Source organism: Deltaproteobacteria bacterium, assembly GCA_016235345.1.
GTDB lineage: Bacteria > Desulfobacterota > Desulfobacteria > Desulfobacterales > Desulfatibacillaceae > JACRLG01.
On record JACRLG010000035.1, the window covers coordinates 1 to 57,671 of the forward strand.

The following is a 57,671-nucleotide window of genomic DNA, read 5'->3' on the forward strand; positions in this document are numbered from 1 at the left end:
GGCCGCCTTTCCCGGGCCGTAAGAGGCGCAACCTTCCCGCCTACGGCCGGTGTCACATCCACGACAACGAAATGGTATGACCAGCCTGACCCCGGCTGGTATGACTTTCCTGCCACCAATAGGTATGACTTTCCTTGTAGTGGCAGGTCAATAACTCACCCTTCGGACGACGGTCAACACTTTTTTTTGGTTACATCGAATATAATTTCCCCACACGCCAAACCATCCAAAATAATTCCACATTTTCATTTACCCACCCGGCGACGCAACGGACCGGACAATCCGACACCTGTCCCGCGCCGACTTGTTGCCGAACGACAGCCATTTTCCTCTGGTTCTTCCTTGGCTCCGGCCTGTACTCCTCCCCAATTTCCTACCCCATTTTCGCGGTTCGCCTGATTGCATTTCGGTTCTTCCCCGCGCGGCCCTTTCCACGATACCCGATAATGTCCCGGATGGCGCTGACCGGAAGAGAGACAGAAAATCCCGCTTTCTAAAAGGTGGGATACTGCCCGTGCGCCCCAGATGCAGTCCGCCTAAATCCTCGTTGATAAGGCGCGCCGAAACCGGAAATCGAAAACCGGGGACGGTGGGACTCCCCCCCTGCATCATTTGGGTGCGCGGGATTTTTGAAAGTTTTCTGGCTCTTTGGACAAAGAGGCGCACAAAGGGACAATCAGGGAGAGCGATGATCGGGAGACCGGCAGACCGCCAAAATCCCCACCCCAAGGCAGGGGCAGGGTCACAGCCCGCCGTCAAGGAATGGCTCGCGGGAGAGAAGTAAGGGTCTCAATCCCCACACCAGGGCATGGGCAGGGTCACGGAACATTCTCCGCAATCGGCGGAGTAATCGTTTGTCTCAATCCCCACCCCCCCATTTTTTCACGATAATTTCCCGGAAATGGGCTGAATGATAATCCTGGTTTCGTCATTGCTTGGCGTGGCAATCAAGCCTGGTTGCGTCCAAAGATGACCATCAGGTGGCCAGCGAGCGTCCATAGTGCGTCCAACGGAAATACAGTAAACACTAGTCGCGTCCAACGATCCCATCTATTTCCCTATCTATCGCGTAAGGATTTTTTGGATCTGGCTCTGGCGGAAAGGCAAAAAGCTGAAAGTGAAGCCATAAAAAAATAATATGTTTAATAGATATAAAAAAGAATACGGACATTCCGTTGGGATTCGTGGGACAAGCCACGACGGCCGGGCTTCTCCGATGGACGCCTGATGGACGCCCCGATGGACGCGCGGCTCCAGGTGTCTGGAAAACATGCTGGGGCGAAGGTTTCAGAATTTTTTAACGCACGTTTTAAGACTGAAAACGGCAAGATCGGCGGCTCGATGCGTGCCTTTCCGGGCTAAACAATATGGGAAGGGGGGAGAGCGGGCGGAAAACATTCTGAAATACTTGAATATTTTTTTGAAGCTTTCCGGAAGGATGCCTGTTCGTTTTGGGAAAGAGTGCAATTTGGAATGTGAGGAGGACCTTTCAGGACGGCAATTTTCGGTGGCGGCCCCGGATATGTCAAATTTGCCCACCCGGACGACCTCCAAACAGGACGTTCCATCGAATTTTTCCATAGGTAGCCCCTGGTTTTTGGAGCGGAAAAAGTTTGGCAATGGATTTGCCTTGCCGGAAAATTAATGCCGCAAAAAAATTGGGCTATCTGAGGAAAAGTGCGTTCCAAGATTTTTTGAAGATGCCTGTCTTTCAATTCGCCTTTCAATTCGCCGACCATGCCTTGATAACCTTTCGCCGATTCTTTGACTGCCTGAAGAGTGATGAAAAAAATAAATATTTTCTGAAACCCATTGACAAGTCCGCGAAATTGTGTTTTGGTTATAGGCATTCTTGCGCCCCCCTAGGCTAAAAATCGTGGGAGGGGTGTTTTTTTTGGCCCTCCCGATTTCATCGCGGAGGGCCTATTATGCTTGGCTTTTCAGATTTTCCATCAAAAGTTTTTCCTCATTTTTTCTCTCGCTCCCTTGATTTTTCAGACTCTTCCAGCGCCCTGCCGGATACTTCGGCGGAACGCATGGGAAACCCGCGCCCTATTTCACGTCAACCGAATTTTTCCGCATCGCGGCGAGGTCCACCTGGCCTTCACACGACCGTGTGAGCCGGACTGCGCCCGCAGAAATGTCGTTTGCCATGAAAAATCACCTGCACGCATAACCTTTTTTTGACCGGATATGGAAAGAACCGATAATGGCGCAGCACGCAAACAGCAGTATTTTGGCCCCTTCGCTTCCAAATGAGATTTTGGACTCAATCCCGCCCGTTCTTTGGCGGACGGACCCGCTTTTCAAGACGCTCACCGGCATTTCGCGCCGCAGCATGGCCAACATGGACAGCCTTGGGCAGGGGCCTTCCGAGCGCATCGTGATGGGCAAAAGCCGCGTGGGATACCCCAAGGCCGCCCTGGTGGAGTGGCTGGCAAAACGCATGCGCGTAGATTTCCCGACAGTAAAGGGGGTGACGAAATGAAAAACAAAGAAGAACAAGTCCTCACACCCATAAAGGCAATCAGGCAAAAGTGCATTGAATGCGTTGGCGGAAAAGAGATTTCCAGGGTACGGCGTTGCCATTTGATAGGTTGCGCCATCTGGCCCTACAGAATGGGGCGGCGGCCCTCCAAAGAGCAGGACACGCAGCCGGAATAGGCATCAAGAGACTTGACCTAAGGCGCGCCGCACCTTCGACGGGAATTTCTCCCGCCGGAGGTGCGGCACCCTTTGAGCCGGATTTCCGCCTGGATTCGATATCTCTGGCGTCGGAAATGAGTGTGCGCCTCTGAAATGTTCCTGCCGGAAACAAAGCCGCTTTTGGAATCAACTTCTAATGTTTCCTATGGAAACCAAACAAGCTGAGAAAGCCTTAAAATGTTTCTTCAGGAAACCGAAATAGCGCGGTTTTTCGTAAGTTTTGTTCCTCATGGAAACAATGTTTCCCGAAGAAACCGATTTTCTGAACCAAAAGCACTCAAATTCGGTTCCTGGCGGAAACAATGTTTCTTGCAGCTACCGAATTCGACGCATTTTTTGCCCTAAAAACGGTTTCCGCCGGAAACATTGTTTCCATTGGAGACCATCATTTTCGTCAACCGAATAAGGCAAAATCGAAAGGAAAAAGGCGCTTTTCATGGAGATGAAAAGAGGATTCGTCAACGAGCTCGCAAGGCAGGCGGGAATTTCACACAGCCATGTTTCGAACATTCTTTGCGGAAGAAAGCGGCCCCGTTACAAGATCGCTTCCTATCTCGCAGGGGCGACAGGGACCGAAATCTACATTTGGATGGAAGGAACGCCTTACGATATTCGTAGCGCCATTGAGGAAGCGGAGGAGAAAGCCCGCCTTGCACGGGAGGCTGCCAGGGAAGAGTACTATCGCTCAGTGATAGGTGATGATGACATTCCCTTTTGAGGTTACCTGTGGGTATCAAGGCTTATGGATATGAGCATTCGGGCGACCTGGAGGGCTCCGGGGAAATTGACGCCACAGGCATTTCGAGCCTCATTTGATCCTAAGCGCTTGGATGACGCTTCGTGCTTAAACAGGCGACTCCGTAGCCCTATCCCGGAGGTGGCTATAGGTTTGGATGGATGAAATCATCGGCAAGGGATAACCCCTTGCCGATGAATTAAGCCTTCATAAAATGGCGGCTATCTGAAGATTTGTCGCCGCACAAAGAAGAACGCAATAACCCAGCATGTTCGGTTCATAGGCGTCCTGAAATTCATCTTCCATAAAAGGCGTGTTGGTGCTCCCAGCCGGGTCCATAACTACAAGCGTGCCGCCGAAGGGCCTTACCAGGATAAAATGAAAGACATCATCATCGTCGGCGATAAGGTATATGGCCTTGGATTCCGGGTTGGACTGTAACTCCCCAAGAATCTTGGATTCTTCACGGTAATCAGAAACCTCATTGCCCTGTTTGCGGTATGCCGTGGCAGTTTTTCGATAAACGCGGAGAAGGTGGCTGTGCAGCAGGCGATGAAAGAGGGTATTCCCGTAACTTTTTGACGGTCCTCGCCTCGATTTCACCCACAACTTAGTTGAAAGGCCGCGACTTTTGGCACACCGGGCAAGGTAGGCAGGGGTGGACCCCATGAAAATCATATTGCAGACCTGCCTCCAAATCTCCATCTCAGTTTTTTCCGACAACTCTGCTTTGCCGAACTCATGAAGGGCCGTCATCAGGCATGCCGGGCCGCAGGAATAAATCCTTGTTTGTTTCCAAGTATAAAGCTGGGGCGGATTCATTTGCATTTATCAATCCAGGTTGCTTTGAAAATGGCTATTTCGAGTTGCCGAAAAACCCGTTTTCGATGTCATGGAATCAATACTCCCAATCATCATGGCTGACCGGCAGGCGGTTCAACTGATCCTTGTAAAATTTCCATTTTGGCATGAATTGATCCATAATATGGACAAAGCGGGCGTTGTGGGTTGGGGCAAGCAGATGCGCCATTTCATGCACCACGATATATTCAAAGCACTCGGCGGGCTTTTTGGCAAGCTCGGTGTTTAAACGGATGCTCCGGGTTTTCGGGTTGCAGCTTCCCCATCTGGTTTTCATCCGTTGCACAAAAAAGTGCGCGACCTTAACCCCCATAACCGGCTCCCACTTGGCGATAATAGGCGGTGCGGCCATTTTGATCTGCTGGCGATACCATTCCTCGATTATGGCCTCTTTTTTCAGATCATCCGTTCCGGGGCGCACATGCAGTAAAATCTGGCTGTGCTTCAAATCGACTGACGGGGCCTGATGGCCCTCGGCAACCGTCAAAAGATAACGCCTGCCCCAAACATAGTGGCTTTCGCGCTGCAAATATTCGCGCGGGGTTTCGCGCTCCTGATTACGGAATTTCTCCTGCTGTCTTTTGATCCAGCCTAATTTTGAAATGGCGAAGACGCGTATGGTTTCTATATTCATGCGCAACGGGGCGGAAATCCGCACGCTTCCGGTGGGCGGATAAACGCTTAAATGAATATTTTTGATGTTTTTGAGCACCACGTCAACAGCGATGCCGCCCAGATCAAGCCTTGTTGACATCAGTATTCTTTCTGCGCCTTGATGATGAGGAAAACGCGCTCAACCTCGCGGGAGTCATTTCCCAAAATGGGCAACAAGGCCTGCTTTATTTTGTTCTCACGCGTCGCAATGTCGCGCCAGCCGTCCGGGCGAATTTTTATAACCGTTTCGTCAATCCTTAAGGCCAGTTCCTCATTGCGGCCAAGATTGTTGAACAGTGCCCGCTTTCCCGGCGTGTCGAGGTTTTCTGGCATGTCATCGCCAGCACCTGCTTCAACGAGCTTTGCCAATTCTGCAATCTGTTTCAGATACTCCTCGTACTCGATTGCCTTGGCCTTTCGGGCCGCTATGATCTCATCCAAAAGCGCCGACATCTTCTCGAAAAAAGCCGGGTCGTTCAGATGCTCCTTTATGATCTTTCTTCGGACGTTGTTTTCGATGGTCTCCGCAACGGCGTCCCTGTTGCCCTTCAAGCCGCCCAACTGAGATGCAATGGCTCTTGCGATGCCGGTTTTTACGATCAACTCCAGCAGGGACAAATCGTCAAAGGGCGAAATTTTCCTCGGCTCGTCGGCTTCGATGTAGGTGTCAATAAGGTGCCGCATGTCCGCCTCGTAGGCTTTCAGATCGAGGCTTTCCCCGCTTGCCTTGCGGATGACGTCGCGCACGGCAAGGTAATGCGCCGTCTGCTTTTTGATGCGGGAAATATCGGTTTCGGTGTATCCGGCCTGGGACAATTCGTCCGATATGTTGGCGTAGACCCGAACAAGGGCAACTGTTGCCTTATAGAGAGCGGCGCGTTGGGGCTCCCGATCCGTCAAGTCCGTGGGATTTTCCGTGTTGCCGCAAAAATGGCGGATGTGCTCCATCTCGTTCTTTGGCGGCTCCACCGGCTCACACAGAAGGGCCAGGGATTCAAGCGCGGTATCGAGCCGCTCTTTGCCTTTTTTCAGGCGATCCTTGAGGAGCACATCCGGGTCGGCTCCCCCGGCGCTGTGGTCAAGCTCTGACGTGTAAACCGAAATGGCGTTTTCCACCTTGCGGAACAAATCCTTGTAATCCACTATGTAGCCGAAGTCCTTGTCCTCGCCGTCAAGCCGGTTGACCCGGCAGATGGCCTGGAAAAGTCCGTGGTCCTGCATGGATTTGTCTATGTAAAGATAGGTGCAGGGCGGGGCGTCGAAGCCCGTGAGAAGCTTGTCCACAACCACCAAAAGCTTCATGTTCATGGGTTCTTTTATGAACATTGCTTTGGCCCGCTCCTCGTAGGTTTCGGTCCTGGTCATGTTCGGCTTGGCTTCGACGTTCTTCAAAATCTCGGCGTAGGTGTTGTAAATGAACTCCCTGTCCGTCTCGGTGTTGGCTCCGGTGTCCTCCCGTGTGATATCCCCGGGCTGCGGATTATAGGATGTCACCACCGCGCACTTGCCTCTGAACCGCGACTTCTCAAACAGGGTGAAATACTTGCACGCCTCGTAGATGCTGGAAGCCACCAGCATGGCATTGCCGCGTTCGCCGGAAAGGCGGGGCTTTACGCTGAAATCGAATATTATGTCACACACCACCCGGTCCATGCGGCTTTTGGAACTGAGCACTTTCTGCATGGTGCCCCATTGCTTTTTAAGCTCATCCTTCTGCCAGTCGTTGAGGCCCTTTGTCTTGGCCTCGAACCATGCGTCAATTTTATCAACGGAGCCCAGGCGCTGGTCAATGTCCCGGGCTTCATAAACGAGATCAAGCACGACCTCGTCCTCCACAGCCTCGCTGAACTTGTAGGTGTGGATGTAGCCGCCGAAGACTTCAAGGCTCGTCTGCCTGTCCTTTTTCAAAAGAGGGGTGCCGGTAAAGCCGATGAAGACGGCGTTCGGCATCATGGCCTTCATAACCCGGCGCAGCTTGCCGCTCTGGGTGCGGTGGCACTCGTCAACAAATACGAAAACCTCCCCCACCGTGCGGCTTGGTTGCGCCTCCAACTCCTTTATGAACTCGTCAAAGTTATCCACGTCCTTTGCGCCGAACTTGTGTATAAGCGAGCACAGGAGGCGCGGACTTGCAAGGCCAAGCTGGTTCATGAGGTCGCGGCCGCTTGTGGTGCGCTTGATGGCCTCGCCCGTTTCTGTGAACACCCGCTCGATCTGCTTGTCCAATTCATCCCGGTCTGTGATGATGGCCACGCGGGCCTTGGGGTTGTTTTCCAGAATCCACTTGGCGAGCAGCACCATCACGATGCTTTTGCCGCTGCCCTGGGTGTGCCAGATTATGCCGCCCCTGTGTTGACGCACGTGATCCTGCGCGGCCTTGATGCCGAAATACTGGTGGACCCTTGGCAGTTTCTTGATACCGCCGTCAAAGAGCACGAAATCGTGAATCAGCTCCAACAGCCGGGCTTTATTGCATATTTTTAAAAGGTACTTGTCCAGTTTGAAACGGCTGTTGTCGTCTTCATCTTCTTTCCACTTTAGAAAATACTTCTCCGGCGTTCCTATGGTTCCGTATTGCAGGCCCTCGGAGTCGTTACCGGCAAAAATGAACTGGACGGTGCTGAAAAACCATTGGTTGAATTCGGGCCGCTGGTTTGAAATGTTCTGGCGGATTCCATCGCCAATGGAAACCCTGCTGTTTTTAAGCTCCAGAACCCCCACGGCGATTCCGTTGACGTAAAGCACGATGTCGGGCCGCCGCTCGCGGTTGCCCTTTAGAGTCACTTCCTCGGCAATGGCGAAGTCGTTTTCTTCCGGGTTTTGCCAGTTTACAAGGTGAACGGTCTCCGTTGCCTTGCCCGCCTCGGTTTTTACCGGCACGCCGTAGCGCAAAAGGCCGTAAACGGCGGAATTGTTTTCGTAGAGGCTTCGGCTGTGGTTGTTCGCCTCTGTGCGCAGCCTGTGGAGGGCCACGCTGATTTGCTGCGAAGAGTAACCGCGCCCCGCAAGCCAGGCCGAAAAAAGTTCTTCCTCGATGTTGCTATTCCCCCGCCGGTCGGAAAAATCGCCCAGCCAGCGATACCATAGCTCATCAACCAACAGGGCGATAACACGGTTTTGGGTGGCGCGTTCGGATTTGCCGATGTCGCTCATTTGCTCACCTCCCAATGCCCGCCTTTGGTGGGGCCGATTCGGGCTATCGCACCATCAGATTTAAGCCTTTGAACCTGTTTTTCTATCGCCCTGGTTGTTTTGCCCATTAGTCCGGCGATTTCGGGAATTGTGATCTCCGGGTTTTCGCGCATCAATTCAACGATTTTCTCCCCGGTTTCTCCCGAACTTTCCGGGGTTTCTCCCGAACTTTCCGGGGTTTCTCCCGAACTTTTAGCCGTTTCTCCCGAACTTTTGGCCGTTTCTCCCGAACTTTCCAGAGTTTCCCACGAACCGTCCGGTTCGGTGGCGGAAAGTCGCGGAATGGTAAGAGCGAAACCGTCCGTCATCCGAAATTCAGGTTCGGGAAGCCCGGCATCCCTGCAGCGGCGGATCATGTCGCCGGTGCCGGTTCCCATGCGCTCGATGTATTTTGTCAAATAGAGCGGTTCGGCCAGGAGGGGATTGTGCGGCACGGAGCCGTGCGGCTCGCGCAGTCGTTGCAGGGTTAACGAGGACGGCAGGCGACCGGGATTCCAGACCTCCAGCCGGTCGGCAAAAAGCATGACCTGGACGCTGCCGTTGCTGGTGTAGTCGCGGTGGGCCACGGCGTTGACGATTCCCTCGGCCACCACCTCGCGCGGGATTTCGTAGGTCACCGGAGCCTGGGCGCTTTTCGCCCGTGTGCCGACCCTTAAGGCCAGCTTTGACATGACGAAATCAACCGCCTGATCCACCAGCGAGAAAGCCGTACCCTTGTAAACCTGATACGACGGAATGGGCTTGGCCACCTCCGTTCCGTGGAAATGTGCGCACTTGATCTCCGAAGCGGGCAGGAAGCGTTGAGGCTCCTTTCCGAAGAGCAGCACGGCGGCGTTTGTGGGCTGGCCGTCATCCAACAGGTTCAAGTGGGTCAAAAGCTCCTTGCCGGAAGCCGATTCCCTTAGCGGAAAGCCGCGAGACGCGCGGGCGTCGCGGATGAACATTTTCATGCCTGCGCTGCCTATATCCCGTATCGTCGCCCCACGGCAGGGAGCCGCGTCAAACGGGCCGTTCAGAATCAATTTGTGCTCGTCCAGGTAGGCCACCAAAGAGGCGTACACGGCGGGAAGGAGGCTTGCCGAATCAATGAAGCGGCGGCGGATAAGCTCAGAACCGGCCCGACGGATCAGCGCCAGCATCTTGGGGTGCCTTGACTTGTCGCCTGTACCCTTCACATAGATAAGGCGCGGCTTGCCAAGCTCCGTGGCGCGGTTGAATTCGCGTTCGGTTGGGGATACCCCAGCCGCGTCCTCCGCGCCGTATTCGTTTCCGAAAATGCCCACGTAAAGCTCGCAGGCGGCCACCTCATCCAGATATACGGCATCGGTCCGCCTGTCTGCGGCGGGCAGGTCCTCAAACAGGAACATCTCGAAAAAACGCCGCAACAGCGGGTCAGAATGCAGATAGGCGCGCAGGTCGGCGCGTTCCGCCGCCAGTTCCTTTTGCACGCTGCTTAGGAAAATGCGTATGGGTTTCATACCAACCGAATCCTTCCGGTAAGCAGTTCCTGCATCATGCCCTGTTTGATTTGGCGGGCCTTGGCCAGTTTTTCCTCAAGGGTGGATATTTCCGCATCCATGTCCGAAAGGATGGAGGCGATGGCGGTTTGTTCGGTTTTGGTGGGTGGGCGGGGGACTTTAGCGTCCCGTACCTGCTTTAGACTAATCTGGGGATATGCTTGTCCGGTCGTGATCGAAGCAAACCGCCTTCTGACCGAACGCTGTGATAAAAAATGATAAACATAGTGAGCATTAACATGGGTCGCATTCATGCGAACTCTGGCGATATGCTGGTTAAGATTCGCCGTTCCTATCCCGTAAAGGAAAACAACTCGGCCTACGTTGCCTGTAATCGTAATAAGAATATCTCCATCGCAGACCTGACTTCGACGAAGTACACTGTGTGCTTCGGGGGAGATATACATGGACTGATTTAAATCCAATCCGTTATCGGACACGCACTCACTTCTCAAGAAAAGCACGCCATGCGTTTCCCATTTGAAACCATAGGTTGTCGGCGTGGAACCCTTTGTAATGAAAGCTGATAAATGCTCCAACGAATCCAGTTCCCAATCTTCAGGGATCAATCCCGCTTCGGTCTGCTTGTAGCCGCTCTTGACTTCAAACCCCGGCAGGCGCTTCTTGCCGGTAAGCAACTCCTGCATGGCTCCTTGTTTGATTTGGCGTTTTTTTACGATGAGCTGTTCCAGGGATTCGATGAGGGCGTCCGCATCGCTCAAAGCTCCGGCAATGGCCTCCTGTTCGGCTTTGGTGGGGGGGAGGTTGACTCGAATCTGTTGAACAGTCGTCAAGTTCATTCCGGCTTTTGCGCCTGAGTCGGTCAATGCCCGAAATAGTCTCTGCGGTTTTTCCGATGCCAGAAAATAACTGACGAATCGCGAACTGGTTTGTGCTGGGTCGAATCGCACCAATGCAATGTGCTGATTGATATAGGCTGGTTTTGGCAATTTTGATGAGACGTTGCCGACTATGCCAATATCGGCGGTAATTGAAATCAAAATATCGCCATCTTGGAGCTGCGTTCGCATGGCCTCACTATTATTAGCGGGAAGGTTCACAAAACGCAGGTCTTCAAGGTCCATATAAATGCTGGCTCTGTTTAGGTTCGTGATTCGGATGAACGGTGAGCCTTGATCCGAATAATAGGAAGCCCACCCGCGTGAACCGCTTGTGACATAAGGCTTCATATCTTTGATCTGCTTAACCTTCCAATCCTCCGGTATCACCCCAACCTCGGTCTGTTTGTAGCCGGGCTTCACGTCCATGAGAACCCCATCCTTTCCAGGTGGCGGTTAACTTTTTCTTCCAGGTCGGCGACGAGGCACACCATTTGGGGCATGGGGGTTTCGTAGCGTTCGGCCAGTTCCTTCACGCGCCGGGTAAGGGCCTGGCTTATGCGGTCCATCTCTCCGTGAATGGCGGCATCAAGCGCTGAAAGCCACTTGTCGTCCACAACCAGCGTTTTAATTTCGTCCTGGGTAAGTCTTGGGTATTTGGCGTATGCCTTGGCGTCAAGCGCGGCTTCGGCAGCTTTTAAGCTCTTTTTCAGGTCTGCTTCTTCATTGGACAGTTTTAGCCAGTCGTTCAGGGCGTCGGCTTCATCTTTTGAGTCCCTGTCGCCCCTAATCTCCTTGAGCCTTGCGGAGACACCAGCCTTGTTCACCTTGTCCATTGCCGAAAAAAAGCCGTCCTCGCCGCCGTGCTCCTCCTCAATCTCGGCAATCCGGGCGCTTACGCCTTCAAGCTCCGCCGCAATTTTTTCCAGCGCTTCCTGCTCCTTTTTAAAGTACCGGGCCACTATCAGTTCCTTGGGCACAAGGTCGCAGGCCCAGCCCTTGTCCTTTTCCCTGCCCTTCTTGTCGCGCTCGATAACGCGGTATGTCTCGGCCTTCCAGCCGTCGTCGGCTATAATGTAGCAATCATCCTGCATTATCCCTGCCCAGTAGTCCATCAGGTGCTGGTAAACGTCGTATTTGTCCATCAGGGGTTTATCCGCGTAGTGGGCCAGAAGGTCCTCGGAAAGGGTCGTTATCAACTCCTTGGGATGAAACCCCATTTTTAGGTCTTTAAGCGCGGCGGCGGATTTGGCGCGCCATTCTTCAAAATGGGAGTTCATGCGCAAAATGAAATCGGCAAACTCCGGGTGCTCGTAAATGGCGGGCTTTATGGCGGCCTTTTTTACGGCAAGGTTAAGGTAGCCGGGCCGGTTTTCGGAAAAAAGGGCGGCTTTGAGGTTAGGGCAGATCGCCCAGTAGCGCCCAAGGGCTTCAACGTCGCGCAACGGTATGCCGCCCTTCAAGTGGCCTTCAATGTCTTGGATGTCTTCTTGCTCGGTGCTGTCTATGTAGCGCGGCAGGTTAAGGTTGAACTCGTTTTTCTCTATCTCGTCCAGGCTCACCGTGCGGGAGTATTTGGGGATTTCCAGGCGATTGTTGAAAACGTCCACAATTTTATGGATGTCGCGGTCGCGCAGGCGGTTCTTGGGGCCGTCCTTCATGAATCCGCCGCTTGCGTCAATCATGAATATGCCCTTGCGGGCGTGGGCGTTTTCCTTATCAATCACTATTATGCAGGCCGGTATGCCGGTTCCGTAAAAGAGGTTGGCGGGAAGCCCGATCACGCCTTTTATGTATCCCCGGCGGACCAGGGCGCGGCGGATGTCTGCCTCTGCGTTGCCCCTGAAAAGGACGCCGTGGGGAAGGATGCACGCGCCCTTGCCGTTGGCTTTAAGCGAGCGCACGATGTGCAGAAGATAGGCGTAATCGCCCTGTTTGCCGGGCGGGGTGCCGAAGAATTTGAAGCGGTCGAACGGATCGTTTGCGGGATCGAGCCCCGTGCTCCAGCGCTTGTCGGAAAAGGGCGGATTGGCCACCACGTAATCGAAGGTTTTAAGTGCGCCTTTGTCTGTATACTTGGGGTTGGAAAGAGTGTTGCCCTGCTCGATCCAAGCCGTCTCATAGCCGTGCAAAATCATGTTCATGCGGGCGAGCCCGCTTGTGGCGGCGTCTTTTTCCTGCCCGTAGAGCGTAACATCCGCGCTTGCCTCGTCGCCAACCTTCAAAAGCAGGGACCCGGAGCCGCAGGTGGGGTCATATACGGTGGTGTCGTTGGTGGTGTCGGCGTCGCGGATGCCTATTATCTTGGCGATTACGCGGCTTACTTCGGCGGGGGTGTAGAACTGGCCCTTGCTCTTGCCGCTTTCGGTGGCAAAGTGCCGCATGAGGTATTCGTAGGCGTCGCCCAGTATGTCGTCGCCTTCCGCGCGGTTTTTCGAGAAATCCAGCGCCTTGTTCTCGAAAATGCCAATAAGGTTGGTGAGCCGGTCAACCATCTCCTTGCCGCTGCCGAGCTTGGTGGCGTCGTTGAAATCCGGCATGTCGGAGAGCTTGTTGGCGTCCGCCAGGGGGGCGATGATCTTCTTGTTGATCATATCCCCAATGTCGGGCGTACCTTTTAGGGCCGCCATATCCGCAAAACTCGCGCCGTTGGGGATCGCTATGGGTGCGTACTGTACCCCGGCGTATTTGTCGGAAACGTATTTTATAAAAAGCAGAACGAGGACGTAATCCTTGTACTGGCTGGCATCCATGCCGCCGCGAAGCTCGTCGCACGACTGCCAGAGGGATGAATAGAGTTCGGATTTTTTAAGTGCCATGGTTTTCCTGTTGCTGTTTGCGCTGTTGCAGAAGGTTTGCCCCGAAGCTGACAAACCGGCTGAATTTTACGCATAAAAAGCGAAATTTTGGTTTCCTGCCCGTATAGCATATCCCGAATATTTTTACCAAAGCCCTTTGGAATCCGTAATCAAACTATTGATCAGGCATGATTGATCCAAGCCATGAAGTGCCAGCAGAATTAAAGCGCGTTTCATCCAATCGAAAGCGGCGGGGACAGGTGGAAACTAAAGGCCGGAAAATTTAAAGTGGGGACAGGGTGGGGACAAAATGCAGGCAAACGAAAAAGGGGTTAAGCCGTTTATGGCCTAACCCCTTGAAATCCTTGGAGCCGACGAGCGGAATCGAACCGCTGACCTGATGATTACGAATCAACTGCTCTACCGGCTGAGCTACGTCGGCGCTGAAATGGGGTGGGAGACGGGACTTGAACCCGCGACCTCCGAGGCCACAACCCGGTGCTACCACCAGCTGAGCTACTCCCACCATATCTTTCCGCTTCGCCCCACCTTAAAGAGGGGGCCGCCACATGAAGGCGATCACCTATCACAACCGTTTCGGCTTGGCAAGTAATTTAGGCATCCTTTTAAAAAAAGGCTGTGCGCCCATCAAAAATTTTCAGCCTGAAAAAACATGGGAAGACGCCTCTTTCCTGTCGGCGAGAAAGAGACGCCCGCAGTAGTTGCAGGGCATGGTTCTTTTCCGGTTGTTAAGGAAAGCCGTGGGCGAAAAAATCGCCATGATCTTCCTCCTCCACCATTTTACATAATACGGAAAATGAAAACAAACTGCGCTCCTGGCAGGAAAATCTTCGGCCATAACGAAATTGTTGCAACAGGCTCGCGTGATATGGTAGGAAATGATCCTGCACGGGCCTTCCGTGGCCTGTGGCGATCCACATCTCCTGTCTTTTTCAGTCGTGGTTTCCGGTCGGTTCCTTCCCCCAAAAAAATGGAGCGAACAATGTTGGATTTCGGTACGCACCGGTTTGCCGCAGGATTGGGCCGCGCCCGTTGGGCGGGTTTTGGTCTTTTTTTGACTCTTTGCCTTGTTTTCCTGATGTTTGCGGCCATCGGCTGCAAACAGGAAAAGGCCGAGGAAGCCCCTTTGCCGCCGCCAGCCGAAGCGCCGGTTCTGGCTGAGCCCCCTGCTGAAGCACAGCCGGAGGCGGCGTCCACAGGGGAAATCCAGGCGACGGGCCAGGATAGCGGCCTGCCGTCGGCCAAGGCGGCAAGTACCGGACGCAAGATCATTCTTTCCTTCATGCTGTCCGTGGAGGTGAAGGATGCAATGGCCACCTTCGAGGCCCTTGACAGGCTCGCCGTCCAGGCTGGGGCCTACGTGATAAAGAGCACCAAGGACCGCCGGGACGACGGAACCCTGAAGGGCTCTGTGACCTACCGAGTGCCGCCCGGATTCCTCGACGGCTTTCTTTTCAAGATCAGAAGGCTCGGAAAAATTCTTGGGGAGACTTCCAGCGGCGACGACGTGACTGACCAGTACGTGGATTTGGAAGCGCGCATAAGAAACGCCAAGGCCACCGAAGAGGAGGTCCTTAAGATTCTGCACGAAAGAACCGGAAAACTTCTGGACGTACTTGAGGTGACCAGGGAGGTTGGGCGGATTCGCGGCGAAATCGAGGAGATGGAGGCCAGAAAGCGCAACATTGAGCTTCTGACTGCAACCAGCTCGGTAACGGTGGACATAAGCGAGCCCGAACCTGACGGAGGGTCGGAAAAGGTGAAATCGCCCTTCAGGCCCATCTGGGAGGCGGTCAAATCGGCCTTCAACGAGGGCATGGTGCTTCTTTCCGGTTCACTGCATTTCCTCATCGTCACGTTCTTTGCACTTCTGCCGTGGGCCTTGTTCGCCGCAATCATTATTATTATTTGGGCAAAGGCCAAAAAACGCGGAGCCGGAAACCGGGTTCCCGCGCAAGGTTCCGGTCCTGCGATAAGGACGCCCATGATCACACCAGCGAGGGTAAGAAGGCCGCAAACCGGAACAAGGGAACAAACTGGTGATGATACGGAAGACGGGACACCGGGAGACGATAATCCGGCTGGCAAATGAGGCCTTTAAGGCAAGAATGATGAGGTAGCGTAAATAGTGACAAAGGCGTCGGCGAATTTCGCCGACGCCTTTGTTATCGGGCAGCGCACGGGCGGCTTTTTGCGAAACCGTCAGGGATAAGGCTCACCCGTGGGGCGGATCATTATTTCGTTCACGTTCACGTGGGGCGGCAACGCAATAAGCCAGGAAATGCCCTCGGCGATGTCGCCCGGTTCAAGCAGCCTGCCGAACTGGGCGACGGTTTTCCCGAAATTCTCCTCGTTGTAACCGGCCACATCCTGAAATTCGGAGAGCACTATTCCGGGCATGACAAGGCTTACGCGCACTCCGTGCTGGCAGATTTCCCGGCGAAGGGCCTCAGCCATGGCCCCCACGGCGAACTTGCTTGAGCCATAGAAACCGCTGAAGGGGGAGATGTTTCGCCCCACCACGCTTCCGATAACCACTATGTCGCCGCTTTTGCGCTCCCGCATGTAGCGCCCCGCCCGCCTCATAAGAAGGGACGCGCCCAGCACGTTGACCCGGTAAAGATCGCGCCACTGGGATTCGTCGCTTTCAAGCAAGCCGCCCGCAAGCCCCCGTCCGGCGTTGACAATGACGATGTCGATTTTCTTGCCGCCTTCACCCCAGGCCAGGGAATTGTTCAGAAGCGAATCGATGTCGTCCGTATCGCTTGGGTTGCCCACCACGGCCAGGGCTTTTCCCCCAAGCGCCGTAATCTCGGCGGCCAGGGCGTCCAACCGGTCCTTCCGCCTGGCATGAATCACCACGGCTGCGCCGGATCTGGCCAGAGCCAAGGCAGTGGCCCTTCCGATGCCGGAACTGGCCCCGGTCACTATCGCCGTTTTGCCTTTCAAAAGCCCGTTCATGGATGCCGTCCCTTTCCCGATCATTTGGCCTTGTGGAACTTCTGGTACTGGCTCATCATGGCGAGCGCCTTCACAGCCCGCTCAGGGGTCTTGAAAAACACGCTCTTGTACTTCCTGCCCGGAACCGGAATCATGGTCTTGTCGGAATCATCCGACACCAGGGGCACGCCAAGTATGGGCTTGTCGTAGCGGTCCATGAGATCGGTGAGATGCTCCACGTAGCGGTCCTCGATCTGGCAGAGCGCCGCATGAAGGGCGTAGAGATGCTCCTTGTTCGCGCCGGGGTCGCTGGCCAGGGCACTTTCCACCATGCGGTTGAGAGCGATCTTGCGGCCGAGGATGCCGAGATTAAGGACAGCGTCGCAGCCGTCCCAGGCCATGAGCACGTCCGCCACCCGCACCGGGATGGTGGGGTCGTTTTCACCGACAAGGTCGATGGGGTTTCCACGGCTCCAGAAGGGCGGAAGAATGGCGTTCACCTTCTCAAAGACCTCCGGCGAAAGGGGAACCACCTCCAGGCCGTACTCGTCGCAAAGGTCGGCGGTGACCACGCCCCAGCCGCCGCCCAGGGTCATTATGGCCACCCGGTTGCCCCTTGGAAGCGGCAGGGCGGTGAAGGCCGCTGAAAGGTCCAGAAGGTCCATGGGGTGGTTCACCCTGACGATTCCGGCCTGCCTGCACGCCGCGTCGAAAACCCGGTTGTCGCCTGCCATGGCCCCGGTGTGGCTTGCAGCCGCCTTGCCGCCAGCCTTGGTGCGACCGCCCTTTAGGACCACCACGGGCTTTTTTGCCCCGACCCGGCGCGCGCTCTCAAAAAAGCGCCTGCCGTCCTTCACGGATTCTATGTAGAGCACAACGCTTCTTGTGAGCTTGTCCACCTCGAAGCATTCCATGAAATCCTCTATGGAGATCATGGCCTCGTTGCCCGAACCGCAGAAAGCCCGAAGGCCGATGTCCTGGCGGGCCGCGAAACCCATGAGCTGCGCGCCCATGTTGCCGGACTGGGCCACCATGGCGGTTGAGCCCGCAGGTGTTCTGATGTGGCTTCCCATGCAGAAAAGGTTGATGTGGGGGTTGGTTATGCCCATGGTGTTGGGGCCGAGAATCAGGATTCCGTGCTCCCTGGCCTTTTCCACCAGCTTTTTTTCAAGCTCCTTGCCTTCGGGGCCTATTTCGCCGAAACCTGAGGTGATGAGAAGAACGTGCTTGATGCCCTTTTGGGCAAGCTCATCCATCAGGGGCAGAACCTGGGCCGCCGGAATCGTCACCACGGCAAGGTCAACCGCTTCGGGAAGGTCCAGGACGCTCTTGTAAACGGGCCTGCCGAAAATGGTCTTTTCCCTTGGATTGACGAAGTAGATGTCGCCCGCAAAACCGCCCGCGATGGTGGAGGTCGCCACCATGTGGCCCCACTTGCCGAGGCGCGCGCTCATCCCCACGAACACCAGGCTTTTGGGATAGAACATGGGCCCCACAAGCTCGGGCGGAACGGGCGGATGGGTGACCTTTCTGATCTCCTCCGGGCCGAGAACGATGAGGGCGTCAACTGCAGTCAGGCCGCCGTCGGGGCCGGCCAGAAGGGGGTTGATGTCCACCTCGGCCACGTTGGGGCACTCCATGGCAAGCCTCGAAAGGCCCAGAAGAACCTCGGAAATCTGGTCGCGGTCAACCGCCGCCTCGCCCCGGAAATCGCCCAGAAGTTTTTTCGCGTGGATATCATCCAAAAGCGCGTCCACGTCCTCCTGCACCAGGGGCGCAAGCCTGAAGGCCACGTCGCCCAGGGCCTCGGTGAGAACGCCGCCGATGCCGAACATGATCACCGGCCCGAACTGGGGGTCGCGGAAAAGCCCGGCCACGAACTCCAGGCGGCCCGTTATCTGGGGCTGCACCAGAAAACTTTCGAGAAGCGCGCCCGCCTTTTCAGCCACGTCCTTCGCGGCTTCCTCCACCGCGCAGGCGTTGGCCAGATCAAGATGCACCAGGCCCATCTCGCTCTTGTGCAGGAGCTTATCGCCCATGCCCTTCAAAACCACCGGGAAACCGAGCTTTTCCGCAGCGCTCACCGCTTCGGCCACAGTCTTTGCCGTATGTTCCTCGACGACCGGAACTCCGAATTGTTTGAGCACGTCCTTGGCTTCGGCCTCGGTGAGGGCCGTGCGGCCTTCCTGCATTACTTTTTTCAGATAAACGTTCGCGTCCACTTGCACCCCTGTCGGCACTTGATGTCAGTCATATCTGCCCGGATCGGATCCGGCCAGGTCCAGGAATAACGCCTGTTTGGGCCATTCCGGTATTCATCGCCACGATTCGGCGCTTACTTTACGGCCTGCAACATGCCACAATTCAACCGGCCCAACAAGCAAATTTTGCGGTAAGAAAAACGAGCGCATGATCGGAATCCGGCGCGGCTGATTATATATGGTACGGAAAGTTATAACGCTTGCCGAAGAATTCATATTGATAGAAGGGATTCCGAGCCTTAGCCGCAGGGGGGCTGTCCTGGCGTAACCGCGCGCGCAAAGGGGAAAAATGTGGACGCCGATCGGGAGGAATTTGGGGCGGGGACATAAAAAAAGGCCACGGCGCAAGCCGTAACCTTTTGTAATCGTTGGTGGGCGATGCAGGATTTGAACCTGCGACTTCTACCGTGTGAAGGTAGCACTCTCCCGCTGAGTTAATCGCCCGTGCTGGGTTCGTTCTATAGACCCTCGTTTCAATCCCCGTCAAGCGTTTTTTTGACCGGACGCCAAAAAGAACGCCTGAAAGCCTGCATCCAGGCCGCCTCGCCCTCCCTCTTAGAAAGCCAAACGCGACGAGAGCCAAAAGGACCGGACCTTCATCATGGGGCCGGAAATCTATCCGCCATGATCCATTGGACCTCTTCCAGCCACCGCTTGCGCTCGTCCTCCGTGCTCGTCACCACCACCGAAAAGGTGCGGCGGTAAAAATTTCTCACGCCGCACAAATCGAAGACGCAGTTTTTCCATATGGTTTCCAGCGGGTCACCGAAAACCGCCCTCTCCCTTTCCGGGCAGGTATTGGACGTGTTGAACACCACTGCGGTTTTCGCCCTCAAAAGCCCCCTGGGCACCCCTTCCCCGCCGTCGCCCTCCACAAATTCATAGGCCACGCCCGGCCTTATCACCCGGTCCACCCAGCCCGCAAGAATTGCAGGCGGCATGCCCCACCAGTTGGGATGAACGACCACGATTCCGTCCGCTTCGGCTATTTCACCGCAATGTGCGGCTATTGCGGCGGAGAGGGTTGCGTCCCGGTCAATCTCGCCATTTGGCAGCACCGGGTCGAAGCCCTCGGTGTAAAGATCGTGAAAAAGCACCTCGTGGCCGCATTTCAAAAGGGCCTCGCGTGCGGCGAAAGCTATCGCGTGATTGAGGCTTTCAGTATTCGGATGGGCGAGAATGAGTGAAATTGTCACATTGTCCTCCGATGAACGGTGCATCCGCCGTCGGGTAATGGACCCTGATGCGGGCCGGATTAATGCTTTCGGGTGGCTGACGCCACAGGCTCGTACCAATAGCACCGGATTCCTGATTCTGCAACGGCCAGTCATTGCAACAAGGCCGCCAATCAAGGGTTAAGCGCTTCATGCCGATGCAAAACACCGTTGTTTCCTTCGATTTTGAGTATCGCCCACGGCCTGAAAATAGTTCCAAAGTATTAGAGGCCAGTCCAGATACCCTCAAATTCTTCATCCTGCCGGTAATACCCTTTTGCCTGAATGATGATTCATTTTGCCCCTGTCCGCGTTTTTTTCCCGATTTGAAAAATTCGTTTCAAAACCAAAAAGCGTGAAATACGGGTTAAAAAATTTTCGGAAAACGAAAATATTTATGGTAAAGTACTATTCAGATATTATATGTTATTTTAGCATGTTAAATATTTAGAGCCTGCTCTCCGGGTAAATTTTACCAGTCCCCAGTATTAAAATTGATAAAAATTGACCACTCTTTGGAATTATCAGGTCACAGTCTTTTAAATGGCTGCCTAATACCGGAGTCGTATTGAAAACACCCCGATAAATAAGACTAAATTACGTTCCCAGTCTGATTGCAAGAACCATCCCCCCTCGTTTATAGTGCAATCAAATCGAACGCTCGTTTCACTTCATACGCCGCAAGGCGAAACAAAAAACAAATCCGGGGGGACTTTTCAATGAAACGCATCGCTTTCGCAATCTTGGCTCTGGCCCTTCTCATTCCCGCAACGGTTTTCGCAAGTGGATCCTCCAGCACCCCTTGCGCCGTCAAGTATCCCGTGGTTCTGGCCCACGGCATGGGCGCTTCGGCTGAAATCCTGGGGATCATGGATTACTGGTGGGGCATCGAGTCAGCGCTGGAAGGCAAGGGCGCCAACGTTTTCATCACCTCGGTAAACGGCATGGATTCAACGGCCAACAAGGCCGCCGCCTTCAAGTCCCAGTTCCTTCAGATTCTGGCCGTTACGGGAAAAGCCAAAGCCAACATCATCGGCCACTCCCACGGCTGCCTCTACACCCGTTACGCAATCTCGAACTTGGGCCTTGCCACCAAGGTGGCCACCCACACAAGCATTGCAGGCCCCCACAGGGGTTCCGCCATCGCCAACATCCTGGTTTACGGCCTGCCCAGCCCGCTTCTGAACGCCGCCGGTGATGTCCTGGATTTCGTGTACGCCTTCATCTTCGGCGACGACGATCCCAACACCATCCAGAACGGCATTGAGCTTTGCACCGACTACATGGCCAACGTGTTCAACCCCAACACCCCCAACAAAACTGGCATCTATTATCAGTCCTGGGCTGCCAAGGCCAAGACCGCCTGCCCCAGCATCATCCTCAATCCCACTTGGCTCGTCCTGCTCACCCAGGAAGGCGCAAACGACGGACTGGTTTCCATAACCTCCGCCAAATGGGGAACCTACAAGGGCGTGCAGGAAGCCGCATGGTACTCCACCGGATGCGACCACCTGAACATCGTGGGCCAGCTCTTCGGCCTCACCCCCGGATTCTCCGCCCCCGACTTCTTCGTATCGGTGGTGACCGACCTGAAGAACAAGGGCTACTAAGAGCCTGACAAATACCTGACACGCTCCAAGGGGCGGGGAGAAATCCCCGCCCCTTTTTATTTTGACGCCATCCCCGCAAACCGTTTCCTTTATATTCACGATGTCCCCGAAAATATCCGCTGGAAAATGGAGGCTTTCCGCGCAAGATGCTTGGAAAGCCGATACTTATGAAATTGTCCTATCGATAATGTCCCCATCCGGGCCAAATTCCGCCGCACAATCGCAGACATCACAATACCCGGACAAGGGTTCATTTTGTCCCATGGGTGGTTTTTTTCCGGTCCTTTCGGTTAAGAGCCCGAACTGACGCCTTAGGCATCTGGCAAGATAGCCGAAGATAATCCCCCTCCTTTTTGCCGCTTTTAGCCTCGGCAATAAATTATCATCAATTTAAAATACTTATAAACTTTATAGGCCTAACCGGCCCTAATTTTTAATTCCGGGGTATTTGAAATGAAAACTTTTCATTCATGCTTTGGAACTATCCGATTCCCCACTTTGACGGTCAAACCCATGCCCGATACCTATTGAACACAGTGCCGCAAAATAGGAATAAATTACGCAGCGGGCCTGATTGAACCAATCGACGCACCTCTATATATTGGACACAACTTGAACATCCGTTTCGCTTCAAACGCCGCAAGGCAAGACCAAAACAATCCGGGGGGATCAATGAAACGCATCGCCATGGCAATTCTGATTCTGGCCCTTCTCATGCCCGCAACGGTTTTCGCGGGAGGCTCCAAAAGCTCAACCACCTGCGCCACGAAATACCCCGTGGTCTTGGCCCACGGCATGGGCGCTTCGGCCCAGGTCCTGGGAATAGTCGACTACTGGTGGGGCATAGAGTCCGCGCTGGAAGACAGAGGCGCAAATGTTTACGTGACCTCGGTAAACGCCATGGACTCGGTTTTCAACAAGGCAGCCTCCTTCAAGGCCCAGTTCCTGCACATACTGGCCGTGACCGGCAAGGCGAAAGCCAACATTATCGCGCACTCCCAGGGCGTCCTCTACACCCGGTACGCCATCTCCAACATGGGCCTCGGCCCCCAGGTGGCCACCCTAACCAGCATCGCAGGCCCCAACAGGGGCTCCTACATAGCGAACCTGATCGTGTACAAGATTCCCAGTTCGCTTGTGACCATCGGCGGCAAGGTTCTCGATTTCGTCTACTCCTTCCTGCTGGGAGACAAAAATCCCCAGTCCGTCGAAAACGGCATGGAGCTTTGCACGGACTGGATGGCTGATTTCTTCAACGTGAACGTTCCCAACGTAAGCGGCGTCTACTACCAGTCCTGGGCATCCAAGGTGAAGATCGGCTGCCCCAACCTGCTCTTGAACGCCACATGGCTCATTCTTCTCAACAAAGAGGGAGCCAACGACGGCATGGTTTCCGTCAACAGCGCGAAGTGGGGAGCTTTCAGGGGAGTTCAGGAAGCCGCATGGTATTCACCCGGCTGCGACCACCTGACCATCATCGGCCAGCTTTTCGGCCTCACCCCCGGATTCTCCGCCCCCGACTTCTTCGTGTCGGTGGTCAGCGACCTGAAGAACAAGGGATACTAAGAGCCTGACATAGAGTTGACACGCGCCAAGGGGCGGGGAGAAATTCCCCGTCCCTTTCTATTTTGTTGGGTTGCCATAGCCCGTCAAACTTGAATCTTTCGCACTTGTCTGCTAAATTTCCCGCCATGAAAAAATTCGGCCAATTTTCCGTGTGCGGACTTCTGGGCAAGGGCGGCATGGGCGCGGTCTATCTGGCCCGGCACGATGTGATAGACACCCTCGTCGCCTTGAAGGTCCTCGCTCCAAGTCCCTTTCTGGAAGCCCTCATCCCCCTGCCCCGCCTTTGCGAACTTTTCGTAAACGAGGCGAAAATCATGGGCCGCATAAGGCATCCTCACGTGCTTTCCGCCTTTTATCTCGATTTTGAAAAGGGCCTACCCTACTTCGCCATGCCCTTTCACGCCCGAAACCTGGGCGAGGTTATGGGCGAAACCTACGACGCAGAAACCGAAAGCCGCATAATCCGCCCGGACCGGGCCATGAAATACGCCCTTGAGACGCTTTCCGGCCTTGCCTGCCTGCACGATTTCGGCGTTGTCCACCGGGACATCAAGCCCTTCAACATTCTTCTGTCCGACAGCAACCGCGTGAAAATCGCCGATTTCGGCCTCTCCCGGCTTCGGGGCGAGATTTTCCAGCGGCCCGACAACTTAAAGGTCGGCTCGCCTTATTACGCCGCCCCTGAGCAGGAGAACGACCCCGATGCGGCAGGACCCGCCGCCGACCTCTACGCCGTGGGGGTGATGCTTTTTCGGATGATTACGGGCAAACTTCCTGAGGGAAATATCGACGGAATCGAAGGCTTGGGGCCTGCCTGGAGGGATTTTTTCGCAACCACCCTCGATGCCCGGCCCGACAGACGTTTTTCCTCAGCGCGGGCCATGGCGGAAACCCTGGGAGGACTGCGCAGGGCCTGGATTGAAAACCAGGAGGCCGCCTGTAGGCTTGAGATAGGGGAAGGCCCGCAAGAGCGCCCTCAGACGGCGGCTTCGGAAATCAGACCGGAACCCGTGAAAGTGAGCGCGGCCAAGGCAAGGGAGTTTTTCGGCCTTGACCTTCTTTGGAGGCCGGTATCGAAAAATTTGGATGACAAGAGGTTTGCCGACAACGGGGACGGCACGGTGACGGATCTTTCAACCGGCCTTTTGTGGCAGAAGGGCGGGACGGATTATCCGGGCGATTTCGGGCAGGTAAGGGAATACGGGGAAAAAATGAACGCGGAGCTTTTCGCCGGGCGCTCGAACTGGAGGATTCCCACCGTTGACGAGCTTAAAACCCTGGCCTCACCGGCTGGCAAAACCGACGATTTTTGCGCGTCGCCGGTTTTTTCGCCAGTCCAGAACCGCCTCTGGAGTTCTGACCGGGCCACCTTCACCGCTTTCTGGTGCGTGAGCCTGGACCTTGGCTACGTGTTCCGCCAGAATTTTTCCGCACCCTGCTTCACGCGCCTGGTAAGCGGAAGCTGAAAATATTCTCTCCCCAGGCTGCTTGTTTTGTATGATGCCATCCAAACTTACTGCCCCACACCATCCTTCCAGGCATAGTACATACCTGTCGAAAACAAGCGTGCCAGGTTATTTTCGTCGACCCATGGGTATTGTGCCAAATAAGACTCTCGCCACTCAGGCCAGATACCATCCCTGCCACGCTTTTTTGCTATAATAAAAATAAGATCATATCCGCATTCCATTGCAACACGGGCGACATCGTTAAAATGATCCAACTCTTCAGTGTGCAAATTAGGACACGCCTGTCGAAGGCGGCCTTGAATTGGCCGACCATAGTTCTCGCCCCATTCCTGAGCAAATTTCAGTGCTAAATTTAGGCGAGCTTTCAGCGAGTAGCATGGATCATTCGACCTCGCGATTTCCAAGCGTTCATTCAGAAATTGAGCAAGCTCGTTAGCTTTCTTTCCGTATGTATCAGGAATAGCGCCTTCACACTTCCCAATAATTTTGGCGAATTGACGAAATTTTTTTAATTGGTGACAGGATGGTACAAAATTGAATCCAACTATCTGACGAACCCATATTCCGGTATGTCTGATCGTAACAACAAAAAACTGGTCCACGGCTGACCATGGAACAGTGTTTCGTCGAAATAGATTCGAAATTGTGAATCCTGATTGATCTACATGAAGATAAGGGCACCCAGGAATTCTCTGGACGATAGCGATAGGCAGCCACCGTACAAATAACCCTGCAATAAAAAAGCCTGTCCAGCTTTTGACCATGCCTATCCAGATCCCGCCTGCTACACCGGCAGCAGAAATGAGGAAAAGGCTGATTGCTGACCATTTCTTGTTATATAGAGTTATAGATGCCTGTATTTCTGTCATTTCATCCATGGCGAAATAGTCAATTAGGTTGGACCAAGCCCAGTGCAGGCCGACATTGATTCCACCTGCATTAGATTGACGGAAGTGCATTGAATTTTCCTGGTCGGATACGGTCTGTTTTGGTCGTTCTTTGCTTGGCGCCAATCTACGAAATCCTACAAACCCAACACCTTATATGAACTGCCAATTCTCCTAACCATTACGCGATTATGCCACTAAACGCACCAAGGCATCAGTGTGAGATTAATTTGTCCCGCGCTGCTTCCATGCCGTACCACACCCGAAAATATATTACCACTGGGTTTGAGACGAGCCTTCACCACACACGACATCGGCATTTTCTTTTAAAATTTCAAAGAAACAGCCAAAATACTAATTTAAATGTTCTTTTCCTTTTTCCGCAGCCCCGGTTGCCAGGGCGTCCGCACGCTCGTTTTCCGGGTGCCCGGCGTGGCCCTTGACCCAGGCGAATTTGAGGTTATCAAAGGTCTTCATCAGGGCCTTGATTTCGTTTACCAACTCCACGTTTGCCCTGGCCTTCCAACCCTGGGTGAGCACGTTAAAGGCGTACTGGCTGTCAGTAAAAAGCCTCACCGGCAGGCTCCGCTTTTTTACAGCCCTAAGCCCGGCCAAAATGGCGGAGAGTTCGGCCACGTTGTTGGTGTCTTCGCCGATGTACTCCCCGATCTCCTTCACGTGCTCCCCGTATCGCATCACAACCCCTATTCCCGCCGGGCCGGGGTTTCCCAGGGCCGCGCCGTCGGTATAGATGCAAACCGCGTTGGGGGGAACATCCGGCGGGGAAAAATCGGGAACCGGGGCCTTTTCCTTGGGCTTTTTCGGCGTCCGCTGGCTTTCCGTGGGAACCTGACCCTGGGCGAGCGGCATCACGCTTTTTGCCAGGGCCGAGTAGGTGCGCGGGTCATCGGGCTTGTAGCGCACGCGCACCTTGCCGTTTGAAACGATGGCCTCTCCGTTTTCGCGGGCCGCCACCCACACCTTGTTGCCCTTGAAGGCCATGCGCACCCAGAAGGTGCCGTCGGCAGCTTTTTCTTTTTCGATCATCTGTATATCAGGTACGGCCTGCGGGTTTCGAAAAAGCTCCTCTCGTCCCTGTCCCAAGACTCCTCGAACATTTTGGGATCATTGCCTTTTTCCAGGGTGAGCCTCGCCCTGTCGGTTCCGAAGATCATGTCTATGGGCCATTTTTCGTATTCATACTCGTAGGGCGGTGTTTTCCAGGCAAAGGATTTGGGCCGCCTTTTATAAATGGAGGCCAGAAGACGCCACGCAAGGGATACGGGCCGGAACTTTTCCCGGTCCGTGACGTGGATGGAAAAGCCCTTGCAAAGCTCACCCTTCCACTTGTTGGACGTGGGCTCGAAGGCCGTGGGCCGCAGTATCGCGCCAACCTGTTCCGGGCCGCCAAGGTCTTCCAGCACCTCGTCCCATTCCAGGTACGGCGCGCCCAGCATGGTGAAGGGCAGCGTGGTGCCGCGCGCCTCGCTCACGTTGGTGCCCTCCCAGATCACCTGACCGGGGTATGTGACAGTACTTTCCACGGTGGGCAGGTTGGGCGAGGGCGGAATCCAGGAGAGATCGGTATCTTCCCAGTAATGGCGGCGCTCCCAGCCGGTCATGGGGATAACCTCCAGGTCGCAGCCGATGCCGAACTCCTCGTTCATAAGGCGGGCGATCTCGCCCATGGTCAGCCCATGGCGCATGGGTATGGGATAACGGCCCACGAAGGAGACGAATTCGGGCGCGAGGAGGTTTCCTTCCACCAACTCGCCGCCTATTGGGTTGGGCCGGTCCAGGATCACCACCTTCCGTCCGTGCTTTTTCGCTGCCTCCATCAGATACGATACCGTATAGATGAAGGTGTAGACGCGGGTTCCCACGTCCTGGATGTCCACCAGGGCCGTGTCGAAAAGCTCCATGGCCCGGTCCGTGGGAACGCGGGTCTGGCTGTAGAGGGAAAAGGCCGGAACGCCTAGAAAGGGGTCGGTGGTGTCCGGGGACTCTATCATGTTGTCCTGCCGGGCCGCGAAAAAACCGTGCTGGGGGGTGAAAACGGCCTTCAGCCTTCCGGGGAATTTTTGATCCAGAACCTTGGCGGAGGGCAAAAAACGGCGGTCCACCGAGGCGGGGTTGACCAGCATGGCAAGGCGCGAAGAGCGCATGAAGGCCGGGGGGTTTTCCAGCAGATTTTCAAAACCCGTGCGAAATATGGACATATTACCGGGAGCGCTATTTATTTCCATTTTTTGCTTCCATGAAAAGAGTGGGGGCAGAAGATCGGGGCATTTCTTCTCCGGGCCGGATCCCCTTAAAAAGGGAAAAGAATCATGCTCCGCTTAATATACCACCTTTTTTTTGCGTTCGGAAAAAAACTGGGTTAATATTAAATATCGTAATGAAATCGTGTTGGCAAGATAAACGAGCCCGCATACCGGGAGCGTAAATCATGTTCGATCAGGCCCGGAGCAAGCCCCATGCGGCGTTTTTCGATCCGGGCCGGTCAATGGCGCGAAGACCGGCGCTTTCGGGCAGGCGGCGGGGCCGGATACGGGTTATAGTAATCTTCACAGGAAGGGTCATCCTCTGCATCGTTTACCGGCAAGTCTGGTTCAACCTTGCAGACGAAATTATCGAACGCCTTGACGCAAGTATTACCGCTTTTAGGGCAATGGAGGCCGGAAAAAAATTTAAGAAGCGCGGTTTCGTTCAATGGCGTCACCCGAACGCTTCTTGGCGTTTTAAAACGGAAAGGGGGATTTTTCAACATGGCAGGCGAGGAGAAAAAATCCAGAAAACCCGAAAAGGTTGGCTTGAACACCCTTATCGGGCGCATCGCGGACGGCCTTAAATCCATGACCGAAATCGGGATTCTGGACGACCTGTCGGGAATTTTGAAAACCCTTGCCCGCAACAAGGACTACATCGTAACCCTTGTTGAGAAGAGCTACTCCTTTTCGGTGGAGACAAACAAGGTCTGGGTTGACCGCAAGTCGAACATCGAGAGCATGATAACCGAGGGCGACCGCCTGATCTGCGCCTTTTCCGCCGATTCCGAAAATCTCGCCAAAAACGTGGGAAGTCTCACGAGCGACATGGCCGCCGTTGCTGGCGGGCTTTCCGGCCTTGTGAACGAGGCCAGCGTTTTTCTGCCCGAAGTGAGAAAAACGCTCGCCGAGGCGGGCGGGCTGGCCGCCGAGGCAGGGACCGCCATTCCCGTTGCAAAGGAGCTGGCCGAGCGCTCTTTGGCCGCGGTCAACCAGGTGAACGCCATCCTGCCGACGCTTGCGGCCACGGCCGGAGACGCCTCCGCCATGATAAAGGAGATGCGGGAGATGATGCCCCAGATAAAGGCCCTGCTTACAGGTGCCAACGGACTGATGAAGGAGGCGGACGGGCTTCTTCCCAAGGCCCAGCGCGCCCTGGACGCCCTCAACCGGGCCCTTCCCAAGCTGGACAAGGTGGACGGGAAATCCCTCAAAAAATTCTTCCAGGAAGACGGCCTGCGCATCTTCCTGAAAAAGCTGCCCTTTTGAGGCCGCCCCTGCCCTCCCATAAGGCGCAACTAAAAAAGGCCTCCCGAAAAACGCCGGAGCCGGTCGCTTTCAGGAGGCCTTAAAAGATACTTGGCGGGAATTTATCTGGCAACCTGTGGAAAAAGCCTTGATGGAAGCCTGGAACAGCCTGGATAAAAACGATGAAATGCAAGGAGCGCGAAAAGCCAATGAGGGAGCGTACGCCTTTGTACGTGACCGAAATTGGTTTTGATGTGCGACACAGCAGTTCGCTTTTTTATCCAGGCTGTTAAGCGCGGCCCCAGGGCTCCATGTCTGTAAGCGGATGCTTTTTTTCCTTCTGGTTCTTGTCCACCGGCGCTAAGCCCATGTTTTTGCCAAGCTCCAGCATATAGGTGATCTTGGTGATGAGAAGCCCCCTCAGCATGAATTCCACGGCGAATTTCTGCTCGTCGGACGGGTCTTCCAGGCCAAGGTCCATCATAAGCTCACGAACGACAGGCTCGACCCTGGAGTTTATGTCCTTCTGGACAGCCGTGAGCCCGCCCTCCTTTTTCGCTCCCCATACGGCGGGAACAATGTATGTGGCGTGCTCGAAAAAAAGAACCGACCTGTGGGTGACGAAAATCTCGTGGGCCAGCCGGTCGATGCGGTCGCCCATGGATTTTCCGAGACGGGTCACATCCGATTTTTCTTCCCTGGTAAAGCGCCCGACAAGATGCCGTATCAATCCCACCTTGGCCCCCGCCATATAAAATAGTTACACCCAAAAATTCCCGTAAAACTTTCGCACAAAATTAACACAAGCGGTGTTACAAGTGCAATTTATTTTCAACGGACAGAAAATAAGGGATTTGGCCGGATTTTTTTACGCTTGCCGCAAGAGGCGATGCTATGTTAGAAAATGCGAAAACTTAAGGGAAAGAACATGGAAAACGCGGCTGATATCTACCACAGCAAGATGATGGAGACCCTTCTGGGCTCCATGACCCAACTCCCCATTTTCCGGTCCCTCACGGAAGACGAGCTGAAGGAAGTGGCCAGGTACATGTTTTTTCTGGAATTCGCCAAGAACATGACCGTGTTCAGGGAGGGGGATTCCGGCGACTACGTGTGTTTCGTGGTGGAAGGTCTTCTGGAAGTGACCAAAAAGGCGAAATCGGGCGGCATTACCGTGATCGCCCAGCTTGTGCAGGGGCATTCGATAGGCGAGATGTCCGTAATCGACGAATTCCAGCGTTCCGCCACCGTAACGGCCAGGGAAAAATCAAGGCTCGTCACCCTCACCCGCAAGAATTTCGAGACCCTGGTGGATCAGCACCCCAGGATCGGAAACAAGATGCTGAAGGGCATAGCCCGAAGCCTTTCCATGAACCTTCGGAAGACCTCCGGGCAGTTGGCGGAAAAACTTCCGGTGGTGTGAACCCGGCGCCTTTTGACCGACGCAGACGGTCAGATTCCGCTTTTTCCGCATCCATCGCAGATCAGGTCGGCCAGGGTCACGGTGTTCAGCTTGTCAAAAAACGCCTTCGACGCCTCCTGCCAAAGAACCCGTGTCCGACAGGTGTCTGTTTTTTCGCAATATCCCGGAACCGACTGGCAGGCCACAAGCTCAGGGCCGCCTTCCAGAAGCGCCACCACCTCGCCAACGGAAATGTCCTCCGGCCTCATTGCAAGGCGGTGCCCGCCCTTTGCCCCCCTGATGCTCTCCACGTATTTTGCCCGCTTCAGAGGCAAAATGATCTGCTCCAGGTATTTCATGGAAACGTCCAGGCGCTTGGCCACCTCTCCCAACTGCACGTAGCCCGTGTCCTTCCGGCAGGCCAGGTCCAGAAGAAGCCTTGTGCCGTAACGGCTCTTGGTTGACAGTCTCATCGCTTCATACCTCTAAAGCCAAAGGTTTCCCAGGTTCCCGGCAACCGGACATTTCGACCGGTGTTGAATGGCCAGGCCGCCTGCTTTTATCCAACGAAATTTCCTTGACATTACATATGGAAATCGGTCCCGGTTTCTGCTAAAGGCTTTGAGCGCGGCGCAGGCGAACATGGGCGGCAGCGTAAAAGCCCCGGACGGAATTCATTATGATCCGGGCAGGCCCTTGACATCCACGAGTTTGAGCCCAATATGTGATTTTGGACATCAAACACCGCCCTCTTGCTGGCGGCTGCCGTAATTCCCATTTTTACGGTGGGAATTATGCCTTATCCTCTTACATGACCCAAGGCCGGGAGGCAAATAAAATGTACACAAAAACCGTGATGGACCATTTCAGGAATCCGCGCAACGTGGGGGAAATGGCCAACCCAAGTGGCGTGGGGCAGATAGGAAACCCCGTTTGCGGCGACATGATGACCATTTATCTGGATATTGAAAACGACGTCATAAAAGACATCAAGTTCCAGACCTTCGGATGCGGGGCGGCCATAGCGGTCTCGTCCATGCTGACGGAACTGGCCAAGGGCAAGACCATCGCCGAGGCCAAGAAGATCACCAACAAGGACGTGGCCGCCGCCCTGGACGGGCTGCCCAAGAACAAGCTCCATTGTTCCAACCTTGGGGCCGACGCCCTCCAGTCCGCCATAAGGGACTACGAGGACAGAAAAAGCGGCAAGGTTAGAAAACCTGAGGAAGAGGCCGAAAAGCACAGCCACGACCACGAAGACAAGTGCTATTGCCCCTACTGCGATTCCGAGCTTGCCGAGGGCGACACCTTCTGCAAGGCCTGCAGCTTCCACGATGATGAGAAAAAGTAAGGAGGCTTCGCAATGGGTGTCGTGAATCTCGATCACATGTCGGCCAACCCCCTTATCCCGGAGGTGCAGGAGGCCATGATAGCGGCCATAAAGGCCCCGCTGGGAAACCCCTCCAGCCAGCACCAGATGGGGGAGAGCGCGGCCCTGCTTCTGGACGACGCGCGCCAGGCGGTGGCCTCTTTGGTCAACGCCGCAGTCCCGCGCGAGATAGTGTTCACATCCGGCGGCACAGAGAGCGTCAACATGGCCATAAAGGGCGTCGCCTGGGCCTTTGGCGTTGAGGGCAAGGGAAAGCACATAGTCACCTGCAACACCGAGCACAATGCCGTTATCCGGTCGCTGCGGCGCCTGAAGCAGATGGAGTACTCGGTGACCTCGGTCCCCGTGGATGAATACGGAAGGGTCAACCCCGACATAGTGGCCAGGGCCATCAAGCCGGACACCATCCTGGTTTCCATCATGCACAGCAACAACGAAATTGGCACCATCCAGCCGGTGAAGGAAATAGCGGCGGTCTGCAAGCAGAAAAAGGTGCTCTACCACTGCGACGCCGTTGACTCCGTGGGCGTGGTGCCGGTGGACGTGCAGGACCTTGGCGTCGATCTTTTAAGCTTCGCTTCCAACACCTTCTACGGCCCCACGGGAGTCGGCGGGCTGTACGTAAAGCGCGGGGTGCCCATCTGGCCGCTTTTTGACGGCGGCGTTCAGGAAAACCGCAAGCGCGCGGGCACGGAAAACCTTATAGGCATAGCGGGAATGGGCGCAGCAGCCAAGGCGGCTCAGCGGGACATGGAAGCCCGGATGGCCCACACGAAAAAGTTGAAGGACCTCTTTCTGGCGAAACTTCCCGAATACGTCAGCGAATACGGATTGAACGGGCATCCCGAATTCTGCCTTCCCAACCTTGTGTCCTTGTCCGTAAAGCACGTGGAGGGAGAAAGCGTGGTCCTCATGCTGGACGACGAGGGCTTCGCCGTCTCCACCCGCTCGGCCTGCGCGTCCGGAAGCCTGAGGGCATCCCACGTCCTTCTGTCCACCGGCTTGGGATTCGCCGATTGCCAGGGGACAATGGTCATCACCTTCGGCCTCGACAACACCGAAGACGACGTGATGCGTTTTCTCGCCTCCCTCAAGACATCCGTCGGCACCCTGCGCGAAATTTCGCCCCTTTTCAAAAACGGACAGGCCGCAACGTGAAAATAGTATCAATCGCAACAAGCAAAAAAAAGAGCACCAAAAAGACCGTGGTGCCTGAGGCCCGGCTCGTCGTGGAGCACGGAATAGAAGGCGACGCCCACGCCGGGCCCTGGCACAGGCAGGTGAGCCTTCTTGCAAGCGAGCGGATCGATGAAGCCCGCGAGCGTGGCCTTGACGTCACCTTCGGCGATTTCGCAGAAAACATCGCCACCACAGGCGTTGACTGGAAAACCGTGCCGGTTGGGACCCGCTTCCGCATGGGCGAAACGGCCCTGGTGGAAATCACCCAGATAGGAAAAGAATGCCACAACAAATGCGCCGTCTACTACAGCGCAGGAGACTGCATCATGCCCCGCGAGGGGGTGTTCTGCCGGGTTCTTGAGGGCGGCCCCATACGCTGCGGCGATCCCATAGAAGAGGTTAAATGATGGCTGCGGATGAAAACGAGGTTTTGCAGGCCATAAGGAAAAAAATGGATCGAAGGGGCGAGCGGCTCGTTATCCTCGCCCATCATTATCAGCGCCCCGAAATAGTGGCACTGGGCCATTTCGTGGGTGACTCCTTCGCCCTGTCCCAAAAGGCTGCGGCCTGCGAAAAGGCTCACAATATCATTTTTTGCGGCGTTCATTTCATGGCCGAATCCGCCGCCGTGCTGGCCGCGCCTCATCAGGTGGTGCAGATCCCCGACATGGAAGCCGGCTGCCCCATGGCCGACATGGCCGACCCGGTGAGCGTTTCAAAAGCCTGGGACGAGCTTTCGGCGGTGGCGGGGTCGAGCATTATTCCCCTGGTTTACATGAACTCGTCGGCGGAGCTCAAAGCCTTCTGCGGGGCGCACGGAGGGGCGGTATGCACCTCGTCCAACGCCAAAACCGCCATCAAATGGGGCTTTTCCAAGGCGGAGAGGGTCTTGTTCTTCCCGGATCAGCACCTTGGCCGCAACTCCGCCAACGCCCTGAAAATTGCCCGCCATCAAATTATCGTCTGGACTCCCGGCAAGCCCCTTGGCGGCAACACTGAACAATCCGTAAGGAACAGCAAAATAATTCTGTGGGACGGCTTCTGCCACGTTCACACCAAATTTTTGCCGGAACACATTCTGAACGTGCGCCAAAACAATCCCTCAGCCAAAATCATCGTGCATCCCGAATGCACCGAAGACGTGGTGAATCTTGCCGACGCGTCAGGCTCAACCGACCAGATCATAAGGTTCGTCAAGGCCCAAACGACAGGTTCAACCATCGTAATAGGAACCGAGATTCACCTGATCGAAAGGCTTGCCACAGCCAATCCGGACAAAACCATAGTGCCTCTTCTGCAGAGCCTTTGCCCCAACATGTACAAGATCAGCCCGGAAAAGCTCCTGGCTGTCCTTGAAAACCCCGGTACGCTAAACAGGGTCGAAATCGAGGAAGGCGTAAAGGCGGACGCGAAAAAGGCGCTTCAAAGAATGCTTGAGCTTACCCCTTAGGCCGGAGGCCATCCCTTTTTTCATGGGTTTTTTCGCCAGCATCAAAGCGGCTTTTTCCGGCCTCCTGAACCCGGGGACCGGCAAGGCGTCCCTCTGGGACGTTCCCCAGGGAAGGGCCAACAACCGCAGGCTTGGACGCACCGGCGAGTCAATGGCGGTAACCCACCTGAAGAAAAACGGCTACAGGATGGTTGACTCAAACTACCGGGCCAAAACCGGCGAGGTGGACATTATTTGCGAGGAAGGCGGGGCCCTTGTCTTCGTTGAAGTCAAAATGCGCCGCCAGCGCGCTTTCGGCCCGCCCCAGGCGGCGGTGGATAAGCGCAAGCAAAGAAAAATAGCCCGCACGGCCCAGCATTATCTGGCCAGGACCCGCCAGAGAGGACGCAGGGTCCGCTTTGACGTATTGGCCATAACGGTCACGGGGGGCGAACCGGTTTTCCGCATCATCAAAAACGCCTTCGACTCGCCCTTCCGTTAAGTCCACAGCCCCTATCCTTAGTGGCCCGGCACAAATTCCTTGCTTTTGGAGCCCTCTTCATTTTAAAAATCGAAAGCTGTAAATCCCTGCTTGCCATATCCAGCATGACGGTTGCGAAGAAGGAATCACGGCGGGGGCCGTTGCGCCGCCGTTTCATGTGAATCCCGGGCCTGGGTAAAAACCATGGATTGACATCAACTCCGGCTTTTCTGGAATGGACCGGTTTTCCGTCCCCAAAACGACAGCTCATCAATAAACGATCAGAAACGGAAGCACATGGTAAAGCCCAAGCGGAGCGTGCTTGTTACGGGGGTGGCCCATCACTGGGGGCAGAGCCTTGTGCCCCTCCTGGAGGCAGACCCGGACTTCGACACCATAATCGGCATCGATTACAAGCCCCTGTCCAAGCCTTTCAAGCGGTTGGAATTTTTTCAGATAGAACCACATCACCCTCTTCTGGCCGAGCTTTTGAAGGTCTCCAGGGTGGACACGGTTTGCCATCTTCTTTTCGAGGACGCCTACGCGCCAAGCGAGGAGATTTTCGATCTCAACGTCATGGGCACAATGGACCTTCTGGCGGCGTGCGGGGCCGGCGAGACCCCCCGCGTGGTCATCATGAGCGACACCAAGGTTTACGGCGCGTATTCGCACAACCCAAATTTTCTGGAGGAATACGCCGATTTCAAGGGCAAGCACTCCCACCCTTACATCACCCACAGGGTGGAAATAGAAAACATGGTGGACCGTTTCACCCGCCAGAACTCCAACCCGGAAACGACCATTCTAAGGTTCGCCAACATCCTGGGCTACGGCGTGGACACTCCCATGAGCCGTTACCTCGATAGCCAAATGGTGCCGGTGGCCTTCGGGTTCGACCCCATGGTGCAGTTCACCCACGCCAGGGACGTGATTTCCTGCCTTTATCACGCTGTGAAAAATGACGTGGCGGGTGTTTTCAACGTGGCGGGCGATGGATATCTGCCCCTAAGCCAGGTTCTGCGGCTTGGCCGCCGGGTGCCGCTCCCCTTCGGCGCGCCCTTTTTGCGCATAGGAACCAAGGTGTTTCAAAAGCTCCCCATTCCGGATTCCCTGCCCATTCCCACGGATTTTTTAAAATTCAACTGCGTGGGCGACACGGCTCGAATGGCCCGCGACCTGAAGTTTTCACCCCGTTATTCCACCAAGGAAACCGTGCTGGATTATTTCGAGAACATGAGGCTGGCGAAATACAAGCCAAGGAAAACGCGCATAGAAAGCGACCCCAAGGCGACGGAGGAATTGCAGGATTATCTGAAGTCGAAGACCAGGGCCAAGGATTATCTTTCGGAACTCATAGAAACCTTCAACAAGGAAGGCGGCCATGACCAGTAAGTCCAGGGCGGAAGACAAAGCCCCGCGCTGCGCGGCCAAAACCGCCAAGGGAGGTCCTTGCCGCAACCGGGCGATCCCCGGACAGGCCTTCTGCCGGATGCATCTGCCCGTAAACGGCCACAACGGCGCCTACGGAAATAACGGAGCGAACCCCAACGGGAGCGGATCCAATCCTTTCGGATTCGACCCCAACACCTTTTTCGGAGCCGGACAGAACCAGGGCCAGCAGCCCGACCTTGCCCAGATAGCCTTTCTTCTGGAGCAGATACTTGCCCACCTTGCCCGTATGGGCCATGACGCGCCGTTCCATGATGGGCCAACGGGTGACAAGTCAAGGGTCGCCGCCGAGCTTTTCTGGAAGGCCCTGGCCTTTTGCGAAGAGAAGATGGCCGTCATAAAGCGGAGGGTGGACGGCGATTACGAGGTGGACAAGTGGGGCCGGGACCTGGAGCTTCTGGCCGAAGTTCTGCCGCTCTTCCAGTTCCTTTACCGCAGCTACTGGCGCGTGACCGCCATAGGGGTGGAGAACGTCCCGGCTGACGGGCGGGCGCTTTTAGTGGCCAACCATTCGGGGGTGGTGCCCTGGGATGCGGTGATGGTGATGACCGCCATTCTTGAGTGCCACGAACAGCCGCGCTACGCCAGGGGCCTTTATCTTTCGTGGGCTGCGGAGATTCCCCTGATGGGGCTCATCATGAACCGGCTGGGCCAGGTCCAGGCCCTGCCTGAAAACGCGGTTCGCCTTTTGAATGAAGACGAGCTGGTGATGGTTTTCCCCGAAGGGGCCAAGGGCATAGGCAAGCCCTTTTCCGAGCGCTACCAGCTTGCCCGCTTCGGCAGGGGCGGTTTCGTGAGGGCGGCCCTTAAGGCCAAAGCGCCCATCATCCCGGTATCCATCGTTGGGGCCGAGGAAATACATCCCATGATTGGAAACGCGGCCCCCATCGCCTCCCTTTTCAACATGCCGTACGCGCCCATAACGCCCACCTTTCCGCTTCTGGGGCCTCTGGGCCTTCTTCCCCTTCCAAGCAAGTGGACCATTCATTTCGGCAAGCCCATCGAGGTCAAGAACCTCATTCACGGCCCTGCGGGCGAGCCTCTCCTTGTAACCAAGATCACCAACGAAGTACGCGAGATAATTCAGAAAAACATCCACGAGATTTTGAAGAAGCGGAAAAACGTCTTCTGGTAGGAAAAAGGAAGGAAAACTTCAAGGTTCAAGCGGCCCTGCGGCCAGGTGATCTCTCACCTGGCCGCATTTTTCATGAAAAATTCCATGGACCGGCCCCCTTGGCCTTGGTAGGAATTTTTGCCGACAGGCTTTTTTAATGCCTTTTTCAAACCGATGAATCACCTCGTATCGGCAGGCTGATCACAAACGATGAGCCGCAAGGCGCGCAAGCGGGCGGCGGCGGAGCGTGCTTCATGCACGTGAGCACGCCGCGTGCGTAGCGCTAACACTGTCGGATCGCGCTTGTGGACGGCCTGCCCTAGGCTGCCTGGGCGGCCAAGATAAGATCCGCCTTCTTGTTGAACTCGGTCACGGCTGCGGTGAGTTCCACTATGTCCGTCCGGGTGGGCAGATCAAGTGCGCGGGTCACTACCGAAAGTCCGCCGTCGATGGCGTTCTGCGCCTTGGTCTTGACCAGGGTCTTGGTATTGGCTACGGTTTCGGTGGCCTGGGCTGCAAGCTTTTTGCCGTCTGCGGTTACGCCGTCTATGGCCTCGTTTGCTGTCTTTTTCGCGGCGGCCAGAAGGGCCTTGCCGTTTTCCAGGGCTGCCTTGCCGGACTCGATGGCTTTGGCGCGCTTGCCCTCAATGAGTTCCTTGGGATTCTCGAAGGTCTTCTTCACGGCCTGGTTGTAATCCTTCAGGGCTGCGGTGGCTTCTTCGGCGGCCTTCTGGAAGGTCTTGATGACGTAGAACTCGGCGTCGTCAGCCTCGACGGGCTTGGGCGCGATGTTTTCCACCATGGGGATGCGGGCCATGACCTTTTTGCCGTCTTCCACGATTCCGGCGACAGCTTCCTTGGTGTTTTTCCTGGCCTCGTCGGCGAAAACCTTGCCGGACTCAACGGCCTTTTTCACGACTTTTTCGTTGTAATCCATGATGGCCGCCGTGGCGTTTTCGGCCACCCTGTTGATGGCTCGCACGACGTAGAATTCCGATTCCGCCTTTTTGATTTCTTCCTGCATGGTGATTCCTCCCCTTTTGTTTTTACAGCATTGAATGTGTTCCGGGTATGTGAGCGGGTATCGCTCATCTTTTGACTAATGATATGACGCGGTGCGTCATTTGTCAATGGCTTTTTTTCCCGGAACGTAAAAAATTTATATTATCCTGAATTTTTATTGTTTTATTAGATAATGGATAGAAACTGGCTATGATGCAGAGCGTCAATAGGTGTTGAATAACAGGCCTTGATGCGATGACGGGCGTGCGGACTCCGGGCGGAAGGTTGAGTAGAAACGAAACCGGGGTGCGGAAAAAACATTCCCGCACCCCGGCGTCAAAGGAATTATGAATTGAACCCGGCGGGCTATTCCTCGCCGCCCTCCTCCATCTCATCTTCCATGCCTTCGTCTTCCTCATCCTTGGGTTTCAGATGATCGGGAACGATGACCATAGAGAGAAGAAGGGGTTTCAGGAAACTCCAGCGGATGCCCATGTGGTAGATTTCCTCGTTGTCCCTTATGGCGTCCCAGCAGTTGTGACAGGGGGAGATGACCAGTTTCGCGCCGGTGGCCATTATCTGGTCCCGCTTGACCTTGAGGCCTATGTTGCGCTGTTCCCTGTAGCGGCCTATGCCGTTCATGCCACCTCCACCGCCGCAGCAGAAGTTGTGCTCCCGGTTGGGCTCCATTTCCCGAAAGTCTTCCGCAATGTAGCTCATTATCTCGCGGGCAGTGTCCGCCATGCCGCAATTGCGAATATAGTTGCAGGAATCCTGGTAGGTGACCGGCTCCTTGATTTTCTTGGCCGGATCGATTTTGAGCTTTCCCGTGCGCAGGGCCTCGGCCACCCACTCGACATAGTGGAGAGTTTCCACCGGGGTCTGGCCGGTCTTGATACCTGCCCAGTAGGGGCCTTCCACAACGGTGGCCCTGTAGGCGTGGCCGCACTCGGTGACCACCATGCGCTTGGGCTTCAAGCGCTCCATTGCCGCGTAAACGCCCTCCACCTGGAGCTTGCAGGCTTCCCAGTCGCCCGCGAACATGGCGAGGCTGGTTTCCTCCCAGCCTTCGGAAGGCACGGTCCAGTTTTCACCGGCTATATGAAAAAGGATGGCGGCTTCCGCGAGGTCTTCGGGATAATGCTTGGGCTCGCGGGCGTTCACCGTGTACATGATGTCCGCGTTTTCCTTGTCTATCGGAATTTCCAGGCCCGGCCATTCCTCCTCCTGCTCCTCGGCCATCCACGAGCAGGTGTCAACCCAGTCCTCGGTGGTAATGTCCATCTGGGCGCGGTAGATGCGGTGCATTCCGGCGCCTATCTTCATCTCCCAGGGCACGAATCCCTGGGAATGGCAGAGCCCGCGAAGGTAGCTGAACATGACCCCCATGTCGATGCCGAAGGGGCAGTACATGCCGCAACGGTTGCAGCAGGTGCATTTTCCCCAGGCCGTATCCATGCAATAGCGCATGAATTCGTTGGAGACCCTGCCCTTTTTGCGGACAAGCTCGCCCAGGGTGGACTGAATTTTAAAGGATGGAACCTGCTGGGGGTCCTTGTTGTTGGCCAGGTAGAAAAAGCATGAATCGGCGCACATGCCGCAGTGGGCGCAGATTTCAAGCCAAGTCTTAAGGCGGCTCTTGAAGGTCTTGGAAAGCGTGTCGGCAAGTTTCGCCTGATCCACGTCGAGCTGGGCCATCTCCTCGTAATAAAGCTTGCCGCTCTTGTCGGCCAGCGTGGCCTGGAGGGCCTCCACGTCGTTGATGGGCCGCCTGTGGCACAGTGTTCCTTCGGGCATGACAATCACTCCTTTGTGGAGAAGATTCCTTCCCCTCCCTGACGGGGTTCGTCACCCCGAAAAACCTGAAAGCTATTATTTGTCAGGCTGATGAAAAACGATGAAATGCTAAGGTTGGCAAGCCAAAAAGGAGGGAGCGTACGCTTTTGTACGTGACCAACTTTTTGGTGATGCCTGACACAGCAGTTCGCGGTTTTCGACAGCCGTTACCAGGATAAGCCTTTTGACTTCATACCCCCCCGCTTGATCCCGTAATCCATGCCGATTTGCGCCCTGCTCATGAAGAAAAGCACGAAGTGGGACAGTTTGGTGAAGGGAATGGCCACAAGCATTATTTCGCCTGAAAGTATGTGGGCGATCAGCCAGGTGTCGTAGTCGCCCAGGTGATGGGTGGCCACAAATCCGGTGACGAAGGGCGCAACCGCGATGGCGAGAACCAGGTAGTCGTACCAGGTGGTGAGGATGCGAACCTCTGCGAGGCCTATGCGGCGCAGAACCAGAAAGCCTGCGGCCGTCATGACCGCAATGGTGAAGACGTCCGCCACGCCCTCCGGCAGGGCCGGAAGCGAGAAGCCCCAGCGCTCGGCCATAAGCACGTTGTGGCCAAGAAGGAATATCGGGGTTATCAGAAGCCCGGCGTGAAAGGTGAAAAACAAGAGGGTCATGAAGGGCTTCTGCCGCCAGCCGTGGGCCTTGAACGGAATGAGCCAGAAGACTATGGAGCGCACCGCCCCCCTTATGCCGTATTTCAAATGCGGCATGTAGGCCACGCGGTCCAGCTTCCAGTCCAGGCCCCTTATATAAAGGACGGCCCGCACTGCGCAGCCCACGGAAAAGACCAGAAAGCTAAGCCAAGCTAAAGGCCCTGTGACAAAATCATACATTGTGATTTTCTCCTAAACGGCTTTATGCTTGCCGTAAATCCCGTATCCCGAAGCATCCCGAAATCCGCCACGCATCAGGCGGTTTCAGTGTTTCTCATGCTCTTCCTGCGGCTCATACTCGTCTTCCTCGTCGCGCTCGGTAAGGAAGGCCCAGAACCCGACGTATCCGGCCAGGATGGTCACGACCAATATGTAGAGGACCCCTTTGGTGTGGAGCATGAATTCATGCAGGGTAACGTATTCGTCCATGATTTTTGCTCCCTATCAATGCTCCGGGTAACCCGGATGAGAGAAGAAAATTGGCATACGGGTCACTATGAACCGGAAAACCAGAATTCCCACCGTGACCACGAAAACCGAAATGACTATCTCCTGCCAGTTGGGTATGTAGCGCTCAGCCCAGGGCAGATGATAGTTGAAGGCGATGAGGCAGATGTTCAGGCGGTTCAAAACCAGCCCGAAAACGGTCCAACCGGCTGTGAAACGGATGAGCTTCAGGTTCTTTTCACGCACGCCGATTGCATACATAAATGAGGGAAGCGCCACGAAGCCCAGCATCTCCACCAGGAACCACGCGCCGTAGCCTGATGCAAGATAATGCCAGTTATTGTCGGCGGCAACGCCTATGGTCTTGATGCAAAAGTACCCTGCAAGAACGAAACTGGCGGCCTTGCCAAAGCCAAGGGTCACGCCGTCTTTTTCCGCCTTGTGGGCGTGGTCGAATTTTTCCTCGAAATATTTCGCCGAAAGCGCGCTTTCGAAGATCACCATGGAAAGGCCCGCGATAATGGCGGACACGAAAAAATAAATAGGGATGTAAGACGAGTACCACAGGGGATGGAGCTTGGAGGGCGCGATGAGGAAAAGCGCCCCAAGGCTCGACTGGTGCAGGGTGGAAAGCACCACGCCCAGGATGGTGAGGCCCATGGTGAGCTTCACCACTAGGCTCCTGGCCCGCCTGAGGCCGATCCACTCCATGGCCGCAGGCGAGAACTCGATGAGAAGAACCGTGAGGTAGGCAGCAACGCAAGCGCCCACCTCGAATAGAAGGGAGGTGGTGCCCTGGCTCATGATGAAGGGGTAAGGAAGACGCCAGGGGCGGCCCACGTCGTAGTGAAGGGCCAAAACCACCAGGGCGTAGCCCAGAAAGCCGGTGAGGATGGCGGGACGCACCGCGCTGTGATAGCGCTTCATGCCGAAGATGTAGACAGCCGCCGATGTGACGAATCCCCCCGCAGCAAGACAGACTCCGGCCAGAAGGTCGAAGCCGATCCAAAGCCCCCAGGGGTAATGGTCGTCGAGATTGGTTACGGCGCCAAGCCCGCTTGTGAAGCGACGAAAAGTCACGTAAAGGCCCAGGACGACGATTATCCCGGCCACCACGTTTCCCGGCGTCACCAGCGATTTTTTGGCCCCGATGGTTTGTTCGGCCATGTGACAGCTCCTTGATCGGTAAAATTTGAACCGATTGATGTTCCAAAAAAAATCAGGCCAGAAAAGATTTAAGGGCCGCTTATTCCTCCGCCGCGCCTTCGTCCGCCGCCCCTGCCGGGGCTTCCGCCGCCGCTTTTTCCGCAGCTTCCTTTTCGGCCTTTTCCTTGCGGGCCTTTTCTGCGTCGGCCAGGGCCTTTTTCACGGCGTTTTCCACGGCCTTGCCCTGATCGCGCTTGGCGTCCTCGGCGGCCTTCTTGAGCCTGGCCTCGGCCTTGGCGTTCACCTTTTCAACCGCTTGCGCCACCGCCTCCTTCTGCTCCTCCCGGGCAATCTTTTCCTTGCGCTTGGTAATGGCGTAGATGCCGGTAAGCAGAACCGGCCAGAGGCCGACCACTATTGGAACGGACCCAAGGGCTCCGGCGGTGAGGGCCGGGGCGGGTGTGATGCCCAGATCCTCACGAAGTCCGAGTTCCTTGAAAGGCGCGGGAGACAGGTAGAGCCAGCTTGTGCCGCCCATCTCGTTCTCGCCGTAAATGTGGTCTTCGTACTTGTCGGGATGCTTGGCTATTCTTTCCCTTGCCGTTGCAAGAAGGTCCTCCCGCTTGCCGTAAACCAGCGCCCCCGCAGGGCAGGCCTCCACGCAGCCTGGAAGTTTTCCCTCCATTATGCGCGGATAACACATGGTGCATTTCACGACCTTGGGCGTAAAAGCCTTGTCGTATTCGTAGGTGGGCACCTCGAAGGGGCAGGCCACCATACAGTAGCGGCAGCCCACGCAGACCTTCTCGTTGTAGATCACCGGGCCTTCCGGCGTTTTCGTGAAGGCCTTGACGAAGCAGGCCGAGGCGCAGGCTGGCTCCAGGCAGTGGTTGCACTGGCTCTTGCGGAAAACCGGATGCCCCGGGGCTCCTGCCTCGTCGTACCTGTTCACCACGGTGAAGGCGTCGTTGGTGGTGCGGCGCTTATCGTTTAAAACCGCAAGGTCCTTGAAAGGCTTTTCAGGCGACGGAAGTTCGTTCACCTTGTTACAGGCCGCCTCACAGTTTCTGCACCCCACGCATCTCACAGAGTCGTGCAGAACCGCAAAGCTGCCCTCGTGCCCCGCAAAATGCCGGTTGGAAGCGGCGTGCGCCGGAAGGGCCGACGCGGCGGCGGCAGTGCCCGCCGCCGTCATCCACCCCAGAAACTTCCTTCGGGAAATCGCCATTATGTTCACCTCGATCAGAAACGGATTATTTTTTCACTTCACGATGACAGTCGGTGCAACCCACGGCATCCTTCACGCCCATATCCTTGTGGCATCCAAGGCACTGGCCGTGATAGGCCGCCACGAGCCCGGGTTTTCCGTCCTTATCCTCGCCGGGAATGTTCGCGTGGCAGCTCGAACACTTGGGAGGAGTCTTGGACTGCGGGCTCTGGTGGTGGCAGCCCTGGCAAAGGGAGCCTTCGCCCACATGGAAGGCCGTTGAAAGGCGGCTCGCCTTCATGCCCTTTTCAAGCGCCCTCACCATTGCCCTGTGAGGCATTTCCGAGGGGCCGTACTGGGCGGACATGGTCTTTATGGTCACCTTTTCCGGGACGTCTGCGTCAACGTAGGTTCCGGTGAAACGCTTTCTGGCCTCGGCCATTTTGCGGGCCGCAACGGCCCTTTCGGCGGGGGACGCGTAGGTGGCCGGGGCCTCCTTGTGGCAGGTTGCGCAGCCCGAATCCTTGCCCGGCGATTTGGGAAGACGCGCATGGCAGCCCACGCAGCTTTTGGCTTTCTGCCTGTCGTTGTGGCAGCCGATGCAGGTCTTTTTGGAGGCCGGATCATGCATGGCCGCTTCCAGGTTCACGAACTTGCCGTCCTTTGAGCCCGGAACGGTGTGGCACTTGACGCAGGCCGAAAGGTCCGCGTGATGGCAGGCCTTGCAGGACTCGTTGGCGGCCTCGTGCTCCTTGTGCAAAAAGGCCACCGGGTCCATGCGGGCGCGGCTGGTGTCGCCTGGGGCCTGGGCCGCCGCAAGAAGGGCCGCGTCGGGCTGGCTCCTCGTATAACGCGGGGGATCGGCAGGCAGCTTCATGGCCTTCCGCTCCTTTTCGCCGTGGCAGCCCGCGCAGTTCACCGGGCCGGCCTTGACGCCGGATTTCGCCTTTTCCTGATGACAACGGATGCAGGAAGCATGGGCGGCCTCGGAATAGGCCCTTACGTTGTCCCCGGAGTAAGCGCGTGTTTTGTCCACGCCCTTTCCGTCGTGGCAGTAAGCGCAGGAGCCTTCCTTGCCCTTGGCGTAGACGAGCTTATTGGCCTTGGCGTCGTAAACGTGGTGACAGAGCTCGCACTTGTTCTGCATTTTCTGGGTGTGGGCGAAATGCAGGGGCCGCGTAAAATTCATGGAAAGCCGCGCGAGTGTGGCGGCTGGCCGGTCATCGTGGCATTTTCCGCAGGTCACCGGGCCGGATTTGGATCCCTTGCGGGCGGTCTCCTTATGGCAGGCGATGCACTTGTCGTGATAAACGCCCATCACCTGCTTTTTCCCCTTGTCCTCCAGACGGGCAAACTTGTTGGAAAGCCCCTTTACGCCCGGAATCTGAAGGTGACAGGCGGTGCAGTCCCTGCCCATTTTGGAAACGGCCGCCGTGTGCGCGTCGTGCAAAAAAACCGGGACCGGCCTTTTGAGGGCCCCGTAAGCCTTCATAACGTCTATCCTTACGACGTCGGGCCTCCTGTTCCCCAAAGAGCCGGATACGCCGGAAAAAACCGGCCCTGCCAGCCCGTAGACAACCGCCGCCACGGCGAAAGCCACCACGGCGCCTGTCAAGATGAGCCGTTTTCGTCCGTTTGCCATGTCTGTTCCTTTTCGCATTGATCTATCCGTGCGACTCAGATTTTTGGTTATTAAGCGGAGCATGGTTCTTTTCCGTCTTTAAGAAATCCGGCAAAGGGAAGAAATACCCCAGTCTTCCTTCCCCGCCATTTTCGGAAAAACGAAAAATCGAAATAAATTGCACTCCCGTCAATAACTGAATCAGCAAGATTAAGTAACCGGCGCAAGAGAGCGCATTTCTGCGCGCGATAAGTTCTCACACCATGGCCTTCAAGCTCTGCTGCTGTTTTTCCCGTTCGATATCCAAAAGGTCCTGCATGGTGGTTCCGTCGTAAACGCAAAAAAGGGACTCCCACACCTTTTCCCACATGGGCGAAAGAGCGCATTCGCCGCCAAAGGGGCAGTTGTCCCTGGAAACGCAGGCTATGCAGTCGTGGGCCTTGTCGCCTCGTTTTTCCATGAAGCGGATCACGTCGCCCACCGCCACGTCGTTGGGTTTCCTGGAAAGCTCGTACCCGCCCTGGTAGCCGCGTTTGGAGTCCACGAAGCCACTTTTCTTGAGCTGATTCAAGATGACTTCCAGAAAACGCAGGGGTATGGCCTGGGTGCGGGCTATGTCCGACACCTTGATGGGCCCCTTGCCGTGGTGCTTGGCAAGCTCGAAGATTGCGCGAAGGGCGTACTGTTTTTTCTGGGTGATGAGCATGCCCTGATTCCCGCGTTAAAACCGGCTCCTTGGGTTCAAAAGAGCAAAAAAACTTTTTTGAGCCTTTTGGGGCTTCAGACCGGCCCTGTCGAACAGGCGAACTCCAGCTTTCCGCATCGAAGTTTTCCGGGAAACCCTGCATTTTCCCCTGCCGGTTCAAACCTGACCGATCTTGTCAGATATTTTCCCGACTCCATAGGTCAGGAAAAGGAACCTTGTCAATCTTTTTTTGCTTCGCAGGCCTTTTAAATTCATAGCCCCGTCGCTATGGGCCGGATCGGGACAATAAGCCGCCTTTCTTGACAATTATGGGCTTCCCATATAAGAATGATGCGAAATCCTGAGTATTTTGTTACCGGCGATTCCGGTGCCTTAAATCGGGGGGAAGCACGAATAATGAGCCTTTCTCTTGCGGTTTACATAAGCCTGGCCGTTTTCGCCCTGGCCCTTGCCGCCCGGTGCTCCGGCTGGTTCATCCGGGTGATCGGCCCGGAAAACGGCGCGTCCCCCTTCAAAGGCCGCTTCAAAGCCGCCCTGGCCGGAACTCTTGGAACCGTTTTTTCCTTAAAAATATTCGCGGTGATCGGGGTGTTTTTCCGGGACGCCCTTTTCCAGTGGCCCATCCTCAGGCAGAGCATCTACCGCTTCATAATGCACATGTCCATTTTCGCGGGCTTCGTCTTTCTTCTCATTTTCCACGCCCTGGGAAAATTCGTAACCGCTCCTTTGTTCGATGAAAATTTCGCCTACCTGAATCCCTTCCTGTTTTTACGGGACGCCGCCGGAATCCTTGTACTTTTGGGCCTTGGAATGGCCGTGGCCCGAAGGTTAGCCCGGCGGAAGATGAGGATTAAAACCAACCTCGGCGACGTTTACGCCATTTTCATCGTGGGCCTCATAATTCTAAGCGGATTCGCCCTCTGCTCCGTCAAGATGACCTCCCATGACGTATTTCTCTCCATGAGCCTCGATTACGCCGGGCTCGACCCCGAAGGCACCCCCGACGACTTGAACGCCCTGGAGGCATACTGGGCTGCAAATTACGGCCTTGTTTCACCCGTTTTCAAGGCCCCCTTCGACCAGGACCTTCTGACAAGCGGCGAAGCCGTCAACGAATCCTGCGTTTCCTGCCACGTGAAAAACGGCAACGCCCCGGCGAGCTTCGCCCTGGCCAAAATCATGGCACCGGCGGCGGGCCTTTTCAACAGCGCCTCTTCCGTCAATATTCTGTACTGGGGCCACGTCCTGGCCTGCCTTCTGGGGCTCGCCATTCTTCCCTTCACCAAGATGTTCCACGTGTTTTCCACCCCTTTGGCCCTGGTGCTGAAAAACACCGTTACCCCGCTTTCCCGGCCCGAAAACCTTATGACCCGCCGGCTTGTGGCCCTGTCGGCCTGCACCCACTGCGGAACCTGCAGCTTAAGGTGCTCCGCCATGATGGCCCATCACGTGACCGGAAACCCCTTCATCCTGCCCTCGGAAAAGGTCGGAGCCCTGAAAAGGCTGGCCAGGGGAAAGAAACCCACGGCCAGCGAGCTTTGCGCGGTCAGCCAGGGGATAATGCTCTGCACCAACTGCGACCGCTGCACCGTGGTGTGCCCGTCGGGCCTGGAGCTCAGGGACATCTGGGTTTCGGCAAGGCAGGGGATTCTTCTGGCCGGGCCTCCCGAACCCCTCGTGTGGACGCCCTTTTCCTTCCTTCGGGGTCTCAACAGGGAAAAGCTTTCCCCCGCCGAATATGAAGGCCCCGTCGAAACCGCCAGGAAGGCCCTGGAAGCCTCATTTTCCACCCTTGCGGACAAAAACGCGGAACTCGTTGTGATTTTAAACGCGGATACCGCCGACATCGACCCGACATTCAGGGGATGCTTCGGCTGCACCAACTGCACCAATGTCTGCCCGGTGGTGAAAAGCTTTGATGAGCCCGAAAAGTCCCTGGGACTGGCTCCCCACCAGATAATGGCGGCGGTGGGCATGGGGGCCTCGGTTGCGGCGGCGGGGTGCCACATGGTGCGCGAGTGCCTCACCTGTTACCAGTGCCAGGAGCACTGCCCACAGAACGTTGCCGTCACCGACGTGATTTACAGGTTAAAGGAACAAGCGGCCAGGGCTTTTGCCTCAAAGCCGTAAGAACTGTTTTTAGGTGGGAGCGCACATGGCTTACGCACTGTTTTGGGGATGCAACATCCCGGCAAGGCTTCCGGGATATGAAAAAGAAGCCCGCGCCGTGCTTTCCGCCCTTGGGGTTCTATATTCGGAAAGCCGCCGCTTCGCCTGCTGCGGCTACCCCGTGCGCCCGGCGGACCGGCTGGCTTGGCTGGTTTCGGCGGCCTCCAACATGGCCGTGGCCGAAAAGGCGGGCCGCGACTTGCTGGTCCTGTGCCAGTGCTGTTACGGCTCCTTCAAAAACGCGGCGGCGGCCCTTGCCGCCGATCCCGGTCTTGCCGCAAGGGTCAACGAAATTCTGGCCTCCCAGGGCCTCCGCTACACCGGCTCGTGCAGGATAGTCAACGTTTTCAGGATGCTTCATGATGAAATTGGAATCGACGCCATCAAGGAAAAGGTGACCCGGCCCCTGACCGGAATTGCGGCGGCCTCTCACACCGGCTGCCATTCCCTCAGGCCGAGCCGCGTCACCGAGTTCGACGATCCCCTCCACCCCAAAATTCTGGACAACCTGATCTCGGCCCTGGACGCCACGAGCCTCGACTATCCCAAAAAGCTCGAATGCTGCGGCGCTCCTTTAACGGGCAGCGACGACGCGCTTTCCGTGAAGATTATGGCAGATAAGCTAATAAGCGCGAAAAAGGCCGGGGCCGAAGTCCTGGTCACCGCCTGCCCCTGGTGCCAGATTCAGTTTGAGACCTTTGGGGGCCAATTGGAGGGAGACGCCCTGCCCCCCCTGCCCTATCTCCGGCTTTTGGGCCTTGCCATGGGTATAGTCCAGGATGACACGGGGCTTTTTTCCGAAAGATCGCGCGAAGTTGCCGGGGCTTCGGACAAGGACGCGGGCCGGACCGGGGTTAAAGTCAAAAATAAGTCCGACACGGACATAATTGACGCGGGAGAAACAAATGTCTGACACGGTTGGAAGCGTGATGGTGGTGGGCGGCGGAATATCCGGGATGCAGGCCGCGCTTGATCTGGCCAACTCCGGTTATTTCGTCCACCTGGTGGAGCGCACGGCGGGCATAGGCGGCATGATGAGCCAGCTTGACAAGACCTTTCCCACCAACGACTGCGCCATGTGAATTCTCTCCCCAAAACTGGTCGAGGTCGGCCGGCACATAAATATCGAGCTTCTGACCCTTTCCGAGCTAACCGGCGTAACCGGGGAAGCCGGAAACTTCAGGGTTAAAATCACCAGGCACCCGCGCTACGTTGACGTGGACAAGTGCATAGCCTGCGGTGCGTGCACCGAAAAATGCCCCGCCAAGGTTGATAACGAGTACGAGGGCGGCCTTGTGAAGCGCAAGGCGGTGTACGTGAAGTATGCCCAGGCAGTGCCCCTGAAATACGCCATAGACGACCGGTATTGCCTGAAGCTCACCAAGGGCAAGTGCGGGCTGTGCGAAAAAAAATGCCCGGCGGGTGCCATCAATTACGCAGACACGAAAGAATTCCTCGAAATCTCAGTGGGCGCGATAATCATGGCCCAGGGAGGCGACACCTACAACCCTGCCTCCCACGACACCTACGGCTACTCGAATAATCCAAACATAGTCACAAGCCTCGAATTCGAGCGCATACTTTCGGCCTCCGGCCCCTACGGCGGGCATCTGGTGCGGCCCTCCGACCACAAAGAGCCGAAGAAGATCGCCTGGCTCCAGTGCGTGGGTTCGCGGGACGAGCACATCGGGCGCGGCTACTGCTCATCGGTGTGCTGCACCTACGCAGTAAAGGAGGCCATGCTGGCCAAGGAGCACGCCAAAGGCCTGGACGCCGCCATCTTCTACATGGACATGCGCACCTTCGGAAAGGACTTCGAGCGCTTCTACAACCGGGCAAGGGACGAGGCGGGAGTAAGATTCATCAAGGCCCGCGTCACCGGAATCGAGTCAGACCCGGAAACCGGCCTGCAGAAAATCGCCTGGATGAACGAGGACGGGCAGCTCGCCACGGAGGGCTTCGACATCGTGGTGCTTTCGGTGGGCTTGGGCTCCACCGAAGAGGGCCGGGAGCTGGCCCGAAGGCTCGGAGTGGGCCTCGACCGCTACGGATTCATACCCACCGGCAGCTTCACCCCGGTTGACACTGAGCGTCCAGGAATCTTCGTCTGCGGGGCCTCGGCGGGCCCCAAGGACATTCCTTCCTCGGTGATCGATTCCTCAGCGGCAGCGGCCCAGGCCGGGGCCCTTCTGGCCGAACACCGGAACGAGCTCACGCGCGCCAGGGAAATCCCCTCCGAAAGGGACATACGCGGCGAAACCACAAGGATCGGAGTTTTCCTCTGCCGCTGCGGAACCAACATAGCGGGGGTGGTGGACATCCCGAAACTTCTGGAACGGACAAAAACCCTGCCCGGCGTGGCCTTTGCGGCGGAGAACCTCTTTTCCTGCTCCCAGGACACCCAGGACAAGATGGCGAAGCTGGTTGCGGAACACGGCTTGAACCGGGTGGTGGTGGCGGCCTGCACCCCCAAGACCCACGAGCCTCTGTTCCAGGAAACCCTCACCAACGCGGGCCTCAACAAGTACCTTTTCGAGATGGCCAACATAAGGAACCACTGCTCGTGGGTCCACAAGGACGAGCCCGAAAAGGCAACGGAAAAGGCCTGGGACCTGGTGCGCATGGCGGTGGCCAAGGCCGCCCTTTTGGCCCCCCTCACAGAGCCGGTTCTTTCCATCGATCCCAAGGCCCTGGTGATCGGCGGCGGCGTGGCGGGCATGGAGGCGGCCCGGAATCTCTCGGCCCAGGGCTACAAGACCTTTCTGGTGGAGAAGGCCGACAGGCTTGGCGGTAACGCCAAAAAGCTCCATCGCACCTGGAAGGGCGAGGACGTCCAGGACTACCTTGCCCGGCTCATCGTAAAAATCAGCAACGACCCTAAAATCGAGGTGCTTTTAAACGCCACGGTCACGGCGGTGGAAGGCTTCGTGGGCAATTTCAAAACCACGGTTAACGCGGCTGGCGAAAGCCGCATGCTTGAGCACGGGGTCACCATCTTCGCATCGGGCGCGACCGAGCTTGTCCCCCAAGGTTTCGGTTACGGCGAAAACCGGCGCGTCCTAACAGGGCTTTCGCTTTCGCAGAAGCTCACCAACGAGCCGGAATCGGCCAGGAACATAAAGCAGGCCGTCTTCATTCAGTGCGTGGGCTCCCGCATCCCGGAGCGGCCCTATTGCTCCAAGGTCTGCTGCACCCAGAGCATCAGAAACGCGCTTTCGCTTCTCGAAGTCAACCCGGATATCAAAATCACCATACTTTTCAGGGATATGCGCCCATACGGCCTCCGGGAGGAGCTTTACCGCCAAGCCCGCGAAAAAGGCGTGCTGTTTTTGAGATACGACGCGGAAAAGCCGCCCGATGTCGATGCCGACGGGGTTGTGAGATTCACGGACAGGGTCCTCAAGCGGCCTCTGAAAATAACTGCTGACATGGTGGTCCTGGCTACGGCGATGGTCCCGGAAAAGGACTCGCCCTTAGGCCCATTTTACAAGGTGTCCCAGAACGCGGACGGATTCTTTGCCGAGGCCCACGTGAAACTGAGGCCCGTGGATTTCGCAACCGACGGCGTTTTCGTGTGCGGCCTGGCCCACGCGCCCAAGAGCCTGGATGAATCCGTTAGCCAGGCCCAGGCGGCGGCGGCCAGGGCCGTGACCCTGCTGTCAACCCGCCAGATGGCGGTGGCCGGAACCGTGGCCGCCGTAAACCCGTCCCACTGCTCGTCCTGCGGGGTCTGCGTCTCGATATGCCCCTACGGCGCGCCCCGCTTTGACCCAAAAACCGGCAAGGCCTTCATCGAGGCCACCCTTTGCAAGGGCTGCGGCCTGTGCACGGCATCCTGCCGTTCGGGGGCCATATCCCTCAAGGGCTTTGATGCGCCCCAAGTATTCGCACAAATCGAAGCCCTGTAATAAGGCCGTCCAAAAAGGCCGTCCACAAGCGCGAACTGCTGTGTCAGACTTCGCGGCGCGGGGCGGAATGTACGAAAAGTACTATTCCTTCCCGCGCCGCTTGTCTTCCTTGCATTTCATCGCTTGTGATCGGCCTTTTAAGTCGGCAGAAGCCCTGCGGGGAAAATTGGGCGGGGAAAGCCTGTCAGCCAGGAATCACACCGTATATAAGGTTTTGCAATCGCCTTCTCAGTATCGGAAGAAATACGGAACTGCGGTAAGAACGACGCCGATAATCACGATAAGGACCGGGCTCTCGAAAAAATAGGGGTAGACGCAAAGGGCGATGCCAGTAACGAGCGGAATCAGCCTGCCCTGCTTTTTGCCGTACATGAAATACCCGACGCCTATGGCCCCGAACAGAACCCCCCAGAGCATCACTCCCGCATCCGGCATTTCGCACCTCCGACAGGGTTCACAACGAGACGAGACTTTTTAGCGCACATTTTTCACATGACACCCGGAACAACCAGGCCGGTCACAAGCGATGAGTATGGTTTTTTTTCCTGTGTTTCCAGGACTCCGACCCGAAAGAACCAGCACAAGCGATGAAATGCAAGGAGCGCGAGCGGCGCGGGAGCAAGCGTACTAAATGTACGTGGCGGACCGCGCCGCAATGCGCGACACAGCAGTTCACGCTTGTTCTGGTTCTTTCATTTTTTCTTGGCTTGGTTCGCTACGTCCTGCGCCGCCTTGGCCACCGCCTCCGGGTCGCCCAGGTAGCGGGAGCTTATGGGCTTCAAGTCCCTGTCCAGCTCGTAGACAAGGGGAACGCCGGTGGGGATGTTTAGTTTTAAGATTTCCTCGTCCGAGATGTTGTCCAGGTACTTTACCAAGGCTCTCAAACTGTTGCCGTGGGCGGTGAGTATCACGCGCTTTCCGAGCTTGATACGGGGGACCACCACCTGGTGCCAGTACGGAAGGAAGCGGGCCACCGTGTCCTTGAGGCATTCGGAGGCCGGGATGTCCGAGGGGTTCAGGCCCTTGTAGCGCGGGTCATGGGAGGGATGCCGGGCGTCGGCGGTTTCCAGGGGGGGCGGCGGCACGTCGTAGGAGCGCCGCCACAGAAGCACCTGCTCCTCGCCGTGGCGCTCGGCGGTTTCGGCCTTGTTGAGACCCTGGAGCGCGCCGTAGTGGCGCTCGTTGAGCCGCCAGGAGTGAGAGATGGGAACGTACATCAAATCCATCTCCTCCAGGGCGAGCCACAGGGTCTTTATGGCGCGTTTCAGTACCGAGGTGTGGGCCTCGTCAAAGACGTAGCCCTCCTCCTTCAGAATGCGCCCGGCGCTTTTGGCCTCCTCCACGCCCTTGTCTGTAAGCGGCACGTCGGTCCAGCCGGTAAACCTGTTTTCGCGGTTCCAGGAGCTTTCTCCGTGCCGCAGAAGAACTACCTTGTACATTTTTTCCTCCGGTTCATTCAATTAGAATTCCCAAAAGCTCCAATATTCTCCTGGAAGTGTATTCGCCGACGTCCGCCAGGGCGTCCGTGGGCATGAAGCAATGCGCGTTTTTCGAGTAAAGGCAGGTGACGGAGGGCGGAAAGTCCTCATCCGGCATGTAGAAAAGATAGGTCAGGCCCACCTTGGGCAGGGGGTGGAGCCGGAGCGAAAAATCCGCCGTGTTCAATATCCCCTCCGGCGCGGGCTCCCCGCAAAGCCCGGCCATGAGGCGGTCCCGCGCTTCGCTTATGTCCTCCACAAAGGGCATAAGCACGTTTTCGGTGCGGTTCTTGAATGCCCCCACGTAGGGCGCGCTTCCCGGCAGGTCCCGGAAGGACACCGGCGGGTCGTGGCGGCAGGGCTCGCAGGCCGCGTGAAGGGCGTAGAGGGAGACCACCACCCCGCGAGGGCCGTCCTCCTCAAGTCCGCCAAGGCTTATGCCGTCCGGGTGGATGCGGCAGCGCTCGCCGAAGGCGTCGAAGTGGAAGTCGTCCCCGAAACGCCTGGCTGCGAGCTTCTCGTCCAGGTCGCCCGGCAACCTCATGTAGAGGCGGTCGATGTTGTGGAGAATTATCCTGCGATAGCTTGTTTCGGCCATGTTCCGGCTTTCGTTCAATCGATGCGGCAAGGTGAGTCGATAGTGTCGGTGGATGTCGCGCCCGCGCCTTAACCGGTGAAGTCGAAACCGGGGGTTTCGGCAACCACGAAGCATGTGGAGCGAAGGGCCACGCAGCCCTTTTTCACCCACAGCCTCACCATCACGCAGTTTTCGCCGGAAAGAGCCACCACGTTGGGAAGCCGCTCCACGTATTCCACGTCGGACGCGGCGAACTCGTAGTAGGTGACCACCGATGAAAGCGGATCGGGCAGAAGCACCATCCGGGCGTCATCGGTGGGGTGCTTTTTCGGGGTTCCGGAGAAGGGCACGTGGGTCTTTTTTAGGCGCTGCTTGTTTTCGTAGGGAACAAGGTCGAAGCGCTCCACCTTTTCCAGAAAAAACGAAAGGGTCATGGCACGGTCCTCCGTTTTCAGGTCGCCGGTTTTGCTTTTTCATACCACACGCACCGGGTCTCATGCAAACACGGAGGATGGATGGAAGCCGGATAGGTCGAGGAGCGGGCGCAGTTCGGACTATAATGGAGCTGGCCGGAAACCCGTCATCTTGGGGTTTTGCCGGAAAAAGCGCCCGGAAGGAGGCTTATAAGGAAAAACAGACAGGAGGCCAGCACCACCGTGGCCCCGGTGGCGGTCTCTGCCCAGGGCTGGGCGGAAATTATCAGGCCCGTTACTGCGGATATCAGGGAAACGCCCACGGCCCACCAGAACATTCCCCCGGCGGACCGGGCAAGGTTCCGTCCGGTTGCGGCGGGCACGATGAGAAGGGCGGTAACCAGGAAGACCCCCACCGCCCATACGGCAAATATCACCACTACAGATACAAGCCCTGCGAAAAGGTACTGGTAGAGCTTCACCCGCACCCGGTGGGCCTGGGCAACGCTCTGGTTTATTCCCATCAGAAGCATCCGGTTGTATCCGAGGGCAACAAAAGCCATCAGGACCGCGAACAGGAGAAAGAGGCACCATATCTGGGCGTCCGAGGTGGTGAGGATGTCGCCGTACAGAAAGCGGGTGACGTCGCGGGCCGCCTGCCTGTCCCGGCTCACCACCGCGAGCCCGAAGGCTATCACCCCGGAGAAGAATACGCCTATCACCGTGTCCTTGGAAAGGGAAGAGCGCCGCCCCACCGATACGATGAGAAGGCCGATGAGAACTCCGAAACCCATCATGGAGGCCTGGGCCGAAACGCCCAGCAAGAGGCCCAGGGCCACGCCAGTAAAGGCCGAATGTGAAATGGCGTCCGAAAAGAAGGCCATGCGGAAATTGACTATGGAAACCCCCATTGCCGCGCACAGGGGGGAAAGAAGCAAAAGCCCCGCCATTGCCTGCTGCATGAAGCGGGCCTCCATGCAGGAAAAGGGAAAAACGGCCGCCAGAAAGGAATACAGGGGCGCAAGGTCAGGCATGGCTGCACCACGTCTCCGCCACGCACTTTCCCGGCTGGGACGTATGAAGGCCGAAGGTGGCGGCGAGAATTTCGTCGGTGAGAACGGAGATGGGCCCTGCGGCCTTCACGGTTTTTTTCAGGCAGATGACGTCCGTGGCGTGGGCCGAAACCATCGAAAGGTCGTGGGTGACGATTATCTGGGTCACCGGGCTGTCTTTATGAAGCCTGGCGAAAATCTCACACAGGAGGCCCTCCCCCGCCACGTCCACCCCGGCTGCGGGCTCGTCCATAATAAGTATCTGGGGCTCCTGGGAAAGGGCCAGGGCCAGGAGCACCCTCTGAAGCTCGCCGCCTGAAAGCGACCCAAGCCTTTTTAGGGCGAGATGCGCCGCCTTGACGTAATCCAGGGCTTCCATGGCCCGCGCCCTGTGCCTTGCGCCTATCCCGAAAAAAAGCGGCCTTCGCTGGCGGTCCATGACCAGAAAATCCAGCACAGTCACGGGAAGCCCCCGGTCGAAGTCGAGCCTCTGGGGCACGTAGCCAAGGCGGGCCGCATCCACCCTTATTTTTCCCTCATAGGCCACCTGACCCAAAAGGGCCATCAAAAGCATGGTCTTGCCCGCGCCGTTGGGACCGATGAGGGCTGTAATGCTTCCCTTGGGCACGCTTGCGGTAACGCGGCCCAGGATGACCACGCCCCCGAAGGATACGGTGACGTCCTCGAAGGATACCGCAGAGTTTTCAGACCGGGGGGAATTCATTTTTTCCCCAGGACGGATTTTAAAATTCCGAGGTTTTTTTGCATCGCGGCCTCGTAATGGGAAATATCTGCCCCGTCCGGGCCGTTGGCCACCGGATCGAGCGCCGCCACCGGTATTCCGGCCTCCCTGGCTATGGTCTCGCCGACCTTTGCAGGATACTGGGGTTCGGTAAAGAGTGCCGCCGCCTTTTTGGCCCTGATGGCCTTCACGATTTCCAGCATGTCCGAGGCCGAGGGCTCCTGTCCGGGCTCATCCTCCACAACTGCCACTATTGCAAGGCCGCAGTCCTCAGCCAGATAGTCGAAAACCGCGTGCTGTGTGACGATTCTTCGGTTGGGAAAGGCCGCCGCCGCCCTGGCGTAAGAGGCCGCAAGGCCGGACAGCCGCCCGTGCCAGAAGGCCGCGTTTTTTCGGTAAAGGGAGGAGTTTTTCCCGTCCAGCGCGGCCAGGGACTCCCCAAGGGCCTTCACCATCTGCGCCGCGCGTTTTGGGGATGAAAAAAGGTGCGGGTTGAACCCTCCGTGATGATGGCCTTGTCCGTCATCGCCCATCAACCTTAGAATACCCTTCTGCCCCGCAGATGTGTCGATGATTTTGAGCTTGGGCTTGGCCTTTTTCAGCGACGCATCCAAAAACTCCTCCATGCCCAGGCCGTTTATCACCAGGACGTCGGCCTCTGCCAGTTTTCGCATGTCCTTTGGAGTCAGTACGTAATCGTGGGGGCAGCCAAGGGCCGACGGCAACATGAGGTCAACCGACACCCCAGCCGAGCCTTTGGCCACCGAGCTTGTGAAAACATACATGGGATAGGTGGAGCAGAGCACCTTGAGGGGCCTTGGTCCTGCAACGGCGGATGCCGCTGAAAGGATCAGGCACATTATGACGATAATGTAGAAAAAGCGAACGGTTTTCATTTCAGATGGCTTTCCAGGTCCATGCCATGCGAATGATCTGGAGAGTCCCCCGCATGGCAGACAAGGTGGTATTCCTGGCAGTCACCGCACTTGGCCATGAAATGGGTGCGGGCAAGCGTAGCCCAGTGATCCCTCTGGCGGGGGGTCAGAATCCCGGTTCCGCTGCAAAGGGGGCAGGTGTTTTCAAGGGCTGAAAGAACGGCCCTTCGCACGAACTCGCTTTTGTTCGGAACCTTGTCGAGGATTTCGGCGAGAGCCGGATCGACCTTGAATGTGAGCGTTACCGGTTTTCGGCTCATGACCCATCCTTGTGAGTTGGTAATATTTTGTATTACCAGTATCGCTAATCCCTGTCAACCTTTTCCATCAGCCCTTAAACGCAAAATGGTCCGGGAAGGCACAGGCAGCCTTCACGGACCAGGGGGGATGAACACAAGCCAGAGGAGCCTTGAGTCCGGCTTGCAAGCAAAATCAGGGCCGACGGGGCAAAGATCAGCCTCGGCAGGGTAAAGTCTAAACGCGCAAGAGCATTGCGGCGGCAGAGATGATCCGGGTCAGCTCCTGTAGCTCCAGACA

50 protein-coding genes and 3 tRNA genes (1 of these 53 running past the window's edge) are annotated in these 57,671 nt (G+C 56.4%); 18 read left to right on the forward strand and 35 right to left on the reverse strand.

The genetic code is table 11. From position 1 onward, the window contains the following. Window positions 1–1,358: 1,358 nt before the first annotated feature. Complete coding sequence (locus HZB23_16330) at window positions 1,359–1,850, reverse strand: hypothetical protein (GenBank protein ID MBI5846227.1); 492 nt, start codon at window positions 1,848–1,850, stop codon at window positions 1,359–1,361. A 359-nt stretch (window positions 1,851–2,209) separates the two neighbouring features. Here HZB23_16330 and HZB23_16335 point away from each other — a divergent pair, with 359 nt between their 5' ends. Both HZB23_16335 and HZB23_16340 read left to right on the forward strand, forming a co-directional pair. Next, window positions 2,210–2,488, forward strand: coding sequence for a hypothetical protein (locus tag HZB23_16335; protein ID MBI5846228.1), 279 nt, complete (start codon window positions 2,210–2,212; stop codon window positions 2,486–2,488). A 654-nt stretch (window positions 2,489–3,142) separates the two neighbouring features. Continuing rightward, window positions 3,143–3,424, forward strand: coding sequence for a helix-turn-helix transcriptional regulator (locus tag HZB23_16340; GenBank protein MBI5846229.1), 282 nt, complete (start codon window positions 3,143–3,145; stop codon window positions 3,422–3,424). 225 nt (window positions 3,425–3,649) lie between these two features. Here HZB23_16340 and HZB23_16345 read toward each other — a convergent pair whose 3' ends face one another. The 8 genes from HZB23_16345 to HZB23_16380 form a co-directional block, all read right to left on the reverse strand. After that, complete coding sequence (locus tag HZB23_16345) at window positions 3,650–4,270, reverse strand: peptidase C39 family protein (GenBank protein ID MBI5846230.1); 621 nt, start codon at window positions 4,268–4,270, stop codon at window positions 3,650–3,652. Window positions 4,271–4,340: 70 nt separating this feature from the next. Next, entirely contained in the window at window positions 4,341–5,057 is a 717-nt protein-coding gene (locus HZB23_16350) for a M48 family metallopeptidase (GenBank protein ID MBI5846231.1), read from the reverse strand. Next, on the reverse strand, window positions 5,057–8,110 hold the full coding sequence (locus HZB23_16355; GenBank protein MBI5846232.1) for an HsdR family type I site-specific deoxyribonuclease: 3,054 nt from the start codon (window positions 8,108–8,110) through the stop codon (window positions 5,057–5,059). Before HZB23_16355 ends, HZB23_16350 begins: the two co-directional genes overlap by 1 nt. Beyond that, window positions 8,107–9,627 (reverse strand): DUF4062 domain-containing protein, encoded by a 1,521-nt coding sequence (locus tag HZB23_16360; GenBank protein MBI5846233.1) that lies wholly within the window; start codon window positions 9,625–9,627, stop codon window positions 8,107–8,109. The genes HZB23_16355 and HZB23_16360 overlap by 4 nt, the downstream gene beginning before the upstream one ends. Next, window positions 9,624–10,934, reverse strand: coding sequence for a restriction endonuclease subunit S (locus HZB23_16365; GenBank protein MBI5846234.1), 1,311 nt, complete (start codon window positions 10,932–10,934; stop codon window positions 9,624–9,626). Before HZB23_16365 ends, HZB23_16360 begins: the two co-directional genes overlap by 4 nt. Further along, on the reverse strand, window positions 10,925–13,324 hold the full coding sequence (locus HZB23_16370; GenBank protein MBI5846235.1) for a type I restriction-modification system subunit M: 2,400 nt from the start codon (window positions 13,322–13,324) through the stop codon (window positions 10,925–10,927). The genes HZB23_16365 and HZB23_16370 overlap by 10 nt, the downstream gene beginning before the upstream one ends. Window positions 13,325–13,669: 345 nt before the next feature. Then, window positions 13,670–13,745, reverse strand: a tRNA-Thr gene (locus HZB23_16375). Window positions 13,746–13,752: 7 nt separating this feature from the next. Beyond that, window positions 13,753–13,829, reverse strand: a tRNA-His gene (locus HZB23_16380). A gap of 477 nt (window positions 13,830–14,306) precedes the next feature. Between HZB23_16380 and HZB23_16385 the strand changes: the two genes are divergently transcribed. Continuing rightward, the gene (locus HZB23_16385; GenBank protein MBI5846236.1) at window positions 14,307–15,416 is read left to right on the forward strand and encodes a DUF4349 domain-containing protein; all 1,110 of its coding nucleotides are present in this window, start codon (window positions 14,307–14,309) and stop codon (window positions 15,414–15,416) included. Window positions 15,417–15,526: 110 nt separating this feature from the next. On the opposite strand, the gene HZB23_16390 is transcribed toward HZB23_16385, so the two are convergent. The 4 genes from HZB23_16390 to HZB23_16405 form a co-directional block, all read right to left on the reverse strand. Next, entirely contained in the window at window positions 15,527–16,285 is a 759-nt protein-coding gene (locus HZB23_16390) for an SDR family oxidoreductase (protein ID MBI5846237.1), read from the reverse strand. A gap of 20 nt (window positions 16,286–16,305) precedes the next feature. Beyond that, window positions 16,306–18,456 carry an acetate--CoA ligase family protein gene (locus tag HZB23_16395; GenBank protein ID MBI5846238.1) on the reverse strand — a complete coding sequence of 717 codons (2,151 nt, stop codon included), beginning with the start codon at window positions 18,454–18,456 and terminating at the stop codon, window positions 16,306–16,308. A 438-nt stretch (window positions 18,457–18,894) separates the two neighbouring features. Beyond that, window positions 18,895–18,969 (reverse strand) — tRNA-Val (locus HZB23_16400). 155 nt (window positions 18,970–19,124) lie between these two features. Further along, window positions 19,125–19,721 carry an NAD(P)H-dependent oxidoreductase gene (locus HZB23_16405; GenBank protein MBI5846239.1) on the reverse strand — a complete coding sequence of 199 codons (597 nt, stop codon included), beginning with the start codon at window positions 19,719–19,721 and terminating at the stop codon, window positions 19,125–19,127. A 737-nt stretch (window positions 19,722–20,458) separates the two neighbouring features. On the opposite strand from HZB23_16405, the gene HZB23_16410 reads away from it, so the two are divergent. The 3 genes from HZB23_16410 (at window position 20,459) to HZB23_16420 (ending at window position 24,381) form a co-directional block, all read left to right on the forward strand. Continuing rightward, window positions 20,459–21,349 carry an alpha/beta hydrolase gene (locus HZB23_16410; protein ID MBI5846240.1) on the forward strand — a complete coding sequence of 297 codons (891 nt, stop codon included), beginning with the start codon at window positions 20,459–20,461 and terminating at the stop codon, window positions 21,347–21,349. 672 nt (window positions 21,350–22,021) lie between these two features. Beyond that, window positions 22,022–22,915 carry an alpha/beta hydrolase gene (locus tag HZB23_16415; GenBank protein MBI5846241.1) on the forward strand — a complete coding sequence of 298 codons (894 nt, stop codon included), beginning with the start codon at window positions 22,022–22,024 and terminating at the stop codon, window positions 22,913–22,915. 125 nt (window positions 22,916–23,040) lie between these two features. Then, a complete protein-coding gene (locus tag HZB23_16420) occupies window positions 23,041–24,381 on the forward strand; it encodes a protein kinase (protein MBI5846242.1) in 1,341 nt (446 codons plus the stop codon). A 47-nt stretch (window positions 24,382–24,428) separates the two neighbouring features. Here HZB23_16420 and HZB23_16425 read toward each other — a convergent pair whose 3' ends face one another. The 3 genes from HZB23_16425 to HZB23_16435 all read right to left on the reverse strand — a co-directional run bounded on the left by HZB23_16425 (window position 24,429) and on the right by HZB23_16435 (window position 27,490). Beyond that, a complete protein-coding gene (locus HZB23_16425) occupies window positions 24,429–25,397 on the reverse strand; it encodes a hypothetical protein (GenBank protein MBI5846243.1) in 969 nt (322 codons plus the stop codon). 228 nt (window positions 25,398–25,625) lie between these two features. Then, the gene (locus tag HZB23_16430; protein MBI5846244.1) at window positions 25,626–26,141 is read right to left on the reverse strand and encodes a ribonuclease HI; all 516 of its coding nucleotides are present in this window, start codon (window positions 26,139–26,141) and stop codon (window positions 25,626–25,628) included. 173 nt (window positions 26,142–26,314) lie between these two features. Beyond that, window positions 26,315–27,490 (reverse strand): DUF1343 domain-containing protein, encoded by a 1,176-nt coding sequence (locus HZB23_16435; protein ID MBI5846245.1) that lies wholly within the window; start codon window positions 27,488–27,490, stop codon window positions 26,315–26,317. Window positions 27,491–28,039: 549 nt separating this feature from the next. Between HZB23_16435 and HZB23_16440 the strand changes: the two genes are divergently transcribed. Beyond that, window positions 28,040–28,807, forward strand: coding sequence for a hypothetical protein (locus HZB23_16440; GenBank protein ID MBI5846246.1), 768 nt, complete (start codon window positions 28,040–28,042; stop codon window positions 28,805–28,807). Between the two features lie 268 nt (window positions 28,808–29,075). Here the strand turns inward: HZB23_16440 and HZB23_16445 are convergent, their stop codons facing one another. Continuing rightward, complete coding sequence (locus tag HZB23_16445) at window positions 29,076–29,447, reverse strand: hypothetical protein (protein ID MBI5846247.1); 372 nt, start codon at window positions 29,445–29,447, stop codon at window positions 29,076–29,078. Window positions 29,448–29,714: 267 nt separating this feature from the next. On the opposite strand from HZB23_16445, the gene HZB23_16450 reads away from it, so the two are divergent. After that, a complete protein-coding gene (locus HZB23_16450) occupies window positions 29,715–30,209 on the forward strand; it encodes a cyclic nucleotide-binding domain-containing protein (GenBank protein ID MBI5846248.1) in 495 nt (164 codons plus the stop codon). Between the two features lie 29 nt (window positions 30,210–30,238). On the opposite strand, the gene HZB23_16455 is transcribed toward HZB23_16450, so the two are convergent. Further along, a complete protein-coding gene (locus tag HZB23_16455) occupies window positions 30,239–30,661 on the reverse strand; it encodes an Rrf2 family transcriptional regulator (GenBank protein ID MBI5846249.1) in 423 nt (140 codons plus the stop codon). Window positions 30,662–31,026: 365 nt separating this feature from the next. Here HZB23_16455 and nifU point away from each other — a divergent pair, with 365 nt between their 5' ends. From nifU to HZB23_16490, 7 genes are all read left to right on the forward strand, one after another. Then, a complete protein-coding gene (gene nifU, locus HZB23_16460; protein ID MBI5846250.1) occupies window positions 31,027–31,539 on the forward strand; it encodes a Fe-S cluster assembly scaffold protein NifU in 513 nt (170 codons plus the stop codon). 12 nt (window positions 31,540–31,551) lie between these two features. Beyond that, window positions 31,552–32,736, forward strand: a complete 1,185-nt coding sequence (locus tag HZB23_16465) for a cysteine desulfurase (protein ID MBI5846251.1) — start codon at window positions 31,552–31,554, stop codon at window positions 32,734–32,736. Then, window positions 32,733–33,164: an MOSC domain-containing protein gene (locus HZB23_16470; GenBank protein ID MBI5846252.1), complete on the forward strand. Its 432-nt coding sequence runs from the start codon at window positions 32,733–32,735 to the stop codon at window positions 33,162–33,164. The genes HZB23_16465 and HZB23_16470 overlap by 4 nt, the downstream gene beginning before the upstream one ends. Next, window positions 33,161–34,207 (forward strand): quinolinate synthase NadA, encoded by a 1,047-nt coding sequence (gene nadA, locus HZB23_16475; GenBank protein MBI5846253.1) that lies wholly within the window; start codon window positions 33,161–33,163, stop codon window positions 34,205–34,207. Before HZB23_16470 ends, nadA begins: the two co-directional genes overlap by 4 nt. Window positions 34,208–34,229: 22 nt before the next feature. Next, the gene (locus tag HZB23_16480) at window positions 34,230–34,688 is read left to right on the forward strand and encodes a YraN family protein (GenBank protein MBI5846254.1); all 459 of its coding nucleotides are present in this window, start codon (window positions 34,230–34,232) and stop codon (window positions 34,686–34,688) included. Between the two features lie 276 nt (window positions 34,689–34,964). Then, window positions 34,965–36,059, forward strand: a complete 1,095-nt coding sequence (locus HZB23_16485; protein MBI5846255.1) for an NAD-dependent epimerase/dehydratase family protein — start codon at window positions 34,965–34,967, stop codon at window positions 36,057–36,059. Window positions 36,060–36,345: 286 nt separating this feature from the next. Beyond that, complete coding sequence (locus HZB23_16490; GenBank protein MBI5846256.1) at window positions 36,346–37,251, forward strand: acyltransferase family protein; 906 nt, start codon at window positions 36,346–36,348, stop codon at window positions 37,249–37,251. Between the two features lie 298 nt (window positions 37,252–37,549). On the opposite strand, the gene HZB23_16495 is transcribed toward HZB23_16490, so the two are convergent. The 8 genes from HZB23_16495 to HZB23_16530 form a co-directional block, all read right to left on the reverse strand. Continuing rightward, window positions 37,550–38,254: a hypothetical protein gene (locus HZB23_16495; protein ID MBI5846257.1), complete on the reverse strand. Its 705-nt coding sequence runs from the start codon at window positions 38,252–38,254 to the stop codon at window positions 37,550–37,552. 344 nt (window positions 38,255–38,598) lie between these two features. Continuing rightward, window positions 38,599–40,029: a (Fe-S)-binding protein gene (locus tag HZB23_16500; GenBank protein MBI5846258.1), complete on the reverse strand. Its 1,431-nt coding sequence runs from the start codon at window positions 40,027–40,029 to the stop codon at window positions 38,599–38,601. 206 nt (window positions 40,030–40,235) lie between these two features. Then, window positions 40,236–40,913 (reverse strand): hypothetical protein, encoded by a 678-nt coding sequence (locus HZB23_16505; protein MBI5846259.1) that lies wholly within the window; start codon window positions 40,911–40,913, stop codon window positions 40,236–40,238. An 84-nt stretch (window positions 40,914–40,997) separates the two neighbouring features. Beyond that, complete coding sequence (locus HZB23_16510; protein MBI5846260.1) at window positions 40,998–41,162, reverse strand: hypothetical protein; 165 nt, start codon at window positions 41,160–41,162, stop codon at window positions 40,998–41,000. 15 nt (window positions 41,163–41,177) lie between these two features. Continuing rightward, a complete protein-coding gene (gene hybB, locus HZB23_16515) occupies window positions 41,178–42,347 on the reverse strand; it encodes a Ni/Fe-hydrogenase cytochrome b subunit (GenBank protein MBI5846261.1) in 1,170 nt (389 codons plus the stop codon). 79 nt (window positions 42,348–42,426) lie between these two features. Then, on the reverse strand, window positions 42,427–43,548 hold the full coding sequence (locus HZB23_16520) for a 4Fe-4S dicluster domain-containing protein (protein MBI5846262.1): 1,122 nt from the start codon (window positions 43,546–43,548) through the stop codon (window positions 42,427–42,429). Window positions 43,549–43,579: 31 nt separating this feature from the next. Continuing rightward, entirely contained in the window at window positions 43,580–45,175 is a 1,596-nt protein-coding gene (locus HZB23_16525) for a cytochrome C (GenBank protein ID MBI5846263.1), read from the reverse strand. A gap of 235 nt (window positions 45,176–45,410) precedes the next feature. Then, window positions 45,411–45,860, reverse strand: coding sequence for an Rrf2 family transcriptional regulator (locus HZB23_16530; protein MBI5846264.1), 450 nt, complete (start codon window positions 45,858–45,860; stop codon window positions 45,411–45,413). Window positions 45,861–46,256: 396 nt separating this feature from the next. Here HZB23_16530 and HZB23_16535 point away from each other — a divergent pair, with 396 nt between their 5' ends. From HZB23_16535 to HZB23_16545, 3 genes are read left to right on the forward strand one after another with little or no spacing between them, the layout of a single operon-like run. Further along, on the forward strand, window positions 46,257–47,990 hold the full coding sequence (locus HZB23_16535; protein ID MBI5846265.1) for a 4Fe-4S dicluster domain-containing protein: 1,734 nt from the start codon (window positions 46,257–46,259) through the stop codon (window positions 47,988–47,990). A 25-nt stretch (window positions 47,991–48,015) separates the two neighbouring features. After that, a complete protein-coding gene (locus HZB23_16540) occupies window positions 48,016–48,942 on the forward strand; it encodes a CoB--CoM heterodisulfide reductase iron-sulfur subunit B family protein (protein MBI5846266.1) in 927 nt (308 codons plus the stop codon). Then, window positions 48,935–51,937, forward strand: coding sequence for a CoB--CoM heterodisulfide reductase iron-sulfur subunit A family protein (locus tag HZB23_16545; GenBank protein ID MBI5846267.1), 3,003 nt, complete (start codon window positions 48,935–48,937; stop codon window positions 51,935–51,937). Before HZB23_16540 ends, HZB23_16545 begins: the two co-directional genes overlap by 8 nt. 228 nt (window positions 51,938–52,165) lie before the next feature. Here the strand turns inward: HZB23_16545 and HZB23_16550 are convergent, their stop codons facing one another. The 9 genes from HZB23_16550 to HZB23_16590 all read right to left on the reverse strand — a co-directional run. After that, window positions 52,166–52,372: a hypothetical protein gene (locus HZB23_16550; protein MBI5846268.1), complete on the reverse strand. Its 207-nt coding sequence runs from the start codon at window positions 52,370–52,372 to the stop codon at window positions 52,166–52,168. Window positions 52,373–52,629: 257 nt separating this feature from the next. Further along, window positions 52,630–53,376, reverse strand: a complete 747-nt coding sequence (gpmA, locus tag HZB23_16555) for a 2,3-diphosphoglycerate-dependent phosphoglycerate mutase (protein MBI5846269.1) — start codon at window positions 53,374–53,376, stop codon at window positions 52,630–52,632. A gap of 13 nt (window positions 53,377–53,389) precedes the next feature. Continuing rightward, entirely contained in the window at window positions 53,390–54,013 is a 624-nt protein-coding gene (locus HZB23_16560) for a DUF3786 domain-containing protein (GenBank protein MBI5846270.1), read from the reverse strand. A gap of 68 nt (window positions 54,014–54,081) precedes the next feature. Continuing rightward, window positions 54,082–54,426, reverse strand: a complete 345-nt coding sequence (locus HZB23_16565) for an inorganic pyrophosphatase Ppa (GenBank protein MBI5846271.1) — start codon at window positions 54,424–54,426, stop codon at window positions 54,082–54,084. A 146-nt stretch (window positions 54,427–54,572) separates the two neighbouring features. Beyond that, window positions 54,573–55,439: a metal ABC transporter permease gene (locus HZB23_16570; GenBank protein MBI5846272.1), complete on the reverse strand. Its 867-nt coding sequence runs from the start codon at window positions 55,437–55,439 to the stop codon at window positions 54,573–54,575. Further along, complete coding sequence (locus tag HZB23_16575; GenBank protein MBI5846273.1) at window positions 55,432–56,181, reverse strand: metal ABC transporter ATP-binding protein; 750 nt, start codon at window positions 56,179–56,181, stop codon at window positions 55,432–55,434. The genes HZB23_16570 and HZB23_16575 overlap by 8 nt, the downstream gene beginning before the upstream one ends. Continuing rightward, window positions 56,178–57,095: a zinc ABC transporter substrate-binding protein gene (locus tag HZB23_16580; protein MBI5846274.1), complete on the reverse strand. Its 918-nt coding sequence runs from the start codon at window positions 57,093–57,095 to the stop codon at window positions 56,178–56,180. Before HZB23_16580 ends, HZB23_16575 begins: the two co-directional genes overlap by 4 nt. Further along, entirely contained in the window at window positions 57,092–57,394 is a 303-nt protein-coding gene (locus tag HZB23_16585) for a CopG family transcriptional regulator (protein ID MBI5846275.1), read from the reverse strand. Before HZB23_16585 ends, HZB23_16580 begins: the two co-directional genes overlap by 4 nt. 255 nt (window positions 57,395–57,649) lie before the next feature. Next, on the reverse strand, window positions 57,650–57,671 hold the 3' portion of the coding sequence (locus HZB23_16590) for a hypothetical protein (protein ID MBI5846276.1). The gene runs 281 nt beyond the window's last position; the window shows 22 of its 303 coding nt (coding positions 282–303); its start codon lies off the right edge, out of view; it ends in the stop codon at window positions 57,650–57,652.

Coding starts and splice junctions, on each gene's coding strand:
- HZB23_16330 (MBI5846227.1), bottom strand. CDS start 1,850: ATGCCTATAACCAAAACACAATTTCGCGGACTTGTCAATGGGTTTCAG.
- HZB23_16335 (MBI5846228.1), top strand. CDS start 2,210: ATGGCGCAGCACGCAAACAGCAGTATTTTGGCCCCTTCGCTTCCAAAT.
- HZB23_16340 (MBI5846229.1), top strand. CDS start 3,143: ATGGAGATGAAAAGAGGATTCGTCAACGAGCTCGCAAGGCAGGCGGGA.
- HZB23_16345 (MBI5846230.1), bottom strand. CDS start 4,270: ATGCAAATGAATCCGCCCCAGCTTTATACTTGGAAACAAACAAGGATT.
- HZB23_16350 (MBI5846231.1), bottom strand. CDS start 5,057: ATGTCAACAAGGCTTGATCTGGGCGGCATCGCTGTTGACGTGGTGCTC.
- HZB23_16355 (MBI5846232.1), bottom strand. CDS start 8,110: ATGAGCGACATCGGCAAATCCGAACGCGCCACCCAAAACCGTGTTATC.
- HZB23_16360 (MBI5846233.1), bottom strand. CDS start 9,627: ATGAAACCCATACGCATTTTCCTAAGCAGCGTGCAAAAGGAACTGGCG.
- HZB23_16365 (MBI5846234.1), bottom strand. CDS start 10,934: ATGGACGTGAAGCCCGGCTACAAACAGACCGAGGTTGGGGTGATACCG.
- HZB23_16370 (MBI5846235.1), bottom strand. CDS start 13,324: ATGGCACTTAAAAAATCCGAACTCTATTCATCCCTCTGGCAGTCGTGC.
- HZB23_16385 (MBI5846236.1), top strand. CDS start 14,307: ATGTTGGATTTCGGTACGCACCGGTTTGCCGCAGGATTGGGCCGCGCC.
- HZB23_16390 (MBI5846237.1), bottom strand. CDS start 16,285: ATGAACGGGCTTTTGAAAGGCAAAACGGCGATAGTGACCGGGGCCAGT.
- HZB23_16395 (MBI5846238.1), bottom strand. CDS start 18,456: ATGCAGGAAGGCCGCACGGCCCTCACCGAGGCCGAAGCCAAGGACGTG.
- HZB23_16410 (MBI5846240.1), top strand. CDS start 20,459: ATGAAACGCATCGCTTTCGCAATCTTGGCTCTGGCCCTTCTCATTCCC.
- HZB23_16415 (MBI5846241.1), top strand. CDS start 22,022: ATGAAACGCATCGCCATGGCAATTCTGATTCTGGCCCTTCTCATGCCC.
- HZB23_16420 (MBI5846242.1), top strand. CDS start 23,041: ATGAAAAAATTCGGCCAATTTTCCGTGTGCGGACTTCTGGGCAAGGGC.
- HZB23_16430 (MBI5846244.1), bottom strand. CDS start 26,141: ATGCCGCTCGCCCAGGGTCAGGTTCCCACGGAAAGCCAGCGGACGCCG.
- HZB23_16435 (MBI5846245.1), bottom strand. CDS start 27,490: ATGTCCATATTTCGCACGGGTTTTGAAAATCTGCTGGAAAACCCCCCG.
- HZB23_16440 (MBI5846246.1), top strand. CDS start 28,040: ATGGCAGGCGAGGAGAAAAAATCCAGAAAACCCGAAAAGGTTGGCTTG.
- HZB23_16445 (MBI5846247.1), bottom strand. CDS start 29,447: ATGGGCGACCGCATCGACCGGCTGGCCCACGAGATTTTCGTCACCCAC.
- HZB23_16450 (MBI5846248.1), top strand. CDS start 29,715: ATGGAAAACGCGGCTGATATCTACCACAGCAAGATGATGGAGACCCTT.
- HZB23_16455 (MBI5846249.1), bottom strand. CDS start 30,661: ATGAGACTGTCAACCAAGAGCCGTTACGGCACAAGGCTTCTTCTGGAC.
- nifU (MBI5846250.1), top strand. CDS start 31,027: ATGTACACAAAAACCGTGATGGACCATTTCAGGAATCCGCGCAACGTG.
- HZB23_16465 (MBI5846251.1), top strand. CDS start 31,552: ATGGGTGTCGTGAATCTCGATCACATGTCGGCCAACCCCCTTATCCCG.
- nadA (MBI5846253.1), top strand. CDS start 33,161: ATGATGGCTGCGGATGAAAACGAGGTTTTGCAGGCCATAAGGAAAAAA.
- HZB23_16480 (MBI5846254.1), top strand. CDS start 34,230: ATGGGTTTTTTCGCCAGCATCAAAGCGGCTTTTTCCGGCCTCCTGAAC.
- HZB23_16485 (MBI5846255.1), top strand. CDS start 34,965: ATGGTAAAGCCCAAGCGGAGCGTGCTTGTTACGGGGGTGGCCCATCAC.
- HZB23_16490 (MBI5846256.1), top strand. CDS start 36,346: ATGGGCCATGACGCGCCGTTCCATGATGGGCCAACGGGTGACAAGTCA.
- HZB23_16495 (MBI5846257.1), bottom strand. CDS start 38,254: ATGCAGGAAGAAATCAAAAAGGCGGAATCGGAATTCTACGTCGTGCGA.
- HZB23_16500 (MBI5846258.1), bottom strand. CDS start 40,029: ATGCCCGAAGGAACACTGTGCCACAGGCGGCCCATCAACGACGTGGAG.
- HZB23_16505 (MBI5846259.1), bottom strand. CDS start 40,913: ATGTATGATTTTGTCACAGGGCCTTTAGCTTGGCTTAGCTTTCTGGTC.
- HZB23_16510 (MBI5846260.1), bottom strand. CDS start 41,162: ATGGACGAATACGTTACCCTGCATGAATTCATGCTCCACACCAAAGGG.
- hybB (MBI5846261.1), bottom strand. CDS start 42,347: ATGGCCGAACAAACCATCGGGGCCAAAAAATCGCTGGTGACGCCGGGA.
- HZB23_16525 (MBI5846263.1), bottom strand. CDS start 45,175: ATGGCAAACGGACGAAAACGGCTCATCTTGACAGGCGCCGTGGTGGCT.
- HZB23_16530 (MBI5846264.1), bottom strand. CDS start 45,860: ATGCTCATCACCCAGAAAAAACAGTACGCCCTTCGCGCAATCTTCGAG.
- HZB23_16535 (MBI5846265.1), top strand. CDS start 46,257: ATGAGCCTTTCTCTTGCGGTTTACATAAGCCTGGCCGTTTTCGCCCTG.
- HZB23_16540 (MBI5846266.1), top strand. CDS start 48,016: ATGGCTTACGCACTGTTTTGGGGATGCAACATCCCGGCAAGGCTTCCG.
- HZB23_16550 (MBI5846268.1), bottom strand. CDS start 52,372: ATGCCGGATGCGGGAGTGATGCTCTGGGGGGTTCTGTTCGGGGCCATA.
- gpmA (MBI5846269.1), bottom strand. CDS start 53,376: ATGTACAAGGTAGTTCTTCTGCGGCACGGAGAAAGCTCCTGGAACCGC.
- HZB23_16560 (MBI5846270.1), bottom strand. CDS start 54,013: ATGGCCGAAACAAGCTATCGCAGGATAATTCTCCACAACATCGACCGC.
- HZB23_16565 (MBI5846271.1), bottom strand. CDS start 54,426: ATGACCCTTTCGTTTTTTCTGGAAAAGGTGGAGCGCTTCGACCTTGTT.
- HZB23_16570 (MBI5846272.1), bottom strand. CDS start 55,439: ATGCCTGACCTTGCGCCCCTGTATTCCTTTCTGGCGGCCGTTTTTCCC.
- HZB23_16575 (MBI5846273.1), bottom strand. CDS start 56,181: ATGAATTCCCCCCGGTCTGAAAACTCTGCGGTATCCTTCGAGGACGTC.
- HZB23_16580 (MBI5846274.1), bottom strand. CDS start 57,095: ATGAAAACCGTTCGCTTTTTCTACATTATCGTCATAATGTGCCTGATC.
- HZB23_16585 (MBI5846275.1), bottom strand. CDS start 57,394: ATGAGCCGAAAACCGGTAACGCTCACATTCAAGGTCGATCCGGCTCTC.